Below are 57671 nucleotides of genomic sequence, written 5' to 3'. Positions count from 1 at the left end.
CGATGGATGCGTCTCTCTGCATCTGGCTGGAGAAACGGGCATAGATTGCGACTCGGGTCATCGACAGACCTTTTTCTTCTGGTTGATCAGATCCGCGTAGTCGCGGCCTGCTTCAATGGTTTGGGCGTGAATGTAGTGATGCTCTGCCGTTCCGAAGCTCGTATGAGCCAATATTGGTCGGATCAGCTTTGCGTGTTCCGGAGAGGAGCGCGCCAATGTCGTTGCGGCAGCATCCCGAAAGAAATGCGGTGGAATACGGCGACCCGTCAGCTTCAGGGTCTGCTCCGCGATCCGGGGGCTCAGCGCATCTTGCTTTAATGGTGCGCCTGTCCTGCCGACCCACAAGACATCGTGTTGTTGTTGGCCACGCTCCATAAAAAAGGGACGGGCTTCGTTGACATAACGACGCAAGAGCGGCTCAACGCATCTAGGAACGTCAGCCTCCCAGGGCTGCCCTGATTTGGTCAGATCCCCCGGGAGTGCGACGGTCATGGTGTCTGCTGTGACATGCAAGGATATGCCAATCCGAAGGCCTGCAAAGGCGCGTCGCCGCATCGGCATCAAGGCCAGCATGGCAATCATGGTGCCATCCCGCAGGCACATCATACGGCGCAGCGGTGTTGGTGCTTCTTCTGCATGATCCGTCGCCAGAGACATTCCCGCCTTTAATAGAACCTCGCTGGACAACACACGCCCAAGTCTGCGATCCCGATCACCCCGTCCTGCGGTGCGCTTCAATCCCGCTTTCAATCTCCGCTGAGCGGACCAGTCCTGTGTCGGGTCAGCCGCGGAGAGGATACGCAAAACGCCGTCAATGAACATCAACCGGGTCATTGGCCGGGTGTGTGAGAGGTCCCGAAGCCAAGCGGACATGCGCGGCAGAGTCGCGCGTCGAGCCGGAGGCAGTGTGATCGCCTTCGCATCGCTGGTAATCAGCCATTGCAGCCATCGGGCATAGCGCAGTTCTAACGTCTTCAACGAGGTCGCGCGTAGATGTGACAGCGCGCCGCAATCGTCGAGTGGGCCACCTTCTATCTGAAGGTTGAGCCACATCTCCCGGTCTTGCACGGGCCAATCAGACAGAGGCAGAACAAGGCTCATCAGCGACGCCCTTTCTTGGCTTCTATCAGGTCAGCAAAGGCGCGTGTTGCCGACCGTGCCTCAAGACCGGAATACATGTTGATCGTGTGGCTGACCTCCGAATGCCCGAGCAACCGGCGCGCAACCTCGTAGCCGCCGGGATTGGCTTCGAGCCAGTTCATGACCGCAAAATGCCGAAACAGGTGGGCATTCATCTCCAACCCTGTTTCTTTCCGGATCCGTTTGGAGATGCGCGCAGACAGAACGCCGGGATCAACCGAATGCTGACCATCTCTGCGGGGAAACAGCCAAGGCGTTCCAGCGGGGCAGAGTTCCGGACAGCGAGATTTGAGATGTACGTCGATCATGCGCAATACATCACGCGGGATCTCGAACTCGACAGGTCGCTCATTTTTTGTCTCGCCGTCTTCCAGAACCAGGTAGGCTCGACCATCACCGGGACGGTGCAGGTGGCGTTCCAGGTGGATGTCAGCCGGGTTCTTCACGCGAACCGGGCAGACCAGAAGGATGGCGATGGCGAGCGCATCTTCGCGGGCCAGAGCCCAGCCATACGGCTTGGAGGTGCCGCGTGGTCGCGCGAAAATCCGTTCAGGCAGAAGCAGCAGGCGCTGCTGATGCCGGTCCTCCTGCAACACCCGCAGCCGGCTTCGGTTCTTTTGGGTCATGCCATTCTGAGGTTTGACGGCCAGACGCGCTGCAAGCCCAGCCAGTGATTCCCGAGTGTGTTCGGGTGCATTGAGTATCCGGGCCAGGTTGCGGAGCAGCGCGGCGATCTCACTGATCATCTTTGAGGTCTGGTTGTTGGTGCGCGATAACATCTGGCGCAAACCCCGTTCAGCCATCGTCGGATTGATCAGGACGTCCAATCCGCCAATCTCTGCGGTCGGGATACCAGAGTGAACGAGTTCGGAGGCAAACCGAACCAACTGTCTTTGGTATTGGGACAGGGTCGCGGGTCGGAGTGCCCTGTTCTGACCGTCATCTACTAGCGGGTCCGGATTGGACAGACGATGCATCAGCTTTGCAAGAGCAGTTTGAAAAGGCGCTGGAAAATCAGTCGCTGGAAAGGTGATGACCTTTTGACGCGAATCCAGGGGCAGGGTGATCTTGGGCCATTGTGAAACACGGCGTGCCGCCAGGTTCCAGCCGTTGACCGCAGCCCGATATGCAACATCAGACGATTTGCTGATCTCATTATGCTCAAGGGCTTCTCGATAGGCTTGAGCATGCTCTTCACACACAGTGGCAGGTTTGACGCCCTGCCGGTTTAGAAAGTGCACGAAGCGGCAGAGCGCGGGTTGCAATGTCTTGTCGCCCGACGCCAGAACAGCTGCCCAGAGCGCGTGCCAATCGGGAGACAGATCATCGATCCGGTTGAAGCGCCGTTCCACCAGCCCGAAATGCGAGAGCGCAGCCCGCGCATCACTGACCGCGTTTTGCCAACTCTTTGGTGTGAGACCGAGTGTGGCTGGGGCGATTTTGGCCAAACGAGGTTGCAACCAGCGGCTATCGCAGGGCGCATCCTCTGGCGGCAGCCCAAGGGCTTTGGCCACACGGCGCAGGCCGGAGATCAAGTCGCGGCGGCGCGCGTCAGACAGAGAGGTGTCGGAGTGCAGCTGTTCGATAAGGTCGGCAAACATCGGTGTGTCGGCTTTGACGAAGGCCAATGTCAATGGAACGGGTCTCTGCTTAGTCATCGGGTTTGCGTTCCTTTGGACATGTCAGGTCTCGGGTGGACGGGTGTGGACAGGGGGTCCGATTCGGGAAAAGCGTAGCACAGAAAGTCCGAAACTTACGGGGAGGCCCTCTTCCCGAAATACACATAACACATTGACATTAATGGGCATTAATAGTCGTGAGCTCCTACCAGCACTGTGCCTGCCGGTAGGCGGCATGAGCTGCCGGATCAATGCGGATGAGGCGTCCGCCGGGGCCGACCCGGATGACCTCAAGCAAGCCTGCCGCAATCGCACGGCGCACCGTCTTCTCCGAGCAATTGTCCAGTTCAGCGACGTCTTTCACCGACAGAAGTTTGCGGATTTGTTTATTCTTTGCTTTGATCTGTGGCATCCTGATGCGCCTCCTTTTGGTCAGAGGCGTTCCGGCCCAGTTCCCGTACTGTCTGGGCAGCCAGCAATCGGACCAACTGGCCTATCGCTGTCTCGACCTGCCGGTGCGCGTGGTTGTCTGAAGGGGGTATGGCAGGAACGCGTGTCATGCCATGACCATGACAACGCAGGCTTGCTCATTCTAAGTGTATTGATTGCCCGATTCCGGCGACGCCCAACGCTCCTTCTCTTCGAGCTCAAGCTTGTCGCGAAAATAGTCAATATCCACGCGGATCGTCTAACCGCTCAGGATTTGCTCCGGTTCGGTGATGAACCTCACGACAGACTGAATGAAGTCGACGAGCGGACCTTGCCGTTGTCCTCCGGGGCGACCGTCTGAGTAAGTCGTATAGGTCAAAGGGCGACCGGCATCTTTCCAGATATAGCAGCAACTCTCGACGATGTACTGACGGCGTTTGTCGCGCGAGAACCGCTTGTCTCGTGGCGACATCTCTGCAACCGCGCCGGGTGTCTCGATGATGCGTCGAATGTCATCCATCACGTCCTGAGCAAGCGTTTTTGCGGTCTCAAGCTTTTTGAGGAGCTGTGGAAGTAGGTCTGCATCTTCTGGCGTCGATGCGAAATAAGTCGAAAGCGAGCCCAATGCGTTCCGGAGTTCTTGGGGGTCAATGGAACCCCGTTTGGCTTTCCGCAAAAGTTGCTTGAGGTGTTTTTGACCTCGTTCAATCGCTTGCGAGCGTCGGACCTCAGTCAGGTTGATTGCGATGTCTTCATCGTTATTGAGGCAGTTCCCAAGAAGCACAGAGAGTTCGCGTACGAGTTTAGTTGGCAGGTCAAACCGTTCAGCCAAGCTCTCGATCATGTCATCAGAGAGAGCACCGTGTTCGCCATAACTGCCGAGCTTCCATGACATCGAGCATTTGATCCCATCCATGTGCGGGTAGACCGAATAGTCACCATCACCATCTTCAACGTTGCCATGATCGTTCAGGCCACCGTCCAAGTTAGCGTTCATCTTATTCTCCGTTTGGCACACTTCAAGGTCAGGCCGCTCGTCCAAAAGCTTACGTTCATCAAGGCAGTACTGATTGCTCAGAAAGCGCTGGTTGAGACAAGGCGGCCCCTTCAAAGGTTGCACATAAACAAAAGAACAGGAAGAGAACAGCTTGCAAACAGGTTCTGTCTTTAATCGCTGATCCAAGACGCCCGCGCTTTCGATGGCCTACAGCGCTTCCAGACAGCTGCGGCCTCTAATGTTGGCGGCCGTGCGAAATACAAGGAACAAAAAAAGCAGATCAATACACTTGGTCAGCAAGAACGCAAAATCGGACGTTCCGAGTCGGGACGGGTCTACTCGTCTCCGTTGCGCCCGGTTTATGCTTGCTGCTTTCCCTCGCAAACGATCAAAAAAAGCGGTGACCACGGTACGTTCACGACCGGCCTCCAATTGTGAACTATGGTTCGGGGACTACCCCATCCCGCACCGACGCGGCTCCTTCTGGCCCGGGGCAGAAACGCGACTACGGAACCCACCGGCCGACCGACGTCTTCAGACACTCGTCGGACCGGGGACCGCCAAGACCGTGCGGGGTCAGAGCGGGGCAGGTGAGAAGCCTGCGGGGAAGCGGCTGGCCTCCGATAAAAGGCATCGCGCGGATACGAACCTGAAAGCGAAGGGCCTTCTCCCGCAAGACCGGGGGGAAGGAGCGGGGGCCGGATATTGTCTGGCGCAAAGGCAGGGTGAAAGTTTGCCAAAGTATGAGATCGGCAGAAGCGCAGCTCTGGCGGGTTCTCTAGCACATAACCTCAAGTCTATAGCCGCTTTTAGTAACCAACTAATCGTTCCGACAACATGTAGTGAACGACCATAATAAGCCCATTAGTACCGCCTTGGTGATTTTGCGAGCACGGTAGATACGGTGCGCGTCTTTCTACTTCTTGTGATCGCGATTGCGGTCAGCACTAAGGCACATGCCAAAGCTTGAGGTAAAGAGACGGCTTCTCCAAAAGCAAGAAAACCCACGGCAAACATCGTGGGTAGCTCGATACTTCCGACCACCGCAGTTTGGGAGGCTCCAATGACAGGCGAGCAAATCGTGTAGATAAGCTGGGGCACGAACGCGGTGACCAGTCCAATACCAGCAATGAGAAGCCAATCGGATTGTTCTCTAGGAAGAAGCTCTCCAACCTCAGTACCAAGGATGAGCGGTGTGAGGCCCAGTACAGACCCCAGAGAAACTGACGCGATTCGTGCCAACGGCGCAATCCGTGCCAACTTGTGTACGAGGACGCAAATTCCGAAGCCAAACCCAAATGGAGCGGCGAGAGATATCAACAGCGTTGGCAGATGCTCCGCAGGCACTGACGCGGGCGAACCAGCAATGACAGCCGCCACCACAATCAGACCAGCGGCCAATATGGCGCGTCGCGTGGGTGCATCGCCAAACACAGCCCAAGCAATAACTAGGGTGAACACCGGATAGGTCATGTAAAGCACACCCACTGTCGATGCGGGCAACTTCTCCAGCGCCGTTACATATCCGATCCAACCAATCCCCATTACTGCTCCGGCTGAAAGGCCCCAAGTGATCTCTCGCCATTCTTTTCGGTGCAAGATGAGAACTGGAAGCAAAAGAACTGCCGCAACAATGTAGCGATAGAATGCGACCGCATAGGGTGCGACGCCTTGCTCGGTCAGGCTGCGGCTGAAATAGGGAACCAGTCCGAAACAGATTGAAGCAAAAAGGACACCAACAACCGCAAATGCATAAGGTATGGGCGGTCGATTTCGCGCAGATGTCGTTGCCATAATCTGGAGCTACCACGCATTTGCATTTTCGTCTTTAAAGATTCTTCGAACGACAGCTTTGCCCACATAAATGCGGTAGAAAAGCGCATTGTGTCCAACGCACCCGTCAGGTCGTTTGCAGCAGTTGCTATCGCAGTGAAAATAAGTTGGAACACGAAACGCCGAACTTAGAGATGGCGATCACTTACAAAAGGTGTTGTCTCCTTGGTCGTGCTACCAGAGTGTGCTACTTAGGTTGTTTGGCGCGGCTGATCCCAAGGTGTGACTCTTGCCCTTAGAAGTGAGTAGAGAAGAGGTCTTGGAAGAGCTGGAACGTATTGTTGGTTCGAGTGACTTCGCGGTCAGCGAACGCAACAGAATTTTTTTTGAACACCTCGTCAGAAGTGAAATCGACGGCAGGGGTAAAGAACTTCATGGCACTGCGTTGGCAATGGATGTGTTTGGACGAGGCGCAGACTTTGATCCCAACACTGATCCCGTTGTGCGAACTGAAGCGGTAAAACTGAGAAAGGCATTAAGTTATTACTATTTGACCTCAGGTCGACAAAACAGGGTAGAAATATCGGTTCCAAAAGGTCGGTATCGACCCACCTTTCGCATTCGAGAATTTCAGGCAAGCGACGCGAGTTTGACTGATGAGCAAACGCCAAGGTTGCCCACGCTAGGCATTAGATCGTTCTCAGGGTCAGAGACTGCGCGTGCAATTTTTTTCCGCGATGGTTTGCCAGAAGAGATTGCATTGGAACTCGCCCGTTTCGGTTATGTCCGGGTACTTACAGGTTTTAGGGCCGAAAACTCTAAGTCACAAACCCAGGAAGAACATAACTCGCTTGAGCGCTGCGATTATGTTCTGGGAGGAACGGTTCGCGAAGATGGCGAGTGTTTGCGCATAGTTGTTCAATTGAAACGTAGAGACACCGGTGACCTAGTTTGGTCGGAGCGCAAAGACATCTTTTTGAGCAACGCCAATATTTTCGAAGCTCAAGAAGACGTCGCAAAGCGCTGCGCCGTCTGCATTGCGGATGCATATGGGTTTGTTGCAACCGACGCTGCGAGAAACGCTCAAACGCGACCAGCTTCGGACTCAAACGTGTATGAAGCTCTGTTGGCGTTCCACACCCACCTTCGCGCAAATAAAGTCAGCAGCTTGGCGCGAATGTTGGAGCTGTCGCAAGCCGCTGTCAGGGAGAACCCAACCAGTGGCTTGGCGCATGCACTTTTGGCGTTTGGATATGTTGAACAGGTAGGTGTCGGACAAAAAAGACTGAAGTCCGTTGTCGAAGATGGCCGAACTCACGCAGATAAAGCACTGGCTTTTGAGCCAAATTGCCAGGAGGCTCTGATCGCAGCAGCCGTCTATGCCCAATTGGATGGAGATAAACCTAGTTTTCTGCAATTAATTGATGCCGCAATTCGCGCCAATCCGAATGGCAATCTTCTGCTCGCTGTGGCTGGAGGATGGATTGCATTTGTCGGCGACCCCAATAAAGGCGCAGAATTGGTACGACAAGCGACGGATGCGAATCCCATGTTGCCAACTTGGACCCAGATTACACTTTGCTTGGAAGACGTTGAGAAAGGAGACTTCAAGGCCGCTGTCGAAAAAGTACGCCAAATAGATGTGCGAGACTATTTCATTGATCGTTTGATTATTTCCGCGGTGCATAGCCTCGCCGGTGAAACAGGGCTGGCCAGAGCACAATTGCCTCAAGTAAACGGCGACTTCACAATTGACGAATACATAAACGATCTACCCTTCGCGCGCGGCCTGGTTGAAATGATCCGTGCAGGGTTGGAGCGCCTTTGAATCGGTAGATTCTGGCAAGTGATGGAAGGAGACAAAACTGCTGTTTTGATTTTCGCAAAGTCGCAGGCAATTGAAAAATTCGTTGTTCTTACTCATACACAGCGCGATTTTCGAAGGTTCAACCGTTTTTTCTTGAATCGTCCAACAATCTGCAGCCAATCGTGATATTTTTGGCGTCTCTTGCGTCCGGTTGAAGACCAGTCTCGTGTTACCTGGTAGAACCTTCGCAATCCTTTGAATCACCGCCGAAAAGAGTCCGGTTGGGTCCCAGTGAGTCTTTGAACACGCAGTACATAGGCTTGCTGCTCAGCTGCATCTGAGTAAAAGAAAAACTCATGGTGCACGCAAGCAAACCGACCGTTGACCAGAAACTCTTCATAAATTTTTTGGTGTAGATCACTTAGGTCGTCAGTCTTTTGGTAGAACTTCAATATGTCATTGGGCGTTATCGAAAGAACTATGTCCCAAGCTTGTGAATCAAGGTCTTTCATTTTCTTCTCCATTCAATGTGTTTACTGTCGCTACCCTAAAACACCGGGTGCCTCTTCTTGCGGCGACCCGGTTAAAGTCGAAAGCGGCTCACTGTTGTTTGCTCGTCCGGTTCGATGGGTTCTCGCGCCCGATGCCAAACATTATGGATTGTTCTCTTTTGACCTGGTCGACAGCGTCAGTAAGCAAGGACTTTTCTGCGCTGCTTGCTGCAATCAAGTAATCTGTGACTTCGGGCAGGACGTTATTCCACGTTGGACATGCCAATGCGAACTGAGCGAAGAAGTTTGCTGTGAATTTGAACAGCCGCTCTGCGCTTGTCGCATTGGATTCTCGGGCGGCCCAAAGTAAGGTTTCCCAAAGGCCGTTTTCGAAGGCGATCAGCGCCCGAGGAGTCTTGTCAACGTAAATCTGAACTTTGTGCTTTCTGGCAACTGAAAGCTCAGACGTACGTAAGACCAAATTGTGTGCCGCAGCTGTAGTCGCCGGGTATTGGTTTCGCAGCGTCGTTAGCAGATCAAATTGTGACATCTTTTCTCTCCACCTTTCCAGTTTGTGCAAAATGAGAATGGCGGTGAGAAAGTCGACCACGGTAGCGGCGGGATGACCCTGCTGCGGGCGGCGTAAAAGTCGTCCATCTTTGCCCTTTCTTTTGACGGAGGGAGGGTGGGAGGATCTTCACCGTGGACTTGTATCGTAAAGTTCGTCTGGCTTGTGCCGAGGGCATGAGCCAACGAGAAGCGGCCCGTCATTTTGGGATATCTCGTGACAGCGTTCGCAAGATCTTGGCGTTCTCGGTCCCACCTGGATACCGGCGGTCAGCACCGATCCGGCGGCCCAAGCTGGATGGTTTTACCGGGATCATCGACCAATGGTTGTCAGAAGATCGGCAACGACCGCGCAAACAGCGGCATACGGCCAAGCGGATCTTCGAGCGACTGCGCGATGAGCATGGCTTCGAGGGTGGTTACACCATCATCAAGGATTATGTTCGGGAGCATGGTCGACGGCATCGTGAGATGTTCGTACCGCTTAACCATGCACCGGGCCATGCTCAGGCCGACTTCGGCGAAGCAGTGGTGGTGATCGGTGGCATTGAGCAGAAGGCTCACTTCTTTGCCTTGGATCTGCCGCACAGCGATGCCTGTTACGTTCGAGCCTATCCAGCGGCGACGGCCGAGGCCTGGATGGATGGGCACGTCCATGCGTTTGGGTTCTTCGGTGCGGTTCCGCAGTCGATCCTGTACGACAACGACCGGTGCCTTGTGGCGAAGATCGAGCCCGACGGAACTCGCAGACGCGCGCGGCTGTTCAGCGAGATGCTGTCTCATTACGTGATCCGGGACCGCTACGGGCGTCCTGGCAAGGGCAACGACAAGGGGTCCGTCGAAGGGCTGGTTGGCTATTCCCGGCGCAACTTCATGGTGCCGGTCCCGAGTTTTCCGACTTGGGATGCCTTCAACAACTGGCTCAAAGAGCAGTGCCGGAAGCGCCAATACGATAAGCTGCGCGGGCACAATGAGACGATTGGAGAGCGGCTTCAACGCGATCTGGAGATCATGACGCCGCTTCCCGCCCGTTCCTTCGAGGCCTGTGACCAGGCCACGGGCCGTGTCAGCTCTCTTGCCCTCGTGCGCTATAAGACCAACGACTATTCCGTGCCGGTTGCCTACGGCCATCGCGATGTCTGGATCCGCGCCTATGTTGACCGGGTGGTCATCGGGTGTGGTGGTGAGGCCATCGCGCGGCATGTTCGCAGCTACAACCGCGAGGACATGGTCTTCGATCCGGTTCATTACCTGCCGCTGATTGAGAAGAAGATAAACGCTTTCGAACAGGCGGCTCCTCTGACTGGATGGGAACTGCCCAAGGCATTCACCACCCTTCAGAAGTTGATGGAAGCGCGCATGCTGAAAGCCGGACGGCGCGAATACGTGCAGGTCCTACGGCTGCTCGAAAGCTTCGAGATGGAAGAGGTTCATGCTGCCGTGAAGACGGCTCTCCAGCTGGGAGCAATCAGCTTTGATGCCGTGAAGCATCTGGTGCTGTGTCGGGTGGAGCGGCGGCCGCCGAGGCTCGATCTGGATGTCTATCCGTATCTGCCACGGGCCAAGGTGGCGACGACGTCACCCTCCAGCTACATGTGCTTGACAACAGGTGCCTCGACATGACGGAGACACCACAGATCCTGCTGAACCACCAACTCAAAAAGCTGAAGCTGCCGACCATCCTGCGTGAATACGACAAACAGGCTCGGCTCTGTGCCGCCGAGGGCCGCGACCATGTCCAGTTCCTGGCCCGTCTGATCGAGCTCGAACTCATCGACCGGGAACGGCGGATGATCGAACGCCGGATCAAGGCAGCGCGGTTCCCTGCCACCAAAAGTCTCGACAGCTTCGACTTCACGGCGATCCCAAGCCTCAACAAGATGCAGGTGCTGGAACTGGCGCGCGGTGAATGGATCGACCGCTGCGAAAACGTCATCGCTCTCGGTCCCAGCGGCACTGGTAAAACCCACGTGGCGCTCGGCCTCGGTCTGGCCGCCTGCCAGAAAGGCCTGGCGGTTCGCTTCACGACCGCTGCCGCAATCGTCCACGAGTTGATGGAGGCCCGCGACGAGCGCCAACTCTTGAGGCTTCAAAAGCAACTCGTGAAACAGAAGCTCCTGATCATCGACGAGTTGGGCTTCGTGCCCCTCAGTAAGACCGGCGCTGAGTTGCTGTTCGAGTTGATCTCCCAACGATACGAGCGCGGCTCGATCCTGATCACCTCGAACCTGCCCTTCGACGAATGGACGGAAACCTTCGGCTCCGAGCGCCTCACCGGTGCCTTGCTCGACCGGCTGACCCACCACGTCAGCATTCTGGAGATGAACGGAGAAAGCTATCGCCTGGCACAGAGCAGGGCTCGGCAGAACTCCTAATACACAGAAAAGATTGGTCCTAACGGACCAAGACGCCTTGGCAACCGCCAGCTATTTGGGAGCGCGTTTGCCAAGGCGTCGGCCACCCAAGCAATGGACGACTTTTGCTCCGCCCCGTGGCCGACTTTCTCACCGCCGTTGACACACCAACTTAAGGCAGTATTGGAAAATGAAGAACCTGATCCACTGACGCGGTTCGTCATTCAAACCAAGATTGCACCAACCGATTGAAAATAGACGCCTTCAGTATCCAAACGACAGTAAGCATGATGGTTTCGGCAAAACTCAGGCCTTCAAGGTTCACTTTGGTACTTCACCAAAGTAGCCTCCAAAGAATGCGACCATTGCCAGCAATACGCCGACCAGTATTGCGATGACCCAAAGTGCTCCGCTGCCCTTGGCAAAATATCCCATCGAAAGCAGGCCAACTACGAATATTCCAACCAAGAAATACAATATTGTATTGTCCACCTTATCCCCCCAAACGCTAAATCAATCGCGCAAACATCTATCTCGCTCGGAAGAAACTGATCCGACTGTGGTTCGAAAGGCCATGTTAAACGGCCTGTGGTGATTGTCGGATACCATTCAGCGTGGCGAACAAAACCGGGACGAGGATCATTGTGAGCATCGTGCCCACCGTCAATCCGCCCATGATCGTGACAGCAAGACCCACCCAAAACACGTCCGGCAGCAGCGGTATGACACCTAGAACCGTGGTTGCTGCGGCCAATACGACGGGGCGCAGTCTTGAGGCGCCGGCATTCAAACCTCGGTTCGGTGAAAGTAAGTCAGACGAGGGCAACACAGCTTCAGGCATGTTAAGTTCGCGCTGGCCTTGAGGCGGCGCTAAGACGGCTTAATACAAATTGACGGTATGCTTCTATAATTGCGCTTTGGCTTTTTCGCAAATGCAGAAAATGGCATTTTTCTGAAGGTTTTTCGCTGCCTGCAGAGGTACAAGTTTGCCGTTGGGCGCCGATGGCGGCCTGCGTTGACAAACTTCGTAAGGAGGAAGCCGCGGGGTTCAGGATCAGGTCATGGGGATAGAGTGCGGACCTTAGGCAATTGGTGAGCGCAGAGTTTGCTGTCAGTCCAACTTCGTTTTCATACCTCTCTACTCATCGACTGACCTTCTCTGCCTTATACGGGTCTAGGCTTTCCCTAAACTGTTCGATGAATTCCAAAGTCACCAGTGACGGTTGCTTTAAAATCGGGCGCACCAGCGAAAGGGTGTGCGGCAACAGTGGTTTGAATGGCCGATAGCTTAAGCCCCGAGATGTGTATTGGACGGCGTCAAGTTCACTCACGACAGATACGCCAACGCCTTTGACGGCCAACTCGCAGGCCGCCGTGAACTGCCTGACTTCAATATGGGAACTCAATTCGACATTGGCATTTTGAAACGCTTTCGAAAGCCGACCGAAAAAGTCGCTGTCGCGTCGCGTGTGGATGATTTTGCTATCTTCAAGGTCCGCAGGCGTAACTTCGGAGAGGTTTTCCAGGTCATGTCCGGTCGGGAATACGCAAACTGTCCGGACGTCGATATTTGTGCTTTCGACCGCCGGGTGACCATTAAAGCTGTCTGTGATTCCGAAATCATACTGCTCGCCGATCATCCATTCGAGAATGCGTTCTGGTCTGTCTGGTTCGATCGTCAGGGTGACACCAGGCCGATTTTCCAGAAATCTGGAGACGACATCGGGTAGGTGGCTGGTGGCAAATCCGGGCAGGCAAGCGACTCGGATGTGCCCTGCTTTGCGTTTTGTGATGTCCTGACTGACATCCGAGATTTGCCTCATAAGCTCGAGAACACGTTCGACGCTGGGCAAGAGGTAACGAACCTCCTGTGTTGGCACCAATCTGCCTTCCCGGCGATCAAAAAGTTGGAACCCAAGTGACTTTTCAAGATCCGACAGCAATCTGCTGACAGCAGGCTGGCTTACCCCTAAATCGTTTGCGGCCGCTGTGACAGAGCCATTGGTGGTCACTGCCATGAGGGCTTCCATTTGCCGGACTCTCAGAATTTGACTCATTTCCGATCCTAGTCTGCTGCCTTTGTGCATAACATTGTGTTATTTTTTTATCCAGCAGATAAAGCTTGAATTATATTTCTGTAACGCTAACGTCGTGAAATCGTCATGTGTGCCGTTTACGCGTAGCGGTCGGTATTCAACGAAGCATCGAACCTGATGCATGGGAGGAATCATGAATAAGAATCTGCTAGGCGCTCTTGCCTTAACAACTGCCTTGTCCCCGGTGGCGGCAATGTCGCAAACCGAAGTTCAGTTCTGGCATGCCTTCACCGGTCGACTGGGTGAACTTGTGAAAGCGCAGGTCGAGGAGTTCAACGCCAGCCAGGATGAGTTTGTCGTGGTCGAAAGCCACAAGGGCAACTACTCGGAAACCTTGAATGCGGGGATCGCCGCATTCCGTGCCGGCGAACAGCCGCATATCCTGATGGTGTTCGAAGTGGGCACGGCAACGATGATGTCGGCCGAAGGTGCAATCAAACCGGTCTATGAAGTTATGGCTGAAAGCGGCGCTTCCTTCGATCCCGACGCATATATTGGCGCGGTCAAAGGATACTACACGACAACTGACGGTGACATGCTGTCGTTGCCGTTCAACTCTTCCACGCCGGTTCTGTGGGTCAATCGCGACGCCATGGAAGCGGCCGGTGTCGACCCGGATACGGATCTGTCCACCTGGGAAAAAGTTGGCGACGTTCTCGAGCAGCTCAAGGCTGGTGGTGAAGACTGCCCGCTGGTGACTGCATGGCAAAGCTGGATCCATCTTGAGAACCTGTCAGCCTATCACGACGTTCCGTTCGCCTCGAAGGACAACGGTTTTGCCGGTCTGGATACCGAGCTGATGCTGAACGGCCCGGCGCAGGTCGCGCACCTGACGGCAATGGGCGACTGGGCCAAGGATGGCAAGTTCATCTACACCGGGCGCAGGAACGAAGGTGGGGCAAACTTCCGGGCTGGCGAATGCGCGTTGTTTACGGAAAGCTCGGCCGGTTACGCTGGCATCAGTTCCGAGGCTGAGTTCGATTTCGATGTGCGCCCGCTGCCCTATTGGGAAGCTGTCACGAGCGAGCCGCAGAACACCATTATCGGTGGCGCATCGCTTTGGGTGATGGAAGGTCATGACCCTGAAGAATACAAGGGCGTCGGCGAATTCCTGAGCTTCTTGTCGTCGTCCGACGTGCAGGCCGCCTGGCACCAGGACACCGGCTATCTTCCGATCACGGCTGAAGCTGGCGAAGCCACCCGCGCTGCGGGTTTCTATGACGAAAACCCGGGAACCGACATCGCGGTGATCCAGATGACTGCGAAGGAGCCGACCGCAAATTCGAAAGGTCTGCGTCTGGGGTCGTTCGACCAGATTCGCGGGATCATCGACGAAGAGCTTGAGGCTGTCTGGTCCGGTGAAAAGACCGCTCAGGAAGCGATGGACAGCGCAAAAGAACGCGGTGACGCGCTGCTGCGCCGGTTCGAATCCGCCAATCAATAAACCACAATCCGATGCGGGCTCTACAGAGCCCGCATTCTCTTTCTTCGGTGGACCATCAGGATGGAAAAACGCGTCACCTTTCGCGGCTGGCTGTTGCCATTGGCGCTGATCGCCCCTCAGGTCATCATTTCCGCAGTATTCTTTTTTTACCCTGCCGGTCAGGCTGTTTGGCAATCTCTGTTCATACCTGATCCGTTTGGGCTGTCGTCCCAGTTCGTGGGGCTCGGCAATTTTGAGTTCCTGCTGAGCGACAAGTTCTACCGCGCCTCTTTCGTGACAACAGCCGTGTTTTCGACGCTCGTCACGCTGTGTTCGATGATCCCGGCCTTGTTTCTGGCGGTTATCGCAGACCGCCTGATCAAGGGGTCGGGTGTTTATCGGACGCTGCTGATCTGGCCCTACGCCGTTGCGCCTGCGGTGGCAGGTGTGCTGTGGCTGTTCATGTTCAACACGCGCGTTGGGGTCGTGTCGTGGTACCTCGGCCAGCTTGGTTATGACTGGAACCACGTTCTGAATGGCACCGAGGCCATGGGGCTTGTGGTCGTCGCCTCTGCCTGGGGGCGCATCAGCTATAACTTCCTGTTCTTTTTCGCAGCGTTGCAGTCGGTCCCAAGGTCGGTGATCGAGGCTGCCGCAATTGACGGCGCACGCTTCTGGCGCCGGTTTTTCACAATTGTTCTGCCGTTGCTTTCGCCGACGGCGTTCTTCCTGCTGGTGGTGAATGTCGTCTATGCCTTCTTTGAAACATTCGGCGTCATTCACACAATCACTGGCGGCGGGCCACAGCAGTCGACGACTATTCTGGTTTACAAAGTCTTTTCGGATGGGTTCGTCGGACAGGATCTTGGTTCGTCTTCGGCACAATCTGTCATTCTGCTGATCGTCGTTGGCCTGCTGACCGTCATCCAGTTCAAATACGTGGAAAAAAGGGTGCACTACTGATGGCAGCCCAACAACACGGAATGGTCGAAAAACGCGGCATGGGGATCTGGTTGACTCATGGCCTGATGATCCTTGGCGTCTTGATCATTTTCTTCCCGATCTGGCTGGCATTTGTCGCCTCTACTGTCACCCAGCCTGAGATCGTGTCACCGCCCATGCCGTTGGTGCCGGGTGATCAGTTCTGGGAGAACTACAAGGCCGCGCTGTTTTCCGGCGTGAATGTCCCGGTTGCGACGATGCTGTTCAACAGCCTCGTGATGGCCATTGGGATCGCAGTGGGCAAAATCGTGATTTCACTGCTCTCTGCATTTGCGATTGTATATTTCCGCTTTCCCGGACGGACGACTTTCTTTTGGCTGATCTTCCTGACGCTTATGCTTCCGGTCGAGGTTCGTATCGTGCCGACTTTTGAGGTCGTCGCAGGGTTCGGAATGCTCAACAGCTACTATGGGCTGATCTTCCCCTTGATCGCCTCGGCCACCGCAACCTTCCTGTTCCGCCAGTTCTTTCTGACAATCCCGGATGAACTGGCCGAAGCCGCCCGCGTAGATGGGGCCCGACCGATGCGGTTCTTCATCGATATCGTGGTGCCCATGAGCCGCACCAACATCGCGGCGCTGTTCGTGATCCTGTTTATCTATGGCTGGAACCAATACCTGTGGCCGCTACTGATCACGACTGATCCAGAGATGAATACCATCGTGATGGGCATCAAGCAGATGTTCCCGTCCGGCGATGATGTGGCCGAATGGCCGGTCATCATGGCGACGTCCATTCTGGCGATGATCCCGCCGGTCATCGTGGTGGTGTCGATGCAAAAGCTCTTTGTCCGCGGCCTTGTCGATAGCGAGAAGTAAGAAATGGCAACAGTATCCCTAGAGAATGTCAAAAAGAGCTTTGGCCCGACGGATGTGATCCACGGTATTGATGTCGATATCGCCGATGGTGAGTTCATTGTGATCGTCGGCCCCTCTGGCTGTGGTAAATCCACACTGTTGCGGATGGTGGCGGGGCTGGAAACTGTCACGTCAGGAGAAATCCGGATCGGTGATGAACGGGCCAACGAAAAAGAGCCTATGGACCGGGACATTGCCATGGTGTTCCAGAACTATGCGCTCTATCCGCATATGTCGGTGCGTCAGAACATGGGTTATGGCCTGAAAATTGCCGGGTTGCCCAAAGATCAGATCGATCAAAAAGTGACTGACGCCGCAAAGCTGCTGCAGTTGGAACCCTTGCTGGACCGTAAGCCCAGACAGTTGTCAGGCGGACAGCGTCAGAGGGTGGCGATGGGGCGGGCCATCGTCCGCGAGCCGGCGGTTTTCCTGTTTGATGAGCCGCTCTCGAACCTTGACGCCAAGCTTCGAGTTCAGATGCGTCTTGAAATCCGCGAACTTCAGGAAAAACTCGGTATTACCTCACTTTACGTTACACATGACCAGGTCGAAGCCATGACAATGGCGGACAGAATGATCGTAATGAATGGAGGCATCGCCGAGCAAATAGGAACGCCGCTGGAGGTCTACGAGACCCCTAAGACGCTGTTCGCGGCGCAATTCATCGGCAGCCCGGCGATGAATGTTTTTGAAGCGCGGCGCGAAAACGGGACAATCCGGATCGGCGACATCGCGGTTGGCCCGTCTACAGGTCCAGATGCCGCCGTAAAGCTGGGCATAAGGCCAGAGCACCTGCTGCTGGATGAAAGCGGTCCGCTGGAAGCTGCGATTCAGATGGCGGAACCGCTTGGGGCAAATACGCTGTTGCACGGCCACCTTACGGGTTCTGGCGACACGATCACGATCAGCCTTCCAGGTGTTCACCCGATCGAGGGTCGTCATCCGAATATACGGTTCTCGGTTGCACCAGAGAATATGCATTTGTTTGACCACGCAACGGGCAAAAGACTGGAAAACTAATGGTGTTCCCTCAGGTCGAAGCATTTCGCGGCGGCAAGGATTTGATCCGGGTCGTAGGTCATCGGGGTGCGCGGGGCGTTTTGCCTGAAAACAGCATGATCGGTTTTGACTTCACACTTTCCATTGGCGTCCCGCTTCTTGAGTTTGATGTCGTTCTTACGGCTGACGATGTCCCCGTCATCACACATAACCACCGGCTTCACGCTCCGACTTTTCGGGACGCCAGTGGCCGTTTCTTGGTAGGAGAAGAGCCAAAGGTTTCTTCGCTGACCGTCGAGCAGATCCAGCAATTCGACGTCGGACGGTTGAACGGGCAATCGGCTTATGGTCGTCGGTTCCCTGATCAAGCCCAACTGGACGGCATTCGCGTTCCCACGCTGTTGGACTTGCTGAAACTTGTTGGTGAACCGAGATACGGTGATGCCAATCTTATGCTGGAATTAAAATCTGACCCCGATTTGGCCCACGATTCATCTTACAGGCGGAAATTCGTTAAACGTGTGCTGCAGGAGCTTCGTGCCACAGGCTTGGCATCGCGGGCTGTTTTGCACAGTTTCGATTGGAACCTGTTGGAAGAATGTCAGCGTCAGGCGCCTGATCTGCCGTCTTCCTACCTGACTCAGCTCCCGGAAAATGCCGACGATGTCGGTGAGGATTCCTCGAAAGCTGTTTGCCCGGATTTTCGGGGTCGACGGGATGAAATTCCAAAACTGGTCAAGCAGGCCGGGGGTGCGCTTTGGTGCCCCTATTTTGCGGATGTGACCGCAGAAAACGTGTCGCTTGCGAAAGAACTGGGCCTTTGTGTTGCTGTGTGGACGGTCAATGACCCTGAAGAAATAAGCAGAATGATCGATCTGCGCGTGGATGCAATTGTGTCAGATTATCCAGGCCGGGTTCAAAGGCATCTGTTGGATGCGGGCATGGGATGGCACGTCGATACGCAAGCACAACTTGACCGGACACAGACGTCGTAGACATCTGGCAATTCTTAGTTTTCAGAAAGACGATCTGAATGGATTGGTTAGATCACCAGTTTAAATCGCCTTAGGGGCGAAACCCATATAGGCTGGGCAAACGAAACGAGCCTCAGCTTTGACCGTGCAACTTTTTTGTGAAGGCCTCGAAGCCCCCTTCATCGCGTCTCGTGCTACGGAGCGCTAGATCATACCGTAGGCTTGCCCATCATTGGGTGGAAAAGGGGCATCTTTTTTGCATTTTCAGATGATTAAGCTGGACCCAAAGCAGAAAGCCTTGCCGGAAAAAGACGTAAATACAGCGCTCTAGATCAGCTTCAGGATGCGACATTCCGCCGCGCCCTTTGATTCAAGCAGGTATATCTATGGTAGTAACATTGCCGTGAGCGTTTTCATCTTAGGCGAGCGAGATAGATATGACAGATCAATCCATCAGCAGCTCGAAAGACGCAGCCAAGCGTGAATGGCTGTCCTTCTTGTTTATTACGTTGGTGTTTCTGCCCGGAATTACAGTCCTTGGGGTCGGGGCTTACGGGTTCACCGTATGGATCCTTCAAATCATTTACGGCCCGCCAACTGGATCTCTTTAAACCCAGAAAATGAACCGAGGAGCACGTTCTTATGTCTCTGAAGTCTACATTGTCATCCTTCTGGAATACGGTGTCCCGACCTGCCACAACGATCAGTCTGGGCGTGATCAGTCTGGGTGGCTTTATTACCGGGATAATTTTCTGGGGCGGCTTCAATACCGCGATGGAGTTTACCAACACGGAAAAGTTCTGCGTTTCCTGCCACGAGATGCGTGACAATGTCTATGTAGAGCTTCAGTCCACGGTCCATTGGGAAAACCGAACCGGGGTCCGTGCCACATGTCCGGATTGTCATGTACCGCATGAGTGGACCAACAAGGTTGCCAGAAAAATGCAAGCGTCGAAGGAAGTCTGGGCGGCTGTATTCGGCACCATAAATACCCGCGAAAAGTTCGAGGCACGCCGCGCGGAATTGGCAAGACACGAATGGGCCCGGCTGGAGGCAAACAACTCGCTCGAATGTCGGAACTGTCATGATTACGACAGCATGGATTGGGACGCGATGTCGGCCGAAGCGCGGTTCTATATGAAACCGGCAGCCGCGCTGAATACAGGCTGCATCGAGTGTCACAAGGGCATAGCTCATCACCTGCCTGACAATGTGGCCGTGGGCAGCCCGGCCATGGCCAAGCTTGAAAACAAAGCCAATTCAGGCAGCGTCTCGGTCGGCGAAGACTATTTCGCCATTCGTGACATCCCTGTTTATGACAGCGCCGAGGGTTCGGAGCCGGTGGGTAACCTGACACTCGGTGCTGCCGTCGAAGTTTTGGATGAAAGTGGGGACCGTGTTCAAGTCGCACTTAAGGCGTGGCGCAAGGATAAAGGGTTTGGGCGCGTCATATTTGATGAATTTGGGCACAATATTCGGGTTGCCGTTTTGTCGAAGGACACGGCTCAGAACGCCGAACTGGTCGAAGCTTCCGCACCTCAGACGGATGATGCGACGGGGCTAGATTGGGCACCTGTCACGGTAACGCTTTGGTCGGACAAACAGGGGTATGTGGATGAGATTGACGAACTTTGGACGGTGGCTGAGGAAAGCTACACCGCCAACTGCTCCACTTGCCACGCACAGCCGGATCCGGATCACTTCGGGACCAACTCCTGGCCTGCGCAGTTTAACGGTATGGTCGGGTTTACCAACATGGACGAAGCCCAGGCCAATTTGGTGCTGACCTACCTGCAAAAACATTCCGCTGACTATGGCGGCTCTCACTGAGGAGAAAACCATGTCAACGCGTCGTGATTTTCTGAAAGGCACAGGAGCAACAGGGTTGTCCGCACTATTGGGACCCAGCCTGCTTCAACCAGCGACCGCTCGTGCAGAGCAACTGACATCTGCCGGTATCTGGAAAACATCAGGCTCACACTGGGGTGCGATCGAGGCCCTTGTCAAAGGTGGTCAGGTGACCGAGGTTCGCCCGCTTGCCGACGATCCGCACCCGACCGATATGGTGAACGGCATCCAGGGCCTGATTTATTCACCGTCCCGTGTCCGCTACCCGATGGCCCGTGCAGAATGGCTGGATAACCGAAAAGACGCGGACCGAACCACAAGGGGCGACAACCGCTTTGTTCGTCTGACCTGGGATGAGGCTTTGGACCTGTTCTTCGAGGAAATGGAGCGTGTTCAAACTACGCACGGACCTTCCGGGCTTTACGCTGGGGCGACGGGCTGGCGGCAGACCGGCCAGTTCCATTCCTGCATCAATCACATGAACCGTGCCGTTTCGATGTACGGCGGCTATGTGAAAAAGGCGGGCGACTATTCAACTGGCGCAGGCCAAACCATCCTTCCTTACGTGCTTGGGTCCACCGAAGTTTATTCGCAGGGAACCAGTTGGCCACTGATCCTGGATAACGCCAAGACTATCGTTTTCTGGGCGAATGACCCGCTGAAAAACCTGCAAGTCGGCTGGACCTGCGAAACACACGAACCATTTGAGTATTTTGACCAGCTGCGGGACAAAATCGTGGCAGGCAACATCCGGGCCATCAGTGTGGACCCGGTGCGAACCAAAACCCAAAAGCACATTGGGGCCGAGCAACTCTACATCAACCCGATGACAGATGTGGCTTTCATGCTGGCACTGGCGCACACGCTCTATACCGAAGGTTTGCACGACGAAGAGTTTCTGAATGTCTACACGCTCGGGTTCGAGCCTTTCATGACCTACGTCATGGGCGAGGCTGAAGATGGTGTCGAAAAGACGCCCGAGTGGGCAGCGCCGATTTGCGGTGTCCCGGTTGATACGATCAAAGAGTTTGCCCGATTGCTTGCATCGGACCGAACGCAGCTCGTCTTCGGTTGGTCCGTGCAGCGGCAACAGCATGGCGAACAGCCGTATTGGATGGGTGCGATCATCGCGGCCATGTTGGGCCAAATCGGACTGCCCGGGGGCGGCATCAGCTACTCTCATCACTATAGCGGTATTGGCGTGGCGCCATCGGGCGCCAGCATGCCCGGGGCTTTTCCTCTGAATTTGGATATTGGCGTTGATCCTGTGCGGTCCGACGACAATTTCCTGGGTGCCAGCAGTACAATTCCTGTCGCCAGATGGATCGACTGCCTGATGAACCCTGGTGGAACAGTCGAACACAACGGGCACACAGTTACGTATCCGGACATCCGAATGGCAATTTTCACCGGATGCAATCCGTTCCATCATCATCAGGACCACAACAAAATGCGCGTGGCTATCCAAAAGCTGGAGACCATTGTTGCGATTGACTATGCGTGGACCGCTACGTGCAGACACGCCGACTTGGTCCTGCCTGCCTGCACCCAATTTGAGCGGAACGACATAGACAGCTACGGCTCATATTCTCGTTCCGGCGTAATCGCCATGAAGAAGCTGGTCGATCCGCTGTTCCATTCCAAAACCGACTTTGAGATTTTTTCGCTGTTCTGCCAACGCTTCGGTCGCGAGCAAGAATACACCCGCGGCTGGGACGAAATGGAGTGGGTTGAGAGCCTTTATGAGACGACCCGTAGCGCAAACGAGGGTAGCTATGAGATGCCACCTTTCGAAGAGTTCTGGGAAAAGGGCATGGTTCGGTTTGAACGGGGCGAACCTTGGGTCAGGCACGCCGATTTCCGCGAAGACCCTGAAATAAATGCGCTCGGAACGCCTTCAGGATTTATCGAAATCTCCAGCCGGACGATCGGCAACTATGGCTATGACGATTGCGGAGAACACCCCAAGTGGATGGAAAAAGTCGAACGGTCTCATGGTGGTCCTGGGTCTGACAAGTTTCCGCTATGGCTGCAATCCTGTCATCCGGATCAGCGCCTTCATTCGCAAATGTGCGAGAGCGACCCGTACCGCGCAACATATGCGGTAAAGGATCGAGAGCCTGTGTATGTAAACCCCGAAGACGCGGCCGACCGAGGAATTGAAGACGGCGATATCGTGCGGGTTTTCAATGATCGCGGTCAATTGTTGGCCGGCGCTGTTCTGAGCGATGACTATCCAAGAGGCGTAATCCGCATTCATGAAGGTGCCTGGTATGGACCGGTCGATGCCACACCCAACGCTCTCGACACGTATGGCGACCCAAACACGGTCACTTTGGATGTGGGCGCCTCGAAACTGTCACAAGCGACATCTGCAAATACCTGCATCGTAGAGATGGAGAAGTTTGAAGGAGAAGTTCCACCGGTAACAGCCTTTGGCGGACCCATCACCGTATGAAGGAAGTTTCTCCGGATCTGATGCGCTTTCTGTCGACGGGATTCGCGCGCGAACTTGACGTGGCAACCATCAATGCATGCCATGGCGGGGTCGCTGACGAGCTTTTGAGTGATGTCGTTGAATCAGATCAACTGATCCGGGAAATGAAAAAGTGGTCTGACCCGCAGACCATCCAAAAAGAACTCGCAATCAGTTACGGAAGCGTATTTCTGGCCGGTGGCAGGGAAGCCGCCCCACTATATGCCTCTGCTTGGCAAGGGTCGGGGAGCCTCATGTCTGCCCCACATTGCAGAATGCAATCATTGCTAAAGCAAGCCGGAACAGAAGTGGCCAATGGCTTCTCTGAACCGGCCGATCATCTGGCCATAATGCTCGAATATCTAGCGATGTGTTTGGAAGGGCGCCCCGGCGCAATAGACGCCGCGCGATTTGCTGCTGAAGACATACTGCCTTGGTACAATGGCTTCGCGACAAGGGTCCAAGGGCATCATTTGTCTGCACCGTTTTACGTGTCGCTCGTTAGCCTCACCGAAGCGGTGGTTGAGGACTGCGCTTCTTAGTCCATCCAATAATTCGACGGATTACGTAGACCTCAAGGGCCTGGTCCAAGGGGTTACTTCCGTGAGGGCAGCAGAGTTGAAAAATCAAGAATTGGAATTTGAATATACATTATGTTGTAGTATCCTTCTCCCCAAGGGGTAAATATTGATGGACGCCACGGGAGGGGATGGTGAAGTATTTTAAGTCGATGCTCGCAACGACGCTAACTGCAATGCTGTTGGTATGTCCCAACCTGAGTATTGCAAATCAAGTCTCGAAACAGATTGAAGCGTTTCTGGTGTCAAGCGACAACGCTGGTAGCGCACTTCCCAACAGCAAAAGCCTGAATGCGAAGGTCCTGGTGCCGCGTTTCTACGAAGAACGGGGCTTTGCGCCGGTATGGACACGCGATGAACTGGTTGACGAACTTTTTGAAGAGTTGGATGGGGCCATTGATCAGGGGTTCAGACCCGATGACTTCAAACTAGACGAACTTCGAACTGCCTTAAAAACCTCACAGGGTGGGGATACCTCGGATCAGGCTTTCTTCGACATTCTGGCGACCGATGCCGCCGTTAAACTTGTGCACCATCTGGTGTTTGGGAAAGTTGACCCAAACGCACTGGACGACGACTGGAACTTCTCAAAACCGGTAGTTCAACAAGATCCAGCCACGGTATTGAACCAGTTTCTTCAGGGGGAGGGCTTTAGCGCATTAATTGAACGCATCGACATCGACAACGCCCAATATGCGATGCTTGTTGACGCACTGAGAAAATACAGAGCCATCGCATCTCAAGGGGGCTGGACCAAAGTTCCCGAAGACACTGTTCTGAAGCCGGAAGTGGTGGATCCGGCCGTTGCAAAACTGCGCGAAAGGCTTGTGGCAGAGGGTTATGCTGGAGCAGACGCTTCGTCGGAAACCAACCAAGATGGTGAAAACCCGGCTTGGGTTTACGACAATAACCTGGTCGAGTTGGTCAAGAGCTTTCAAAGTCGCCACGGGTTGGAAGCAGACGGGGTTATTGGCGGCAAGACGTTCGGGTCACTCAATAAACCCGTGGAAGACCGTGTAAACAAGCTGCGTCTCAGTCTGGAACGAGGCCGTTGGCTGATGCGGGAAATCGACGACGAGTTCGTGCTGGTGAACATTGCCGGCGCCCGCACATATATGGTCAAATCGGATGGCACGCTTTGGACCACCAGGTCGATTACGGGGTCAGCCTATAGAAAGACCCCGGTGTTCCGGGATGAAATCGAATACATGGAGTTCAACCCGACCTGGACCGTTCCCGCTTCGATTTTTCGCAAAGACAAGCTGTCTCGCATCCGCCAGGATCCGACCTATCTGTCGCGTAACAATTACGTGGTGCGGAACAAAGACGGGCGGACAATTCCTGCCAATCTTGTGAATTGGGGGGCAAAGAACCCCGGCGTCACGCTGGTTCAGCAACCGGGCCCGGACAATGCGCTGGGTTTGGTCAAGTTCATGTTTCCCAACAAGTACGCGGTGTATTTGCATGACACCAACGACCCCAGTCTTTTTGACCGAAACGAAAGGAACCTCAGTTCCGGCTGCGTTCGCCTTGAGTATCCGTTCGAATTCGCAAGCCTTCTGATGGAAGGGGAGCCAGACTGGAGCCGACAAAAAATGCAATCCATTCTGGATAGCGGAAAGACAACCCGCATCAACCTGCCCGAGCCGATGCCGGTTCTCCTGACTTATTGGACTGCGTGGGTTGAGGATGGGGTCGTTCACTTCCGCGAAGACCCATACGAACGGGATGCGCGCATCCTTGCGGCTTTGGACCGCTGAGTGCGCAAAGCGCGGCACAAGGAAACCTTGTTTTCGGGCCAAACAGCCAGAATGGTTGGAGATTTCCGTTTTCGAGGTGGACTGGCCTATGTGAGCGGCGACAAGGGAACGCATGAGGACTTGGCTATTTAGAATATTCGGCATTGTCGCGTTTCTCGTTTTCGCAGCAATCGCCTTTGTCTGGTTGTTGCTGGCTGCGCCGTTGTTTTCAGACATGCGGCGCGGCCTTGTTGAACAAGTTCTTTCGGAACAAATCGGGCGACCACTTTTGGTCAACGACGATGTGAGCGTCGCGCTTGGACGTATTACGCACATCTATGTCGGCGGCGTGGTTATCCCCAGCCTGACAATGGCAGATACATCACTTGCCGAGCTAAGTCGTCTGGAGCTGGAACTGGATGTTGCGGCTTTGGCCAACGGACGAATTCAGTTTGATAATCTCGTGGTGGACGGCCTTCAGGCCAATTTTCTTACTTCGTCTGACGGCACGACAAGCTGGCAAAAGGGTCAAACGCCACCAAAGCCAAAACCCGCAAGCGCTCAGTCAGAGGACAATCAGGACGCTTTGGCCGAGGTCGAGGAGCCCGCCGAGAGTGACGCGGAAGGCAGCGGAATCCTCGCATTTCTCAGCGACAAGAACGTGAGTTTCAGTTCGATAGGGCTGACCATTGATGACCAAGTCTCGGGCTTTTCGTTTGTGTTTGACCTTCAGTCGCTCGGCCTCGAACAGGTGGATGACGGACAAAGAACAAAGGTCTCAGGGGCAGGTGCCGTCAATGACCAAAGCTTCCAGATAGAGGGCGACTATCCGCACGGCGCGCCGTTTACGACCCGTGCCAATTTCGGGGGGATGACGGTCAACTACGACGGCGAGCCATTGTCGGAGAGCGAAGGCGGAGGCTATCGCGCTGTCCTGCAGATGGACACTGGTGAATTCGGTGATTTTCTTGAAGTCATCGGGTTGGAACGCGTTCTAGAGGGGAATGGCAAGCTTGAAGCCGAGCTTGTGTCGCAGGACACTCTGAAAATCGAGAGTTTCAAGACCACGATTAGCCTCGCGGAGGGACAGCAGCTTTCGGCTGAAGGGTCCATTGAAGACCTCTACGCAGCCCAAGGCGTCGATCTGCTTTTTGACGCGCGGCTTCATCCCGAAGGGCAGCCACCGCAAGCAGCCAAGAGTATCCGGGAACTGAAGTTCACGGCCTTTGAAATGCACATGGTTGGATCACTGGCGTCATTCGAGTTCGAAGAGCTTCTGTTTCAAACCAACGCATTTGACCAAGGACTGGACGTTATCGGGCCAGCCTCCATCGAACGCATACGCCGTATGCCAGATGGTCGGCTTGCGATGTTGGGCATTACCTTGCAAGCCGGGCCAGTCGAGGATCCGGTTCTCAAGGCGGAAGGCGAAATCCTTGACCTGCTTCAGCTTCAGGATGTGACATTTGAGGGAACCCTAAACGGACCTGCCAGATTGATTCTGCCAAATCTGGATGAAGATTTCGTCGACCAGTTTGGTGGTATAAACGCCGACTTCAGCCTGTCCAACAAGGGTGGGCCGGTTTCTCTCGACAGGTTCAACGCAACCACCTACGGTACCGATCTCTGGGCGCTCGATCTAGCGCTGTCTGTGAACGAGATCAAAGGGTTGGCAGGTCTCGATTTCGACGTTGAACTGGATGTGGGTGACGGCGCTGAGTTTCTGACCGCGCTCAATCTGGAACCTGTCCCAGTTGGTGCGCTGGCCATTGATGCAGAAACCTCGAAACAGGGCGACGATTTCGATGCCTCGATCGAGTTTGAAGCCGGGTCGTCACACCTTCTGGCCGCATTGGGCGCAAAGTTCCCCGAGGGCGCTTCTGTTGTTCGTGGCAACGTTACAAGCGAAAGGCTCGATCTTGGCGACCTGAAGAACCTGACTGCGACGCTGAACCAACTTAAGAGCCTGGTGGGCGAGGCCGCGAAAGAAGTTGAAACCGACGTACAGCCCCTGGTTCTGCCGAAGGAAACGGATGTCCAGCCGTTGGTCTTGCCCAAGGAGAAAGGCAAGCCTGCCGATCTTCTGGATGTGCAGCGGGTGCTGCAAGAGGCTGATCTTGAGGTGCAGATCGAATTCAAAGAGATTGTAGGCCAAAAAGGGGTAACATCTGTTTCAAGCCAGTTGTCCGCAAAGGAAGGGACGGTCGATTTTGGCCCGCTCCAGATGGCCTATGGTGGTGGAAACTTCAGCCTGCGGGCGGTGATGGACCTGATTGACTCACCTGATTGGCTTTCCCTGTCCGGTTCCACGTCAGGATGGGAATTCGGTGAGATCCTTGATGAACTGGGTATCGGAATCGATGCCTATGGGCGTTTGAGCGGGGAGTTCAATGTTTCGGGCAGTACGGCGTCCGGCAAAGCCTTCATCAATTCCATGCGCGGCGACGCCTCTTTGTCGATGTCGCAAGGCTATGTCAGCACCAGCCTGCTGGAACTGGCAGGGCTTGGTATTTTCCCGTGGCTGTTCTCCGAGGAGTTTCGTCAAGGGTACACCGACATCACCTGCGTGGTGGCACCGGTACGCATTGAAGCCGGGCAGGTAAGCTCGAACTCCATAGTGGTTGAGACGGGCTCGGTCCAATTGGTGGCCAGGGGGCAGGTAGACTGGTTGAACGATACAATCGCGATCAGGGCGGAGCCGCGCCGGGTTGGCAAACCTTTGTCCCGAAGCGCATGGCCGTTCGACGTGACCGGTCAGCTTTCGTCGCCAAAATTCAAACTGGATGTGGGTGGATCAAGAAGTGAAGCACCTGATGGTGCAGACGAAATGCCGGCGGACAGGCAACCTTGCGTTCCGGATATTTCCCAATTGGAATAGCTTGGCGTGGTCTTATTCGTTTAGCGGTTGCGGCTGTTCGGCCTGACACGCCAGAACGGCCTCGATGGCTTTTGCGGACCCACTCAAATCGAGCTCTACCTCGGTTCCACTTTCTCCAATGATCGTGACGCTTTGGCGCTTTCCGAATTCACCTACAAATGCAGGGTTATCGAAATAGGCGTAACCTCCGGGGACGCCATTCTTGAAAACACCGACCGCTTCGCCTTCGAACTTCGCGTCACCGAAATCGAACTTCACAATCCCCGTCGCCCCATCCTCGATCTGATCCCAGGCCGGATTGTAGGCTGCGAAAAAGCCGCCACCCTGCTTGGGGGCGGCCCCTATTTCGACCGTCATATCGTTTTCAAAGGGTTTCCAGGCGAGACACCCGTTGCCTTTCTCAGGATCAATCAGGATTTTCCAGTCTCCGGACTCACCCCATTGTTCCATACCGGCAGCAAAAGCATAGCTTCCACTAAGCACGAAAGCTGCGGACAGTGCCCATTTTATCATCTGAAACCTCAAAACGCTCTGAAGACTACATCTGTAATTCTACCTGTTGCGCGGCCCCGATCCAACTGTTCCCAGAGGAGGCAAAGTCACTTGGTATGTTCGGCTGCATTCGCGAGTTTTCCATCCCATTCCTCTGTCGGGACTTTCGGTTCTGGCGGATCCGCAATGTAGGACGGCGTCATTATCTGCGTTCCGTTTTCATTGAACACGTCGACAATGTTCTCATGAAGATCGGACAGTATCTTGGGCAGGCTCGATCCACGAGACGTGTACGCATTGATTTCATAGTTGATTGAGTAGTCGGCCAACTGGGTCCAAAGCACAAATGGTTCAGGGTTCTTTTTCAGTCCTTGCGTGCGATGGGCTGCTTCCACAAGCATCGCCTTGATCTTCTTTGGTGGCTCTTCGTATCCAATTCCCACCGTCGTATGCACCAATATCCCGCGACCATCCACTTTTCGCGAGTAATTTATGACTTCGGAATTGAGAAGCTGCGCGTTTGGAATACTTATCATTTCGTTTTTGATAGATTTGATGAGAGTTTCCATCAGCTTTATCTCGGTGACGTCCCCGACCTTGTCGCCGACCTTAATGCGATCACCTACGTTTGTACTGCGCCTGTAGATAACGAACAGACCAGCCATCATGTTTGAAACCACGGTGTTCGAGCCAAGCGAAACCATGATGCCGGCCAGAATTGTCAGACCCTGAAAGGCACGGGAGTCAGATCCCGGAATATAGGGGTACGCAAACACAAGTGCGATCACGATGATCAATGCCCTGACCAACATGTTCGTGGGTGCAATCCAGTGATCTTCAAAGTCCTTGAGCTCGAACACGCCGCTCTCAAGGTTTTCAAAAAACAGGTCGATGCCGCGAATTGCCATCCGCGTCACAGCGGCAATGATCACAAGCATGATCAGGTTTGGGATGTACCCCACGATAGCCAACACGACACTGATGAGCGGCTCGCTGATGTATTTCAAAAGGATCTGGGCGATGTCCTGTGTTTCCGCGAAAGACAGCAGCACCAATGAAAGGTAGTAGTAAAAGAAGAACAGAAACAGGACCCACATCAATATGTGGATCGAGTAAACGATGATCGAGGCAATTGCCCTGCTTCTCAAGATCGACTTGGTGGCTTCCTCGACGCCTTCTGCTCTCTTCTCCAGGTTATTTCTGATATATCTCAACAGCTTTCGCCGCTTTGCAAAAAACCCATAAGACGCAAGGGCAAAGATCACCGTCCAAGCAAATGCAGCCATCGCGCTGTCGACTCTGCCCTCATTGGACCTGGCATCCCGATATTGCAGGATCGCAGCCTCGATCGCCTCTGCTTGCAGCCCGGCCAGGACTTCAATCGCCATCTGTTCATGCTCGGCATCGGCTTGGGTGGTTATCGTAACCATCTGCCCGTCGGCGCGGATCAGCTTCCCGAATTCAGCGTCCGAAATCAGCAATTGGACAGTTGATTTGTTGGAAGCATCGGCGACCTGGGCTATCCGTTCTTCGATTTTTCTGGCTCGTTCTGTGGCAGGCAAAGCGCTTGAGCCTCGAACCACGAACAACTCCTCACCGTCGACAACGACCGGAGCTACGAATTCAGGATCTTCTCTTTCTTCCTGTGGGGTAAGTGCTTCTTCTGACTGGGCAAATGCGACACCGCACACAAGTAGAAAGGACGCAACCCAAAGCGATACAGCTCTCATGACTTTGCTCCCTCTACGGGTATCAGATGAACATCCCGTTGTGGGAAGGGGATCGAAATGCCCTCTTGGTCGAACTTCTCTTTCGCTTGCCCAGTGAGGTCCCAATAGACTGTCCAATAGTCTTCGGACTTGGACCATGGGCGACAGAAGATATTGACCGAACTGTCTCCCAGCTCTCCTACGAAAACCTCGGGTTCTGGCGTCTTCAGACATAGCTTGTGCTGCGCCACCAGATCTTTGAGAACCTCAATTGCCCGGGCCGCGTTGTCCGAATACGCGATGCCGAAAACCAGATCGACCCGACGTTCTTCCGACGCGCTTACGTTGGTTATCACGTCGCCCCAAATCTTGCTGTTCGGAACCACGATAATCTGGTTGTCGAATGTTCTGATTTTCGTTGAAACCACGGACATCTCGTCCACAAAGCCCGATGAACCGCCGACCTGTATATAGTCGCCAGTGTCGAACGGTTTGAGGACCATGATCATCAGGCCGCTTGCCAGGTTGCCCAACGTTTCTTGCAATGCAAAGCCCAGGATGAAGGACAAACCGCCCAGTATGGCAAACAGGGGTGTAACGTTCACGCCAAACAGCGCCAAAACGACCAGTATGCCAAGGACAAAAACAGCCCAGTAAACGGTTGTGGCCACGAACCGTTTCAGCATCCTCGAAATCGTCGGAATTTTGTTTAGCCCGCGTTCGGTGACGCGTCGCACCATTCGGGCGATGAACATCATGGCCCAGACGGCCAGCAAGACGCCCAGACCAGCCGTCAGCAGACCGATGCCCCCGTCCCAGGAAATCAGCCAGGCCCAGGCGTTCTGGAAAAGTGTTTGAAGATCAGTTGTTTTTAGGGCGCCGGCTTTCAGAGCGAGAATATAGTCGGTGTGCGGTGTCAGATCTTCGGCCTTCGCACCTTTCAATGTCCATGCCTCGAGCACCACGCGATAGTTGTCCAAAATTTCGGATCCGGTGTCATTCAAGGATGACAACTGCGATCTCAAGCCATCCTCCTGAGCTTCGCTTGCTGACCGGAGTTTCAGATTAATCCGAGCAATGTCTTCGAGCTGAGAGCGCACATATCCCTGCCAAGTGTTTGCGACCTCGCTAAGCTCCTCAGCGGTCAAGGGGACAAGCAGGACTTCCAAGTCATCCGCCGATATTGACTGATCGACGACCTCATCCAGAAGATTACTATCTTCAACTTCAACGGTTTCCGGCTCGGCCGTCGTTTCTTGCGCGCTGGCAGGAAACGTAGTTGAAATCGCTGCGAACCAAAGGAATAGCCAAATAAGCCCGGCTCCGAGTGGTCGTCTCATTTATCTGTCCCCTCCCTCTTTAACGGTTAAAAAGAGCACACAGAGACGCAAGAAATCTACACTCATGTTCGAAATCGAATATTTTGGTGTGATGAACTTGTTGCACGAGGGCCCTGTCGAACCAAAACGATGCAACTCTGGAAAGCTCCACAAGATAGCACCATGTGACTTCAGTAGTGCTAGTTTTGGATGAGCTTCCTAGAAAGGCGTATCCGTTTGCTTTCAAACAGTAAAATTAACTGAAGATGAACGGGGCGTTTTCAGTGCGTTCAAAGCTGGTCAAGCATAGTCACCGTGAGGCTGTGAAGCTAAGTGAAATGCACGTGTTTTGAGGGGAGAAACAAAACGTTCGAAGAAGGCTGGGTTGTTGGTAAGATACGGTCTTCGACCTCTGCCTCGAACTTCCAGGGGGCTAACTAAAGGTTTGAACGTCAGAAGTTTCTCCGGGCCTCAATGGAAGCGAGTTCAACTGGCTAACAGAACGTTGGGCTATGAGGCTGAGCCGCGTGTCCGGTGCCATGTTTGAGTATTGAGTTTGTTGATAATGAGTAAAGTGGGCAATAAGAAACCTAAGTTCGAAAAGCTGCCCGAACGGATGTTCTGGGCTTGTCTGTTCATCACCGTTGTTTTTTCTTCGGTGCTTTTCGGGATAGTCGCGCAAAGAAAGAGCTGGCCGCCTGTTCCACAGCTCCGCTCAGTTTACACAGTCCTGTTCGTGGACAAATCCCTGACACGAGAGGCGCGGGCATACCATAAACATCTTCAGCCAACGCGCAAACAAGGCAGCGGTGTTGTAATCAATCGTCAGCCGGGCCGTCAGGACACCATTCTGCTGATGGGTTTCTTTGACGGTGAGAACCAGGCCAGGCTTGTGAACCGTGACGGCAGCGTCATCCGCAAGTGGTCGTTGAATTACACTGAGCATTTTCCCGATGCCGACACACGCCCTTGCGGTCATCTCAACAACCCTTTGATGACGGACGTTCATGGCGCATTGCTGACCGAGAAAGGCGAGCTTGTCTTCAGTTATGAGTATTGCGGGGCTGTCAAGCTGGACCGATGTTCCGGGGTTCTCTGGACGCTCAACGAAAAAACCCACCACTCGATAGTTACATCGGAAAACGGAGGATACCTGACGCTTGGCCGGGACGAATGGATGGCATCTGAAGTCGTTGATCGCTTTCCACCCTTTTCGACCCCCGCAACAAACGAGACGATACTGGAAGACACCATCCTGAGACTCGATCAACAGGGTCAGGTCCTTGAGCGCATTTCGATACCAGGCATCATTATCGACAGCGGGCTGTCCGCGTTGCTGACTGCCAACGGACGGGAGATTAAGCCATCGCATGTGGCGCGTAATGAGTTGGTTCATGCCAACAAAATTGACGAGCTGCCTTTGAAATTGGCGGACAAGTTTCCATCGTTCAGCGCAGGAGATTGGGTGATCTCTATGCGGGGGCTCAATCTTGTGATGGTGGTTGATGCGACCACCCGGAAAGTAAAGTGGCACCAGACGGGTCCCTGGGTCCGGCAGCACGATCCCGAGTTCCGCTCGGACGGGAAAATTTCGATCTTCAACAACAACGCTTACCTAACGTCCTACACGCCAACCGAGAAAACCCGGCTGGATGCGCCCCGCGAGACCAATATCATGGCGATTGATCCGGTAAGCCGCGAAACGGAAGTCGTATTCGGAAGCAAACCGGGGCAGGAGATGTTGTCGGTCGTGCGCGGGCAGCATGAAATTCTGGAAAACGGCGGCATGTTGATCACCGAGTTTGACGCCGGGCGGGTTCTGGAAGTGGACAGAACAGGCAAGGTGATCTGGGAATATGTAAATGAATATGATGACGAATTTGTTGGTGAGATCACCAATTCGAAACTCTATCCACCGGACTATTTTGAAGTCGATTGGAAGGAATGCACATAATGAACCGGCTTAGCAAACACACGCTCGTAGGCCGCATCGCCCAGCCTATGTTGGTTATCTGCACCGTCTTGTTACTGCTGCCGAGCCCGGCACAAGCCTATATCGGCCCCGGAGCAGGGTTGGGCGCGATAGCCGTTACGGTTGCTGTCATTCTGGGTGTGATTTTTCTGATAGTCGGTCTGGTCTGGTTCCCGCTCAAGCGGTGGGTCGGGGGGCGGAAGAAAAGGGCCGATTCCGCACCATGACGTCAGCGTTAGCCGTTTCTCTTTTGGCGGTTGCAGGGTTCATTCTGGCCCTGTGGCTAACAAACATTGCAGGCACGGCCCAAAACGTTGTGAGCACCTGCATGGCGGGTGTCACTGCACTGTTTGACAATCAGCTTTCGGACGACGCCAAGGAAAAGGCTGCAAGGCAGGCGGGGTTGAAGCTGTTGGCGGGTGGTCTGAATCTGACATGGCGCATCGCGCTGGCCCTGGCTGCGGCGGGTCTGCCGATTGCATCGGCGGATTGGGCGGGCGTTGTGGCAGGTGAAGCGGTACTTGGGCTCATGCTTCGCCTGGATTACATCGTTGTGGTATCGGTTGTTGCCTTTGCGGGCGTCAAGATTGTCAGCTGGCTACGTCGTGCCGATGCTTCGGAAGATACTGAAGGGGGTCAGTACTCGTCGATCGACCAGTTTGTGCATAATCTTGCATTTTCAGGCCCGGCCGTGCTGAAACTGGGCGCGCGGCTAGAAGATCGCCTGGTAAGGCGGTCTTCCACTTCGGATGGGCAGCGACCGGTATTCGTAACCTCTCTCGCTCGCGGCGGCACAACGGCGGTCCTTAACGCACTGCACGATGCGCCCGAAGTAGCTACGCATATGTACCGGGATATGCCATTTATTACGGCTCCTGTTATGTGGAACAAAATAGCCGGCGGTCAGCAGCGCGGCGTCCGGCGGCAGCAGCGCGCCCACGGCGACGGGATGGAGATCGACCTTGATAGCCCGGAAGCGTTCGAGGAAGTGCTTTGGAAAGCGTTCTGGCCAGAGCGCTACCGGGGGACTTCGATTCCACTTTGGGACGTTGACGCCACAGATCCTCTGGCAGACCAGTTTTTGCGACAGCACATGAACTGCATCATCAGAGCGCGAAACTGTCAGGCGGGTCCAAATGACGTGCCGAAAACGCGCTATTGCTCCAAGAATAACGCGAACATTGCCCGAATTCCCTATCTGCTCAGATCCTTCCCGGATTGCCGGATCGTGGTTCCGGTTCGGCGACCGGAATGCCATGCCGAGTCTCTGCTTCGCCAGCACAACAATTTCAGCAAGCTTCAGGCTCGGGACAGTTTCGTAACCCGATACATGGCCGATATCGGACATTTCGAGTTCGGGGATCTGCATAAACCCTTCTTGTTCAAGGACTTCGATCCGGTCGGCAAAGACACACATAGTCTGGACTATTGGCTGGACTACTGGATCTGCGCCTTCAAGGCGCTTCTGAAGCATAAGGATCAGTGCATTTTGTTGTTTCAGGACGACCTGCGCAGCGCCCCACAGGCAACCATGGAAACCTTGTATGACTTGCTTGGGCTGTCACCCGCCACCCAAAGCTTTGAACAGTATTTTCATTCAAAACCCGACCTGGTCAGGACCGATAACTTTGAACTTTCGCGACTGCGAGTTGCCCATGAAATCTATGCTGCTCTTAGAGATCACTCCATCACCACCGGATCGGCAGTTGCATCCAATCGAGCTTGAAGCAATTGGTCTAAGCACCAAGGGCTAACTAAGCAAATTCGAATTTTACCCGTTCCCGAAAGCTTGACCGCCATGCTTCAACTGGCGCCAGCATGAGAACCCAATGGGATCACGATGCTGCACCTCAGACCACCGAGTTCTTCCGACCTGCCCAGATCAAGACTGGCACCATATGCCGTGAGCAGATCCACTGCGATTGCCAGCCCCAAGCCGCTGCCGGTGACGGAGGTGTCGAGCCTCCCCCCGGAACGAAGCGCTTCGCGTCGGTCATTTTCGGGAATTCCCGGTCCGTCGTCTTCGATCCGAATTTCGATAAACTTGTCCTGCCGCGTCGTTGTCACCTGCACAATCTGCCGGCACCATTTCATTGAATTGTCCAGAAGGTTGCCCAGAACCTCTTCGATGTCCTGCTTGTCCATTCGAACCCACAGGCCGGGAATGGTCGCCACCTTTAATGTCTTCTGTTCCCGCTCGGCCATCAGGGAAAACAGCTTTGCAAGCCGGTCGATGGAATTTGACAGGTCTGTACGGGAATGGGTCAGTTCGGCAGTGTTCATCGCGCGCATTCGCGCCAGAGAGCGGCCAAGTTGCGCATCGATCCGATCCAGAGATTCCTGTGCGGTTTTGATGTCCACCCCGGCCTCGGACAAACTATCCAGTTCATTCTGCAAAATCGCGGCCGGTGTCTTCAGCGCATGTGCAAGATCAGCCGCCTGCCTGCGGGACCCGGAGACGATGTCGCGGTTGCGTTGCAATAGCTGGTTGAGGTCCTGGACAAGCGGCGACACTTCCTCGGGGTAGTCTTCCGGTCTGAGGTCTTCGTCCATGTCCCAACGCTGGGCCACATCTGACCGCAGTTTGCGAAGCGGCCCAAGAATGGCCGACATCAGCAACAGCGAACCGGCGATGCCTATCAGGCCAACCAGCCCAAAAACCGGGATTAGGCTGCGTTGTGCGGCCCGGCGTTCCGCGATGAGCTTGTCGCGGTTTTCAGCGACGCTGATGCCCCAGATCGTGCCATCTTCATAGGTGATCTTCTGATATATGCCGCGGACCGCTTCATTCTCCGGCCCATCGGTGTTCCACAGCATAACTGTGTCGGGTGCATCTTGCGGCTCGGCGAGGGTTTCATCGAAAAGGGAAGCCGAAGAGTAAACTTCGCCTGCCTCGCTTGTCACCTGCCAGTATCGCCCGGAATATGGAGTACTGTATGCCGGATCGAAAATCAGATCACGCAGTGCTTCGGGATTGTCGGTGGTGACACTCAGTCCAACGATCAGTTGTGTGTGCCGGTCCCGAAGCGTTGTATCGAACTGCTGGGAAACCCGGGAATCGATGTAGGAAAAAACCGCCAGCGTGCCCACACCCACAGACATCGCTCCGGACAATATTCCGCCCAGCAATGCCCGTTGTCGCAGCGAAAGCATCAGGCAGAATCGATCATGTATCCGCGACCCCGAACCGTTGTGATCAGGTCCGGTCCCAGCTTCTTGCGCAGGCGCGTAATAAATACGGCAATTGTGTTGGAATCCCGATCCTTGTCATACTCATAGATATGTTCCGACAATTCAGTGCGCGAGATCAGGCGCCCGGGGTTATGGGCAAGATAGGTGAGGACGGCGATTTCCTGTGCGGTCAGATCAACCGGAATTCCGTCCACGGAGACACGCCCGTTTCTTGTGTCCAAAAGGACGCTTCCCATTTCGATGACCGGGTTCAGCTGTCCGCTCTGTCGCCGTAAAATCGCACGGACGCGGGCCGCCAGTTCGGGCATGTGAAAAGGCTTGGTCATATAGTCATCTGCACCTGCATCCAGACCGTCCACCCGCTCGCTCCAGCCGTCTCGGGCGGTCAGGATCAGAACAGGCGTCTTTATTCCGGCACTGCGCCAATCTCGCAAAACGGAAATCCCGTCACGTTCCGGAAGGCCGATGTCCAAAATGATCATGTCGTAGGGTTCAGTCGACCCCATATGCAGCGCATCAACCCCGCTATGGACTACATCGACGATCCGACCTTCGGCGCTCAGTAGTTTTTTGATCTGCTCGCACAGGCGCGGTTCATCTTCTGCAAGTAGGATTCTCATGATTTGAAACTACAGGCGAATTGATGACGGATCATCAGTTATTTCTTGCCACCGCCATTGCCGTTGCCGCCGCCATTACCGCCGCCGTTGCCGCCGCCATTACCGCCGCCATTACCGCCGCCATTACCGCCACCGTTGCCGCCGCCATTACCGCCACTGTTGCCACCGGCGTTTCCATTCCCGTTGCCACCAGCGTTTCCATTGCCGCCGCGATTGTTGCCGGAATTACCTCTGCTGTCGCTGTTGGCACTTTTGCTATTGGTATTCTGCACGCTTCCGCTACCGGAATTGGCCGAATTGCCGGGTTTCGCCCGCGCTGCATTTGTAATCTCGCGGCTGACGCGAGACCGGTTGGACACGACGACACCCGTCTGGGCGTCCACGATGACGCTGATGATCTTCCCGTCAGGTTTCTTGACCAGGATACGATAGTAAACCTTATCGGATTCAAAGGCGCGGGCGTCGACGGGGGTTCCGCCGAAAACCTTTTCAACGCCTCTGATAACCCTCTTCAGGCGAATGGCACCACCTGATGTTGTGGCGTGCCGCAATTCGGATTGTTCAAGCTCGCGCACAGCAGCGTTGCCATCACCTGTCAAAAAACAGGTAATCAATCCCGCAGTTGCAAGCAGGTTCCCCAATCCTGAAAGTCTTAGCCGCACAAACATACTCAAACTCTACCGGCTTCAATGTGAACTGGTGATGAACCAGCAGTTAGGCGTGAGTTCAACCATAATATGGTCAAATGGGGTCAAATACATTTGCGTCCAACACGAAATGTTGACGCCTGAAGCAACACTGAGCCCGTGAGGTCCGTTATGAAAACCAAATTTTCCGGTCTGCTTAAAGCCTCGGCAGTCGCGATCTCCCTGATTGGGTCAACCGCGATCGTCGCGACGTTCACGTTTCCCGACATTGCTTATGCGAAAGAAGGAAAAGGTGGTGGAAATGGCGGCGGCAAAGGAGGAGGAAAAGGCGGCGGAAACGACGGCGGTAAAGGTGGTGGCAAAGGTGGCGGCAAGGGCAACGACAGCGCCGGAAAGGGGAACAAAGGTGCCGGAAAGGGTCAAGACGCCAAAGGCAAAGTGACTTCCAAAGGCGGCAGCAAGAAGTCCGCCGGGAAGACAGGTGGCAGAAAGTCCGCTTCGGGAAGCGGGAAATCGAACACGTCAAAGAGCAGCAATTTCTCTCTGAAAGATTTGTTCACGGGCAAGAAATCCAGCGACCGAACAGAAGAACCCAAGCGGAAATCGCAGCGCGTGGCGCGGAGCACCGAGTCTACCGTGCAGGTTGCAAAATCCGTTCGGCCTCTGTCCCGCAAAAAAGACGAGTCATGGGCTGAAATTCTGGGCGCACACCCCTCTGAACTGGGTGCGTTGAATGCTGCTCACGCCAGTGAGACCGCTCTGAAAAATGCCGCGCCCAACTCGCGTGTCGGTCGTATTGCAACATACCGCGATACGGTTCTGGAAGGAGACGAACTGCGCGACGACCTGCAAGACGCCCAAGATCTTCTGGACGGGCTGGAACCGCCTTCACGTCCCATAGGTGAAATCGAAGATGATCTCGAAGCGGCCGAAGCTGATGTGCGCGCGGATGAAGAGCGCGTGGCGGAATTGGAACAGGAACTTGCCGACGCCGGGGGTACAGACCCCCATATCGAAGCGCAGTTGGACGAGGCGAATGCCGAACTGCAGGAGTCCAGGGACACCGCTGCCGAGCTAGCAGCCGAACAGGAAGCTGCAAGCAATTTCGACGACGCTGTTTCTGAAGTTGAGGACCTGCAGGGCCAGCTGGAGGATCAGACGCTAAGGGAACGTGAGGCGTTGGAGAATGCGGCCAACAAGCCGGTCACAGATGAAGTCGAAGCGGCGGTCAAGGCGTTGCTGGGGTTGTAAATCAGGAGTTTCGCGCCTTTCCGAATTCGGAGGCGCGAGAGGTCGGGCCAGCCAAATCATTTCCAACCCCTTGGCTGGCCCATCACCTACTGAACGCCAAGACATAACTCGGATCACATCTGAATATGCAAAGAAAAAGCCCGCTCTGGCGCAGAGCGGGCTTTAGCTTCGTATTGTTCCCGGGGAAGACGACACCCAAGGGAACCGAGAGATCGTCTGCGGTAACTCAGACGTCCCTCATCGCCTCAATCAGTCGCTTGTTATTCACAATATTGATGAGTGCGTTTTCAATAGGAGGGAAGCGACCGCTGCTCGAATCTTTGTTTTTCGACACGCCGCTGCAGACGACAGCGCTGGATGATTGCTTTGCCGCGGGGGGGGTGTGCATCGCAATCGCTGTGGTAGTTTTTTCCATGCATGTTCCCTTCCATCAAACCGGACGCATTTCGTTCCGCCCGACTTAGTGAACCCACTATGGTCGAAAACGGTTGAACACATAGAGAATACATTGTTCACTTTCAGTTAATGTTGTTGTCAGGTTGTAAACAAAGAACCTGAGGTAGTCCTTTTCGCTCGCAATTTTGTTGTGCGCAGACGGTTTTCTTTGAGAAACTGAGTTCCATTACGACTGTTACAACCCGCCTGTTAATTACTCGTGAGGGTAATTGAAACACAGTCCAGCGCGAGGTCGCCTATGGTGAAGCTATCATCTCCGACCGTGTAGTCTCCGTTTCGATAGGGGTCCGACACAGGCGGAAAGTTCCGCCAGTGCTATTGCCAGAACCGTGCCTTGGACCGAGACTCTATTCTTGACGCGTTGCCCGACTGATCAAAACCGCAGGGACAGGCAAGACATGCCGCCGTCCAGCTTGGCGCAATCGGTGTTGTCGATCTGGAAAACCTCATATCCCGCTTTGTCCAACATCTCTGCCGTGCGCGGAAAACCAGCGGCCATAAGAACAAGGTTGTTGAAGCGGATAGCATTTGCGGCGGCTTCTTCACCATCGGCCACATGCAGGACTCTGTAGCCTTCGAAACAGCCTGACGCATCAAGGCGCCTGGTCGACAGGATCGTCTCGGCATCCATCAACGAACAATCCGTTTTGAAATGCAAGACGCCGTCCGGCGTGAAGACTTCGCGCAGGACGTGGCCCCATTCACTGGCGATCTCGGCCAGTTCTGCCACGCCTGCAGCATCTGTGCGGTCGGAGCGGCCGACAAGGATTTCCTGTCCGGTCACCAGAATATCGCCACCTTCGACGTGACCGGGGCCTTTGATTTCGCGGACATCGTCATAGCAGGTACGGATCGTTGGTGCCATTTCAGCCACCTCACCCAGCCGCGACGGCGCGCCGGGTCGCATCAGGATGGCACCTTGCGGCAGGCACAGCGCAGTGTCTTCGACAAACTGGGCATCCGGGAATGCGTCGAGCGGCTCAAGCTCAATCAACTCGGCCCCGGTGCTGCGCAGGGCTTCGACATAAGATGAATGGGCAGCCAGCATACCGTCAAGGCTGGGATTGCCGATGTCTTCGGCGCGCAGACCGTCGGCAATGGTCGAGGCGGGCCGACGGGTGATGGCACGGGTGAATTCAAAGGTCGGATTTCGCATTGGTCACTCCTGATCCGGATTGCTTCCGGCAATGTCAATTTCCAGAATGGAGGGGCAATTCTGTGCGCTGGCTACTGCCAGAGCAGTCGCAATGGCACTTGGGTCTGGTGATACGCGTGTGTAGGGTATGCCGAACGAGGCAGCCGCGGCGGAAAATTCAGGCGGGGTCGGGTCGCACCCGATCACCTTCACATCCACGGCTTCCATCGAGGTGGTGATTTCGCCGTATCCGTGATTGTTCCACAGAACAAAGGTGATGCGCAGGTTTTCGTCCACTGCGGCCATGACCTCGGGCAGCGAGAACTGAGCACCGCCATCGCCAGCGATACAAATGACATGGGCGTCCGGGGCGGCGATCGCAGCGCCGATGGCAGCAGGTATACCATAACCCAGCGCGCCATATCCGGTGGCCGCATTAAACCAGCCGCCGGGGCGGTCGTGGTCGTAGTAGAGGTTGCCCGCATAGATCGGCTGAGTGGAATCTCCAATCATCAGCGCGCCCGGCACTGCATTGCGCATTTCGTTCAGAATTTGGACCTGAGCACGATAGTTCGGACCGATCTCTTCATACGCGGCGGCGCGGGTCTTTTCGGCGCGGGCCACCCCTGCGTTTTGGTTTGATTTGCCGGGCAGGGCTTTCAACAACGCGGTCATAGCTTCGTCAGCGCGGCCTTGGATAGCAATCGCGGCATCGTGACGAGCCAACTGGTGTGGGCAAATGTCAACGCGTATAAGCCGAGACATGGCCGCCGTTTTCCCAGTTGCATACATATCATAATCGGTGGGGCCCAGCTCGGTCCCCACAGCGAGGACGCAATCGGCATCTTCGATCAGTGCTTGGACGGACTTCAGGCTGGGGCTGGCGGGTACGGTAAGCGGATGACCATGCATCAACCCGCGGGCATTCACGGTTTGCACGACCGGCGCATCGAGGCGTTCTGCCAGAGCCTGCAACTGTGATCCGGCCGTTTTTGCACCGCCGCCAGCAAGGATGACCACTTTCTTCGCCGCCGATAATTGGTCTGCCGCGTCTTGAATCCGTGTTGGGTCCAATGCTGGGCAGGCCTTGGCACTCGGGGCCACGGCGCTCTGCGCAGCGAGGCCTGCGACATCCAGCGGGATCTGGATGTGAGTTGGGCCGGGTCGACCTGTGGAGTAGGGGGCAAAAGTGCGGTCTAGAGCGGTGCCCAGGTCGTGAGCCTGCTCGACATGCTCGGAAACCAGCGCAACAGTTTTGGCCAGCGCGTGCTGATCGGGCAGTTCGTGCAGATGGCCAAGTCCCCGATTCAAAGTGCTGCGTTCGTTAACGCCTGAAACCACCAGCATTGGGACTGAGTCCGCCCGGGCCTGGGCCATTGGCGTCAGCGTATTTGTCAGGCCAGGACCCGTGATCACAAAGGCAACGCCCGGTTTCCCCGAGACACGGGCATAGCCGTCAGCCATGAAGCCAGCGCCCTGTTCGTGTCGTGGTGTCACGTGACGGATGCCAGAGGCTGCAAGACCGCGATAAAGCTCGACCGTATGCACGCCTGGAATGCCAAAAACACAGGAGACACCCCTTTGCTTCAACTCGGCGACCAGCGCTTCGCCGACAGTTTGGTTGGTCATGCAACGCTCCGTTTCTTGCGGTTTGCGTGGGCGACGATGCGGTCCAGTGCGGTGGCAAAGCTGTCGTCGTCAATGGTGAGAGCAACCCGAACCCAGTCCCTGAGGCTTTCGCCAAAGGCAGAGCCGGGCATGACCGAAACACCATGCTCCAGCAGGTCCCAGGCATAGGCGTCGCCGTCCAATCCGCTGGCCGAGACGTTGACCAAGGCAAACATGCCGGCATCGGGCCGGTGGACGGTCAGCCCGGTTTCGGTGTGCAGACGGCTTTCCAGCAGTGCAGCACGCGCCGCGAAGCGCGAAGCCATACCGGCAGCTACCGATGACCCCTTGCGCACGGCTTTTTCGGTCATGTCAGCAATGAAGGGCTGGTTGCCAAACAGCATAGTTTCCGAGACTGGCAGCAGCGCGGTGCAAAACTCGGCCGGGCCCACACACCAGCCGCTGCGAAAACCGGGGGCGGCGTGTGATTTGGAGATCGAAGAGACTGCAATGACCCGGTCTGCCAGCGCCGGATCAGAGAGGGGAGATGCAAACTCTGCACCCTCGAAGATCAGATGCTCGTAGACTTCGTCGGATATTATCCAGAGATCGTGTTCTATCGCGAGTTCACCAATCTTCCGAACGTCCTCGGGCGTCAGGATGGCGCCTGTCGGGTTGTGCGGAGTCGTGAGAAGAATGGCGCTGCTGCGGGGGGTAATGTGCGCGGCAAGGTCTTCTGCCTGCAACCGAAATCCGTTTTCGGGGCGTAGCGGCACCGGCACCGGCTCGGCACCTGACGCTCGGATCACGCCCTCATAGGTGGCATACATTGGATCGCCCACCAGAACCTCGGTGCCAACTTCTGCGACGCCCTGCATGACAGTGAAAAGGGCGGTCTGGGTGCCGGGAAAGCAAAGGACGTTCTCTGGCAGAAACCGGCGTCCGCGGCTTGCGGTGTAGGCCTCGGCCAGGGCTGCGCAAAGTCCGGCTTCGCCGCGTCCGTTGGAATACCCTGTGCGACCCGATTGCAGCGCGGCCGCTGCCGCGTCGCACAGTTCAGTTGGGGTTGGAACATCTGGTTCGCCAATGGTCATTTCCACGATATCGGCCCCGGCCTCGACCATAGCGCGTGCTTTCAGATGCACTTCCCATTTCCCGCCGCCCAAACCGGCCAGCCGTTCGGTAATTGCTGTCAGCCTCATTGGCGCTCAATCTCCTGCGTTAGATCCAAATCAATGATGGCGGAAACGGATTGCAGCCCGATTTCGACCAGTTCGCCCGGCGCAAAAGCATCGGGAAGCGCGCCGCCCTCAAGCCAGAGGCCGTCAATAACCGCGTTGCAGGCGATGGCCAGTTGACGCAGGCGGGCGGGAGAGGGGGCGCGGCCCGCTTCTTTCATCGAAGCGGCGATCAGCCCCTCCAGTTGGTCGCGAAAATAGGCGTATGTGCGTTCGTGCGTCGCCTTCATCTGTGGGTCGCGCTGCACCTTGTTCAGAAAGCTGGCCCACAGCGCGATTGCCCTTGAGTCGACAACCGGGGCTGTCAAAGACGCCGTCACAAAAGCAATCAACCGGGCGCGTGCGCTGGCCGCCGCGCCGTTTGCCGGGGCAAAGGTTTGATCCGTCATTGTGTTCATGTGGTGCTCGTAAGCGGCGACGATCAGTTCCTCTTTGGAACTGAAGTAATGCCGGATCAGTCCCTGGGTGACATCTGCGCGCTCGGCGATTCCCCGCACCGTCGCCCCGCGCACGCCTTGTTCGGCCACCAGCTCAAGCGTGGCCAGAATCAGCGCCTCCTGCCGGGATTCAGCCGATTCCCGCCTGAATTTTTTGCGCTCTTCGCTCACGACAGTTCCTTTTTTCTGGCGGTTGTAATTATACACTTGCATAATTACTAGGTTCACGGCTTACTGCAATCAGAATTTTGGGGTCACGGAAAATGGACACTGCCACTGCATCAGTTCAGCTGACGGACACGCGCCGCGAGGCGATCCGGGTCGAGGATTTGCACAAGTCCTTTGGAAATCTGGAGGTGCTGAAAGGCGTGGATCTGACCGCGCATCAAGGTGACGTCGTGGCGATCATCGGCGGCTCGGGGTCGGGCAAGTCGACCATGCTGCGCTGTATCAATTTTCTTGAGACGCCAAGCTCAGGCAAGATCGTGATTGGCGGTGAGGAAGTGGCGATGCGGGCTGATGGCAGCCCGGCCAGCCAGAAGCAAATTGAACGGATCCGAACCAAGCTGGCGATGGTGTTTCAACAGTTCAACCTGTGGACACATCGAACCCTTCTGGAAAACGTGATCGAGGTGCCGGTGCATGTCCTGAAGGTTCCGAAATCCGAGGCGATCGAACGCGCACACGAATTGTTGCGTCGGGTAGGGCTGGGCGGCAAGGAAGACACGTTTCCCGCCTACCTTTCTGGCGGGCAGCAGCAGAGGGCTGCAATTGCCCGGGCATTGGCGGTGGACCCTTCCGCCATGCTGTTTGATGAACCGACATCAGCGCTGGACCCTGAACTTGTGGGCGAAGTTCTGACAGTGATCCGCGACCTTGCCGCCGAAGGGCGCACCATGCTGCTGGTCACTCACGAAATGAAGTTCGCGCGCGAAGTCGCGAACCATGTCGTCTACCTTTATCAGGGCCGTATTGAAGAGCAGGGGAAGCCTGCCGAGATCTTTGGAAACCCGCAATCCGAACGACTGAAACAGTTCCTCAGTTCTGTCGGGTAGCACACAAAAAACCGAATAATATCAACAGGGAGAAACCTATGAAACTCAAAGCACTTCTGACCGCGGCCTCTGCCGTGGCCGTTCTGACTTCAGGCGCCGCTGCCGCTGAACAGGTCAAGATCGGCATCGCAGCCGAGCCTTATCCTCCGTTTGCCTCACCCGACAGTTCGGGCAATTGGGTCGGCTGGGAAATTGAGGTGATCGGTGCCGTCTGCGCTGCGGCGGAACTGGACTGCGTGATCACGCCTGTTGCGTGGGATGGCATCATCCCGTCGCTGACCGGCCAGCAGATCGACGCCATCATGGCTTCGATGTCGATCACCGAAGAGCGCCTTAAAACCATCGATTTCAGCGACCCCTACTACAACACCCCGGCGGTGATCGTGGCGGACAAGTCGATGGACATTGAACCGACCCCGGAGTCGCTGGCGGGCAAGATTGTCGGCATCCAGGCCTCGACCATTCATCAGGCTTACGCGCAGGAATACTTCAAGGACGCAGAGCTGAAGGTCTACCAAACGCAGGACGAGGCCAATCAGGACCTGTTCGCGGGCCGCATCGACGCGACCCAGGCGGACAGCATTGCCATGGCCGACTTCGTGAACTCGGACAATGGCAGCTGTTGCGAGATCAAGGGTGCCGTTGCGGATGACCCGGCGATCCTGGGCCGTGGTGTTGGTGCCGGTGTGCGCAAAGGCGATACCGAGCTATTGGAGGCGCTCAACAAAGGGATCGCGGCGATCCTGGCAGATGGAACCCACGAGAAAATCACCGCGGGCTATTTCACGACCAGCATCTACTAAGGCGCTGTTGTGACCGGACTGTTCGAGACACTGGGCCTCGGCGCCAGCGCCGAGTTGCTGTCGCTGTCAAGCTGGGGAGGCAACCTGCTGCGCGGGCTTGCCAATTCGCTGCAGATCGCCTTCGGCGCATTTGGGATGGGGCTGGTAATCGGGCTGTTCGGAGCCTATGGAAAGCTATACGGCGGGAAGGTCACACGCGACCTTCTCGCTATCTACACGACTGTGATCCGGGCGGTACCTGAGCTGGTGCTGATCCTGATCCTCTATTACGTCGGCAGTGATATCATCAACAAGATTTCTGAGGCGGTCGGCGGAGGCCGGGTTGAAATCAACGGTATCGCAGCAGGCATCTGGGTGTTGGGCGTGGTGCAGGGGGCCTATGCCACCGAAGTTCTGCGCGGTGCCATCAAGGCTGTTCCGGTGGGACAGATCGAAGCGGCAAAGTCTTACGGAATGCCAGCTTTCATGATCATGCGTCGGGTAACGATACCCGCGATGATGGGGTTTGCGGTGCCGGGGCTTGCCAATTTGTGGCTCATCGCGACCAAGGACACGGCGTTGCTGGCCGTTGTCGGATTTAGTGAATTGACCTTGGAAACAAGGCAGGCGGCAAGCAGCACCCGGGCCTATTTCACTTTCTTTCTGGCGGCGGGCTTCCTCTATCTTATGGTGACCCTGTTTTCGGGTGTGGTTTTTGCCCGAATTGAGAAATGGGCACGGCGCGGTCAACCTTCGCTGAAAGGGGACGCCGCATGACAACATTCAAAGCCCTGATGCAACCGCACCGCATCGTTATGATGCTTCTGTTTGCGGCATTGGTGATCTGGTGCGCGTTATCGCTGCGCTGGGACTGGATCCCAAAATATGCGCCCTTGGCACTGCAAGGTCTTTGGACCACGGTTTGGCTTCTGGTTGTTACAACTGTTCTGGGCTTTCTTTTGGCTGTGCCGCTTGGATTGGCGCAGGCGGTCGGGCCTTGGTATCTGGCCACTCCAGCTCGGGTATTCTGCACCATAATTCGCGGCACGCCGCTGCTGCTGCAGATTTGGTTGCTGTATTATGGGCTGGGCTCTCTGTTTCCCCAGTTTCCCTGGATCCGCGCATCGGAACTATGGCCGTACCTGCGCCAGGCGTGGCCCTATGCAGTGCTCGCGCTGACCTTGTCATTCGCGGGCTATGAGGGCGAAGTAATGCGCGGCGCGTTTTCCGGGGTGGCGAAAGGGCAGCTTGAGGCCGCAAAGTCATTTGGCATGCCACGTTTCACCATGTTCCGCCGGATCTGGTTGCCGCAGGCAGTCCGCAACGTGCTGCCGACTTTGGGTGGCGAAACAATTTTGCAACTCAAGGCAACCCCGCTGGTGGCGACCATAACAGTGGTCGAGATCTATGCAGTTTCTTCCCGGGTTCGGGCAGACACCTTTATCGTCTACGAACCACTGCTGCTGCTTGCGCTCGTTTATATGGCGATTGCGGGCCTGATTGCTCTGGCATTCCGGCGGTTCGAAGGGGTTTGAATCGCTTTGACGCTTTTCAGATAAACTCGACTTTAGGTTAGGTAAGTGTTTTGCCTGCTTCAGTTTTCTTGCCAAGACTTTTCCGTCAAAGATCTGCCAAAGAAAACAACCGCTCACCTCCAGGCAGCTGGAAAGAACCGAAGAATGGTCAACTCTTTGAAGAATGACGGTTGCTGACCCAGCGGCAACACGACATTCGAGTGAGCGTTTGGACGCAGAGCGTATCAGGGGCTTTTGTGTTTCGCGACCATTGCCGTATTGACACAACAGCCACCGCAAATTTTCTGGATTTCAGGGTCCCACATGGAACATTACGTGGCATCTGCGCTAAGGTAAGGTGTTAATTCAGTTGCTATGGATATGATCAAAATGACTATTCGCACCCAAGCCGTCGCCCTTGTCCTTGCTGCGATGTACCCGGCAGCTTCAATGGCGAGTGATTCAGAAGTTTCCCGTGTCATGGCACCGTTCCAAAAGCCAGCTGTACTCCCTGCATCCGGCGTCGACTGGACAGGTTTTTCCGTTGGTTTGGAACTTGGTTATGCCCCCGACGTGGAAGGCTCCAGCGGTCCGATCTACGGCGCGAAATTCGGCTGGGACTACGATTTCGGCAAGGTCATAATCGGGTATTTTCTGCAATACACCCGGACGAATCTGGACATTGACCCTGGTTTCGAACTGGGTTCGTACAAGCGTTTTGGCGCGCGCGGCGGCATCGACAGCGGGTTAAACATGTACTACGCCAGCGCCGGTTATGCTGAGCTCGACACGCACGCCAGCGGCGATATTAATCCTGGCGAAGGCGATGGTTATTTCGTGTCTCTTGGTTATGAACGTTTCATCCGCGAGGAGGTAACGCTCGGCGCCGAGTTGGTCTATTCTGAGTACTCGGATTTTGAACGTGACTTTAAAGACTTGGGTGTAACCACACTCTCGTTTTCCTTGAACTACAGGTTCTGAATCGGAACGGGCCACTGACCCATATTCAATTATGCGGCCCGGGCAGCGCGGCAAGGGCGTCGTGTGGATTTCCCATTAGATAGGCGCGGCACATGGTATCTGCATGATACCGATATGCTTTTCTTGCCACCCGTCGGAGTGTACCATTGGTCTTGCGCATGTTGCGCGAGTCCTTCGGAGCACTTGCGCCCCACGCGTTGTCTGCAAGGAGGCGTAGCAATTCGGTGCCAATCTATCCCACGCTAAAGACCGTATTCATTCATATTCCAAAAACTGCGGGATCGACGGTTTCAACAATTTTGCGCCGCCCGAACCTTTTGAATTTTACGAAACATGATCCTTCTCCTGCGATCGATAAGCACTCGTCATTATTTGTGCATCTCGAGCAATTGGGGCCAGAGGCGGCAGACTACTTCAAGTTCAGTTTTGTTCGGAATCCTTGGGACAGGTTGGTCTCAGCCTATCACTATATCATCGCGCGGCGTCAGGAACTGGAACTGGTGGCCAATCACCCCGATTTCGAGAGCTTCCTGTCTTCATTCACGGAAGAACCTTCAAAGTACCTCGACATACCCTATTTCAAACCCCAATCCAGTTTTCTCGTAAATGACGACGGTGAAATGCCGTTGGATTTCCTGGGCCGCTTCGAAACCCTCGATAAAGACCTAAAAGTCGTGCTTCGGGAAATTGGCAGCAGGCGTATGTTCTTCAAGCATCGAAAGAAATCGAAAAGGCGGGATTACCGGGAATACTATTCCGATGAAAGCAGCAAAGCGGTTGGCGAGGTTTACATCCGCGACATTGAGAATTTCGGGTATGATTTCAATGACGGCCTGGTTCGCAAAAAGAACTTCTCTCTCCGAAAGTTGTAGCCCCAAGGGGTGACTGAAGGTAATAATAGAATTAGTTTTTACCCGGGCATTGAGTTCGCGCAAAGCGCAAGAATCCTCCGACTCGATGCCTTAATTTAGGCAGGTTCAAACCCGACCGTAGTCAACACGATCAAACAAATGGCTCGGGAGAGCCTTGCGTCTTGAACCCGCCGTCATGGGAGCGCCACGAGATCAAGATGGGTCCAAACTGGTGCCATCAATTCGCTACACCCTGGAATTTGGTTGGCTTCAAACGATACCCTGCAAATCACCTTTGAAACAAATCCTTGCGCAACGTCGTAAGGGCTTCGGCGTCGATCTTGGCGTGAATAACAGTTGTTGCCCCGCTGGAAAATGCGCTGGTCAGGGCTGGCCCCAGATCCTCCGGCGACTCTATCCAGATTCCTTTGCCGCCACACAACTCAGCGAACCGGTCGAACCGGGGCGAGGCGATTTCGGCACCAAGCAGACGGCCTTCGAAAAACTCCTGTTGATAAGCTTTTTCCGCTCCCCATGCCTCGTTATCCAGGACCACGATCATTATCGGCAATCCATATGAGATTGCTGTCTGAATTTCGATCATCGTGTATCCGATCGCGCCGTCGCCCATGATTGCCACGACCGGTCGATCCGGGGCGGCGGCCTTGGCGCCAATAGCCGCCGGTAGACCAAAACCGACCAATCCGAAGTCCAGCGGTGTGATCAGTGACTTTGGTGCATAGTGTGCCAGCCGGTCAGCTGCTTGAAGACACGTGTTGCCGGTATCCAGCGTTACAATTGCATTCTCGGGAAGGACATTCCGAATTTCCGCCAAGGCGCGTCTGGGGTGCATTAGCCGCGTTGCGATTCTGCCTTCTTCGGCACGTTCGGCACGCAAGGTTTTCATGTCGTCTTGAAAAGATATACGCCATGGATCAGCGGCGGGCTTTGAACATTTTTCGATCAACGCGAAGGCCGTTTGGTAGGCGTCTGCCTGAACTGCGATCTCAGCCGGAAAATAGCGACCGACGGCGGACCCTTCGATATCGACATGGGCAATTCGGGTATCGGCCCCAACATAGTCATTGCTGTGAAAGGTCGAGTTGAACCCAAGCCGCGCGCCCAGAACGACCATAACGTCTGCCTCTTTGGTCAGGCGCGAGGCGACGCGATTGCCACGTGGCCCCGCCTGTCCGGCGAACCAGGGATGACCATGCCGCATGACATCCGCATGCCCGGTTGAAGCGACCACCGGAACCTCAAGCGTTTCGGCAAGCCTTGTCAGCGTGTCACACCCGGCACTCCACTTAAACCCGGCACCTGCGAAAATCACCGGGCGCTTTGCGCCGGACAGCAGTCTGGCTATCGCGGTCACATCCTCGGATGAAGGCGGGCCGGGGCGGGCTATTTTGACGGGCCCCGGCGCAATGGGCGGAACCTGGGCCGCGAAAAGATCGCGTGGGACATGCAAGACCACCGGCCCGCGTCGACCCGAACTTGCAAAGCGGATCGCATCTTCGAGCATTGGCGCCAGTCGGCTAGGATCGGTCACCATCACCGAACGCTTGCAGATCGGAGCAAACAACGCGACCTGGTCGATTTCCTGAAACGTATCCTTGGCCTGATCGGACCGGCTGATCGCCCCCGCTATGACGACAAGCGGTGAATAGGCCAGATGAGCTTCGGCCACCGCCGTTACAATATTGACCACGCCGGGACCAGCCTGCGCGCCAAGGACGACCCCGGGTTTGCCCGTCATGCGTGCCCAGGCATCAGCCATGTGCCCGGCCGCGCGTTCATCCCGGGCGCCGACATAGGCGATATCGCCGCCGCGATACATTGCGTCGTAAAGTTCCAGCATCGAGCCGCCGAGTAATCCGAATACCGTGTCGATCCGGTTGGCCTTCAAAACGCGATAGACGGCCTCGCCGCCATTGATCGTGGTCATCATTTACTCCTCGGATCGGGGGCGCAGGTTCTTTGGGTCGAAAAGGGCTTCGTCATGGACTGTAACAGGTATGTCCTGGTTCAGAATTTGCACCGAAAGCCCAGTTCGCGCCGTACCCCTGCGCACGAACAGCCAGCCCAGAGATTTTCCGATCGTGTAACCATATCCACCCGACGTTGTCAGGCCGACAACAACGCTGTTATGCAGAACGGGTTCTCCGCCATGAATGTCGATACGATCTGAGTGCAGTTTGCAATAAAGCAGTTCCCATTCCGGTACGTGGGCCAACAAGGCATTCCGCCCAATGAAATCGCGCCCCACTGCACGAACGAAACGGTCCAAACCGACATCCAGCGGACCGACATCGGTGGTCAGTTCGCCCGACGCGCGATAGGCCTTCTCCATTCGCATGCCGTTGAAGGCGTAACTGCCAAGATCAATCAGGCCGTGCCCGGCACCTGCCGCGTGGAGCGCATCATAGATCTCCGCGATCCGGTGGAGTGGCGCGTGAATCTCCCAACCCAACTCTCCAACAAAAGATACTCGCAAGGCATAGACTGGCACATCCGCCACGGTGATTTCCTGTCCTGACAACCAGGGGAAGGCGGCATTCGACAGATCCGCGTCGGTAAGTTCAAGCAGGATTTTGCGCGAGTTCGGACCGGACAGGGCCAGCATCCCCCAGTTCGAAGTTCGGTTGATCATCCGCACGTCCTCGCCTGGCCGAATGTGCGATCGGATCCAATCAAAGTCCGGTTTGGCGCGGGCTATTGCGGAGCCTGTGAAATACCGATCCCGGGCAATGCGCCAGATCGTCATCTCGGTTTCGAACCGTCCATTGGGCGTTAACAGGTGGTTCAGGCTTATGCCTCCGTCGCGGGAGGGGATTGTGTTTGCAGACAACCTGCCCAGCAGATTGCAGGCATCCGGGCCGGTAATTTCGAACTGAGCAAATGCGCATAGATCAATTACGCCAGCAGACGCACGGGTTGCTTGCGCCTCGGCCATCGCGTTGGTGTGCCATGGCTGGTGCCCCCAGCCTATCTGCTCGACTTCACCCGGCATACCAAAATACCGTGGGCGTTCCCACCCTGCGATCTCGCCGAAAACCGCGCCCTTGGCGGCCAACCGATCATACAGCGGATGTCGCTTGATCGGGCGAAGGGACGTGAACTGCTTGCCTGGACAGGGCGTGTCATGGCGGCGCATGAATTCATCTTTGGTGCGTTCGACGATAAAGGTGTCACTGGCAAAATCGCCGTAGCGGCGCGGGTCCATCGACCTTGTGTTGATCTGCGTTTCGCCGTGAACCATCCAGTCGGCCAGCACCCTGCCCGCACCGCCGCCCCACGCGAGGCCGATAGACGACCCACAGGACAGCCAGACATTCGGCGCACCCGAGGGCCCAACCAGCATCCCCCCGTCGGGTGTGTGTGTGATTGCACCCCGAACCACTCGCTTGATGCCCAGATCAGCAAGGACAGGCATTTTTTCAAAGGCGATCATCAGGAAGTCGCCAATCGAGTCGTAATCGGCCTCGAACAGTTCATTTTCGGCCTTCCAGGGCGCACCCTGCGGCATTGTCCAGACGGTCGGGCAAACATGGCCTTCGTATATTCCGATCAGGCCGGACTTCTGTTCCTGTCGGATGTACCCGCCAAAGGCGTTGTCGCGCATAACCGGCAGTTCCGGGCGGTTTTCGAATTCAGGAACGGCATCAGTGACCAGATAGTGATGCAGGCACGAGACCGAGGGGATTTTCAAACCAAACCACTCTCCAACCTGATTGGCATAGCTGCCTGCGGCGATCACCACGTGTTCGGCCAGTACTTCACCACTTTCCGTGCGCAGCAGCCACATGTCCCCTCGTCGGCTTGCGCCCAGAACCTGATTGCGGCGGTCAATTTTGGCCCCACGCGTGCGGGATGCCGCCGCCAACGCCTGGGTCACGCCGGACGGGTCGATATGTCCGTCTTCGAACGTCCGGACTGCCGCCTTGACGTTGTCGACCTTGTAAAACGGATTGCCTTTTGCAACCTCATCCGGCCCGACCAGTTCCATCGGCAGATCGAGCATCTTGCCCACACCCATGATGGATTTCATCCAGTCAACCTCATCATCGGTGGTGGCAATGCGAAAACCGCCGACTTCATGCCAACCGATGCTTTGGCCCGTCTCTTTTTCAACCTGCTTGTATGTGGCGATCGAGGTCTTGTTGATCCATCCCGCGATACGGCTGCTCACGGCGTGGGCGATCTGCCCCGCGGCGTGCCAGGTCGAGCCACTTGTCAATTCCGCTTTCTCGAACAGAATCGTATCTGTCCAGCCGTTTTCGGTCAGCTGAAACTGCGCAGCGACCCCCATGATACCGCCGCCAATGATGGCGACACGGGTGGTGCGCGTCACGTCCGTCACGAAAATGCTTCCTTCGCGGGTTTCAAAGTGGCCTGCGCCGAAAACCGCACACAGGCGATTTCAACTTCAACAGGCAGCGTGCCATCCGCAGTCCAGGATTTTTCTTCGAAAGACCGCTGGATATCGTGCACAACTGCCAAGGCCACAGATCGGTTGAACCGATAACTCCAGGCCGAAGACGTTATCTGCCCGATGGCGCGCCCGTTCAGATAGATCGGCTCATCGTGGATCGGTATCGCGGCCGGATCATCAAACAGCAGCGAAACAATCCGTTTTTTTGTTTCCAGCTCGAGCAGCGCATCTTTACCCACAAAACCAGAGCCAAATGCGCAAAAGGCCGCAAGCCCGGCTTCGGCGGGTGTGGTGCCGGGGGTCAGTTCGTGGCCAAAGGCCCGAAAGCCGCTTTCAATCCGCAAAGAACCACTAGCAAAGAGACCAGCATGGGTCGCCCCAGCCCTCACCAGCGCCTCATGCGCGGCCATCGCCATTTCTGCTGGGATATAGAGTTCGAACCCTTCTTCGCCGGTAAAGCTCAGGCGCCCGACCCAGCCACGGGCGAGGCCGATTTCAGCGGGCCTGAATTGAAATCTCTTGAGATCGGGCAGGGGAGTGTTTGTGGTCGCTTGAAGAACATCGCAGGCCCTTTGTCCGGCGAGACCCAGGATGGCATATCCGCTTGTTACATCAGTAAACTCAACACGAAATACGCCCCGCGTTTCACGCATCCTTTTCAGGTTACGCACAACTTCACTTGCACCCGTGATCATCAGGAAGGTTTGCGGGCCGTGCCGCTGAACCGTCACGTCGCTCTCGATTCCGCCACGTTTGTTCAGGATTTGCGAGTACACAATCCGACCCTCGGCAACATCTATCTGCGCCGCACACAGCCGGTTCAGAAAGGCGCAGGCATCGGGGCCTTGGATCATGATCTTGCCGAACGCACTCTGGTCCAGAATGGCGGCACCCTCGCGGCAGGCGGCCACTTCGCGGCCGACCTGCTCGCGCCATGCGGGCACTCCGAAGGTCAGCGGCAAGTGGGCGGCTTCACCGCCGAAATGCACTGCACGTTCCCATCCGCCGCGGGATTCAAATCGTGCCCCTGCGGCCACCAGCCCCTCGTGAACAGGCGAGCGACGCTGCCCCCGCGCAGTCTCCATCGAGCGCCCGGGGTAGGGATTGTCGTAGTGGCGTCCCAGAACTTCGGGAATTCGTGCCTCCAGCGCGCCCAGTACGTTCATCTCGGGGCTAAACCGCCGGATATCGGCTTCGTTCAGTTCCATCGTCGGCTCGCCGGCAATGATCCATTCGGCCATTGCCATGCCCGCGCCCCCGGCCAGCGCGATACCGGTGGAGTTCATCCCACCGATCAGAAACAGTCCAGGAACATCCGGGCTTTCGCCCAACATGAACTGGCCGTCGAGGGTGAAACTCTCAGGACCGTTCAGCAGCATCCGCACTTCGGCACGTTCTAGCGCGGGAATGCGTCGCAGCGCGTTTTCCATCATTGGCATGAAATGATCCCAGTCTTCGTCCAGCAGGTCGAAGCTGAAATCAGCAGGCAGGCGATCCAGTGGCAGGCCCTTGGCATGGGGTTCGAATGAACCCACCAGAAGCCCTTCGACATCGTCGCGGGCGTACAGGAACGCATCCTGATCGTTGAGCGTCGGCAGATGTGCGCCCGGCCCAAGCGCCTGCACTTCGGGCAGCGGCTTGGTCAGCATGTAGAAGTGCTCGCAGGCGTAAAGGGGCATATGCGCGCCGGCCATGGCCGCCACTTCGCGGGACCACAGTCCACATGCGATCACCACCTCCTCAGCTTCGATCAGGTGGTCACCGACTTCGACGGCTGCAATCCGACCGGCTTTTTTTTGCAGACCCGTTACCTTGGTGTCCTCGAATATTTGCACACCACGCGCCCGGGCCCCTTTCGACAACGCCAGCGCTACATCGGTTGGATTGACCCTGCCGTCGGCGGGTGACCAGACTGCCCCCAGGACGTCGTCCACTTTGATCAGAGGCCATAGGTCCTGCGCGCGGGCCGTATCGACCACTTCGGCCTCAAGCCCGAACGCACGGCCCAGTGAAACCTGACGTTTGATGTTGATCAGGCGATCATCATTTGTGGCCAGCGTCAGCGACCCGGTTTGAACCCAGCCCGTCGCTTGCCCGGTTTCACGTTCGAGCGCCCCATATAGGTCAATCGAATAGTTGATCAGCTTTGTCAGAGTGGCCGACGGGCGCAAGCGACGCACCAGACCCGCCGCATGCCATGTGGTGCCCGAGGTCAGTTTGGAACGTTCGAGCACGATTATGTCTTTGCGACCCTCACGGGCCAGATGGTAGGCGACCGAGCACCCGATCACGCCGCCGCCTATCACGATGGTGCGGGCATGGTGGGGCAGAGTCATGCAGTAGCCCCATGGATTGTTCTTGTTTCGAGCGCGCTGAAAGCGCCGTCAGTGCGATCGGTCATGGCTCTCTCCCGATCCGGCGGCGGCTCAGTCGAATGTCGAATTGCTGTCGCACATCGCGATCGACCGCATCCGGAACATGTGAGGGGAAGTGATTTGCAAGCAACTCACGCGCCTTGGCTTTCGCAACTTCACCGACTGGACGCGCGCCGTCTTCCTGCCAGTCAACCGGTGTGCGCCTGTCGCCAACATGAGGATAGAAATAGTCCGATTTCATTCGGTCGTAGGTATGAACCTCACCCAGGTAGTGACCCGGACCCCGACACACATCGGCGATCACCTGCGCTGCAATGTTGTCGGTCGTAACTTCGATCCCACGGATTGTTCGAAGCACATTGCCCAAAAGGTCGTTGTCGCTGACATAGCCTTCCAATGAAACGCCCAGAAGACTGGCATGACTGCCAGCGGCCTGCGTGACAATGTTCGATCCCGCATGTGCCGCCATGGCGACTGCCAGGCATTTCTCAGCCCCGTATTGGGAATCCAGTGTCTTGGCGTCGGTAATCCCGGCTATGGACGAAGTCGGCAAGTTGAAATGCCGCCCCATCTGCGCCGCACCGGCCATCAGGATCGCCTGTTCCCCTCCGCCACCAGACATCGACCCGGTGCGCAGGTCGGCGACCAAAGGTTTGGGTGCAAAAACCGCGCGAACCTGCGGATCGACCAGGCGGGCAAAAACCAATCCGGCGAGCGTTTCAGCCACGGCCTGTACAAGTGACCCGGCCAAAGTCGCCGGGCTTGTGGCCCCGGCCTGTCCCGCGCTGATCAATTGTACCGGAAAACCCGCAAGAATAGCGGCCTCGAGCACTTCACAAGCCTCTTCTGCGAAGCGCATGGGCGGCACAACATGACAGACCATGACAGTCAGGAACGGTCGCGCGCGAAAGGCGGCTTCGTCACCTGCGATCCTGTAACAAAGGCGGGCAATGGCCGGGACGTTTTCGGGTTCGGTAATCGAGACGGAAACATGCTTGGACGTGCCCATCAGGCAGGCATAGGCAGTGTTGAGGTCCATTGCCGCAGCAGGGTCAACGTCGCGCGCAACGACCGGACGGCTGAAATGATGGATGTTCTCCATCCTGTCGACCAGTCGGGCGGCATCATACAGGTCGGCCAGGGTTGAAGGGCGGTAGTGGCCCGTATCGATGTCGAAGACACCCGGCGCGGCGCCGCCGGTTGACATATGGACCCGCGTGCCTTCGATCCGCAGATCGTTTTCAGGAAATTGCCCGCAAAGGACGAAATTCCGCCTTGCCTGCTTGATCGACTTGCGCACAAGGGCGCGCGGAAACAACAATCGTCCGTCATCGCCCAGCGTCCCGCCCGCTGCCGTCACCTTGTCGACCATGGATGGGGTCGGCTGACTTAGTCCGAGGGTCTCAAGCAGCAGCAATGCGGCTTCCTCGGTCTGAGCGACTTCATTCGGGGACAGCGGTTTCAGGCACCCGCCAACCACACCCGGCCATACCGCAGGGCTGGCCTCGTCGCTGTTATCTTGTGTCAGACGGTCCTTGCGACCGCGCCGGCGCGT

The 57671-nt window shown here is 55.7% G+C and carries 50 protein-coding genes (2 of these 50 cut by a window edge); 25 read left to right on the top strand and 25 right to left on the bottom strand.

Annotated elements, in window-relative coordinates:
• The 6 genes from ACR0J2_RS16745 to ACR0J2_RS16720 form a co-directional block, all read right to left on the bottom strand.
• Positions 1–61, bottom strand: part of the annotated coding region (locus tag ACR0J2_RS16745) for a recombinase family protein (RefSeq protein WP_480813299.1) (this coding region is incomplete at its 3' end). The annotated region extends 1541 nt beyond the left edge of the window; 61 of its 1602 annotated nt are in view.
• Positions 58–1101 carry a tyrosine-type recombinase/integrase gene (locus tag ACR0J2_RS16740; RefSeq protein ID WP_480813298.1) on the bottom strand — a complete coding sequence of 348 codons (1044 nt, stop codon included), beginning with the start codon at positions 1099–1101 and terminating at the stop codon, positions 58–60. The genes ACR0J2_RS16745 and ACR0J2_RS16740, both read right to left, overlap by 4 nt.
• Entirely contained in the window at positions 1101–2798 is a 1698-nt protein-coding gene (locus tag ACR0J2_RS16735) for a tyrosine-type recombinase/integrase (protein WP_480813297.1), read from the bottom strand. The genes ACR0J2_RS16740 and ACR0J2_RS16735 overlap by 1 nt, the downstream gene beginning before the upstream one ends.
• Positions 2799–2964: 166 nt before the next feature.
• Entirely contained in the window at positions 2965–3171 is a 207-nt protein-coding gene (locus tag ACR0J2_RS16730) for a helix-turn-helix domain-containing protein (protein WP_480442453.1), read from the bottom strand.
• 276 nt (positions 3172–3447) lie between these two features.
• Complete coding sequence (locus tag ACR0J2_RS16725) at positions 3448–4371, bottom strand: hypothetical protein (protein WP_480813296.1); 924 nt, start codon at positions 4369–4371, stop codon at positions 3448–3450.
• Between the two features lie 678 nt (positions 4372–5049).
• Positions 5050–5979, bottom strand: a complete 930-nt coding sequence (locus tag ACR0J2_RS16720; RefSeq protein WP_480813295.1) for a DMT family transporter — start codon at positions 5977–5979, stop codon at positions 5050–5052.
• A 298-nt stretch (positions 5980–6277) separates the two neighbouring features.
• Here ACR0J2_RS16720 and ACR0J2_RS16715 point away from each other — a divergent pair, with 298 nt between their 5' ends.
• The gene (locus ACR0J2_RS16715; RefSeq protein ID WP_480813294.1) at positions 6278–7786 is read left to right on the top strand and encodes a hypothetical protein; all 1509 of its coding nucleotides are present in this window, start codon (positions 6278–6280) and stop codon (positions 7784–7786) included.
• Between the two features lie 239 nt (positions 7787–8025).
• On the opposite strand, the gene ACR0J2_RS16710 is transcribed toward ACR0J2_RS16715, so the two are convergent.
• On the bottom strand, positions 8026–8277 hold the full coding sequence (locus ACR0J2_RS16710) for a hypothetical protein (protein WP_480813293.1): 252 nt from the start codon (positions 8275–8277) through the stop codon (positions 8026–8028).
• A gap of 88 nt (positions 8278–8365) precedes the next feature.
• The gene (locus ACR0J2_RS16705; RefSeq protein WP_480813292.1) at positions 8366–8806 is read right to left on the bottom strand and encodes a hypothetical protein; all 441 of its coding nucleotides are present in this window, start codon (positions 8804–8806) and stop codon (positions 8366–8368) included.
• A 152-nt stretch (positions 8807–8958) separates the two neighbouring features.
• Between ACR0J2_RS16705 and istA the strand changes: the two genes are divergently transcribed.
• A complete protein-coding gene (gene istA, locus ACR0J2_RS16700) occupies positions 8959–10446 on the top strand; it encodes an IS21 family transposase (protein WP_475220839.1) in 1488 nt (495 codons plus the stop codon).
• Positions 10443–11198, top strand: coding sequence for an IS21-like element helper ATPase IstB (istB, locus tag ACR0J2_RS16695; protein ID WP_475220840.1), 756 nt, complete (start codon positions 10443–10445; stop codon positions 11196–11198). Before istA ends, istB begins: the two co-directional genes overlap by 4 nt.
• A gap of 300 nt (positions 11199–11498) precedes the next feature.
• Here istB and ACR0J2_RS16690 read toward each other — a convergent pair whose 3' ends face one another.
• The 3 genes from ACR0J2_RS16690 to ACR0J2_RS16680 form a co-directional block, all read right to left on the bottom strand.
• The gene (locus ACR0J2_RS16690; protein ID WP_480491952.1) at positions 11499–11669 is read right to left on the bottom strand and encodes a hypothetical protein; all 171 of its coding nucleotides are present in this window, start codon (positions 11667–11669) and stop codon (positions 11499–11501) included.
• 85 nt (positions 11670–11754) lie between these two features.
• The gene (locus tag ACR0J2_RS16685) at positions 11755–11931 is read right to left on the bottom strand and encodes a hypothetical protein (protein WP_480813291.1); all 177 of its coding nucleotides are present in this window, start codon (positions 11929–11931) and stop codon (positions 11755–11757) included.
• 388 nt (positions 11932–12319) lie between these two features.
• Positions 12320–13234 (bottom strand): LysR substrate-binding domain-containing protein, encoded by a 915-nt coding sequence (locus ACR0J2_RS16680; protein WP_170617196.1) that lies wholly within the window; start codon positions 13232–13234, stop codon positions 12320–12322.
• A 172-nt stretch (positions 13235–13406) separates the two neighbouring features.
• Here ACR0J2_RS16680 and ugpB point away from each other — a divergent pair, with 172 nt between their 5' ends.
• From ugpB to ACR0J2_RS16625, 11 genes are all read left to right on the top strand, one after another.
• Positions 13407–14717, top strand: coding sequence for a sn-glycerol-3-phosphate ABC transporter substrate-binding protein UgpB (gene ugpB, locus ACR0J2_RS16675; RefSeq protein WP_480491949.1), 1311 nt, complete (start codon positions 13407–13409; stop codon positions 14715–14717).
• Between the two features lie 60 nt (positions 14718–14777).
• A complete protein-coding gene (gene ugpA, locus ACR0J2_RS16670; RefSeq protein ID WP_170617192.1) occupies positions 14778–15659 on the top strand; it encodes a sn-glycerol-3-phosphate ABC transporter permease UgpA in 882 nt (293 codons plus the stop codon).
• A gap of 20 nt (positions 15660–15679) precedes the next feature.
• Positions 15680–16516 carry a sn-glycerol-3-phosphate ABC transporter permease UgpE gene (gene ugpE / locus ACR0J2_RS16665; RefSeq protein WP_480813301.1) on the top strand — a complete coding sequence of 279 codons (837 nt, stop codon included), beginning with the start codon at positions 15680–15682 and terminating at the stop codon, positions 16514–16516.
• 3 nt (positions 16517–16519) lie between these two features.
• Entirely contained in the window at positions 16520–17575 is a 1056-nt protein-coding gene (locus ACR0J2_RS16660) for a sn-glycerol-3-phosphate import ATP-binding protein UgpC (protein WP_480813290.1), read from the top strand.
• Positions 17575–18549: a glycerophosphodiester phosphodiesterase family protein gene (locus ACR0J2_RS16655; RefSeq protein WP_480813289.1), complete on the top strand. Its 975-nt coding sequence runs from the start codon at positions 17575–17577 to the stop codon at positions 18547–18549. The genes ACR0J2_RS16660 and ACR0J2_RS16655 overlap by 1 nt, the downstream gene beginning before the upstream one ends.
• A 416-nt stretch (positions 18550–18965) precedes the next feature.
• Positions 18966–19139, top strand: a complete 174-nt coding sequence (locus tag ACR0J2_RS16650) for a periplasmic nitrate reductase, NapE protein (protein ID WP_170617186.1) — start codon at positions 18966–18968, stop codon at positions 19137–19139.
• Positions 19140–19170: 31 nt separating this feature from the next.
• Entirely contained in the window at positions 19171–20358 is a 1188-nt protein-coding gene (gene torC, locus ACR0J2_RS16645; protein ID WP_480441195.1) for a pentaheme c-type cytochrome TorC, read from the top strand.
• A 10-nt stretch (positions 20359–20368) separates the two neighbouring features.
• Entirely contained in the window at positions 20369–22834 is a 2466-nt protein-coding gene (gene torA, locus ACR0J2_RS16640) for a trimethylamine-N-oxide reductase TorA (protein WP_480813288.1), read from the top strand.
• Positions 22831–23394 (top strand): molecular chaperone TorD family protein, encoded by a 564-nt coding sequence (locus ACR0J2_RS16635; protein ID WP_480813287.1) that lies wholly within the window; start codon positions 22831–22833, stop codon positions 23392–23394. The genes torA and ACR0J2_RS16635 overlap by 4 nt, the downstream gene beginning before the upstream one ends.
• A 170-nt stretch (positions 23395–23564) precedes the next feature.
• Positions 23565–25190: a L,D-transpeptidase family protein gene (locus ACR0J2_RS16630; RefSeq protein WP_480813286.1), complete on the top strand. Its 1626-nt coding sequence runs from the start codon at positions 23565–23567 to the stop codon at positions 25188–25190.
• A 112-nt stretch (positions 25191–25302) separates the two neighbouring features.
• A complete protein-coding gene (locus ACR0J2_RS16625; RefSeq protein WP_480813285.1) occupies positions 25303–28047 on the top strand; it encodes an AsmA family protein in 2745 nt (914 codons plus the stop codon).
• A gap of 12 nt (positions 28048–28059) precedes the next feature.
• Here the strand turns inward: ACR0J2_RS16625 and ACR0J2_RS16620 are convergent, their stop codons facing one another.
• From ACR0J2_RS16620 to ACR0J2_RS16610, 3 genes are all read right to left on the bottom strand, one after another.
• Positions 28060–28560 (bottom strand): hypothetical protein, encoded by a 501-nt coding sequence (locus tag ACR0J2_RS16620; RefSeq protein ID WP_480813284.1) that lies wholly within the window; start codon positions 28558–28560, stop codon positions 28060–28062.
• Positions 28561–28646: 86 nt separating this feature from the next.
• Positions 28647–30374: a mechanosensitive ion channel family protein gene (locus ACR0J2_RS16615; RefSeq protein WP_480813283.1), complete on the bottom strand. Its 1728-nt coding sequence runs from the start codon at positions 30372–30374 to the stop codon at positions 28647–28649.
• Entirely contained in the window at positions 30266–31588 is a 1323-nt protein-coding gene (locus tag ACR0J2_RS16610; RefSeq protein ID WP_480813282.1) for a mechanosensitive ion channel family protein, read from the bottom strand. The genes ACR0J2_RS16615 and ACR0J2_RS16610 overlap by 109 nt, the downstream gene beginning before the upstream one ends.
• A gap of 544 nt (positions 31589–32132) precedes the next feature.
• Here ACR0J2_RS16610 and ACR0J2_RS16605 point away from each other — a divergent pair.
• The 3 genes from ACR0J2_RS16605 (at position 32133) to ACR0J2_RS16595 (ending at position 35265) form a co-directional block, all read left to right on the top strand.
• The gene (locus tag ACR0J2_RS16605; protein ID WP_480813281.1) at positions 32133–33521 is read left to right on the top strand and encodes an arylsulfotransferase family protein; all 1389 of its coding nucleotides are present in this window, start codon (positions 32133–32135) and stop codon (positions 33519–33521) included.
• Positions 33521–33766 carry a hypothetical protein gene (locus ACR0J2_RS16600; protein WP_480813280.1) on the top strand — a complete coding sequence of 82 codons (246 nt, stop codon included), beginning with the start codon at positions 33521–33523 and terminating at the stop codon, positions 33764–33766. Before ACR0J2_RS16605 ends, ACR0J2_RS16600 begins: the two co-directional genes overlap by 1 nt.
• A 101-nt stretch (positions 33767–33867) precedes the next feature.
• The gene (locus ACR0J2_RS16595) at positions 33868–35265 is read left to right on the top strand and encodes a sulfotransferase (RefSeq protein WP_480813279.1); all 1398 of its coding nucleotides are present in this window, start codon (positions 33868–33870) and stop codon (positions 35263–35265) included.
• A gap of 77 nt (positions 35266–35342) precedes the next feature.
• Here the strand turns inward: ACR0J2_RS16595 and ACR0J2_RS16590 are convergent, their stop codons facing one another.
• Together ACR0J2_RS16590 and ACR0J2_RS16585 are read right to left on the bottom strand one after the other, a co-directional pair.
• The gene (locus ACR0J2_RS16590; RefSeq protein ID WP_480813278.1) at positions 35343–36692 is read right to left on the bottom strand and encodes an ATP-binding protein; all 1350 of its coding nucleotides are present in this window, start codon (positions 36690–36692) and stop codon (positions 35343–35345) included.
• Positions 36692–37351: a response regulator transcription factor gene (locus tag ACR0J2_RS16585; RefSeq protein ID WP_170808303.1), complete on the bottom strand. Its 660-nt coding sequence runs from the start codon at positions 37349–37351 to the stop codon at positions 36692–36694. Before ACR0J2_RS16585 ends, ACR0J2_RS16590 begins: the two co-directional genes overlap by 1 nt.
• Positions 37352–37374: 23 nt before the next feature.
• Between ACR0J2_RS16585 and ACR0J2_RS16580 the strand changes: the two genes are divergently transcribed.
• On the top strand, positions 37375–37884 hold the full coding sequence (locus ACR0J2_RS16580) for a hypothetical protein (protein WP_480813277.1): 510 nt from the start codon (positions 37375–37377) through the stop codon (positions 37882–37884).
• A 285-nt stretch (positions 37885–38169) separates the two neighbouring features.
• On the top strand, positions 38170–39249 hold the full coding sequence (locus ACR0J2_RS16575) for a hypothetical protein (protein ID WP_480813276.1): 1080 nt from the start codon (positions 38170–38172) through the stop codon (positions 39247–39249).
• 226 nt (positions 39250–39475) lie between these two features.
• Here ACR0J2_RS16575 and ACR0J2_RS16570 read toward each other — a convergent pair whose 3' ends face one another.
• The 5 genes from ACR0J2_RS16570 to ACR0J2_RS16550 form a co-directional block, all read right to left on the bottom strand.
• Positions 39476–39664, bottom strand: coding sequence for a hypothetical protein (locus ACR0J2_RS16570; RefSeq protein WP_170617162.1), 189 nt, complete (start codon positions 39662–39664; stop codon positions 39476–39478).
• Positions 39665–40078: 414 nt separating this feature from the next.
• Positions 40079–40861 (bottom strand): arginine deiminase family protein, encoded by a 783-nt coding sequence (locus ACR0J2_RS16565; RefSeq protein ID WP_480813275.1) that lies wholly within the window; start codon positions 40859–40861, stop codon positions 40079–40081.
• 3 nt (positions 40862–40864) lie between these two features.
• The gene (locus ACR0J2_RS16560) at positions 40865–42469 is read right to left on the bottom strand and encodes a 5-guanidino-2-oxopentanoate decarboxylase (RefSeq protein ID WP_480813274.1); all 1605 of its coding nucleotides are present in this window, start codon (positions 42467–42469) and stop codon (positions 40865–40867) included.
• Positions 42466–43650: a pyridoxal phosphate-dependent aminotransferase gene (locus tag ACR0J2_RS16555; protein ID WP_480813273.1), complete on the bottom strand. Its 1185-nt coding sequence runs from the start codon at positions 43648–43650 to the stop codon at positions 42466–42468. Before ACR0J2_RS16555 ends, ACR0J2_RS16560 begins: the two co-directional genes overlap by 4 nt.
• Positions 43647–44294, bottom strand: coding sequence for a TetR/AcrR family transcriptional regulator (locus ACR0J2_RS16550; protein ID WP_480441181.1), 648 nt, complete (start codon positions 44292–44294; stop codon positions 43647–43649). Before ACR0J2_RS16550 ends, ACR0J2_RS16555 begins: the two co-directional genes overlap by 4 nt.
• Before the next feature lie 92 nt (positions 44295–44386).
• Between ACR0J2_RS16550 and ACR0J2_RS16545 the strand changes: the two genes are divergently transcribed.
• The 6 genes from ACR0J2_RS16545 to ACR0J2_RS16520 all read left to right on the top strand — a co-directional run bounded on the left by ACR0J2_RS16545 (position 44387) and on the right by ACR0J2_RS16520 (position 49327).
• Positions 44387–45178, top strand: coding sequence for an ATP-binding cassette domain-containing protein (locus ACR0J2_RS16545; RefSeq protein ID WP_170617154.1), 792 nt, complete (start codon positions 44387–44389; stop codon positions 45176–45178).
• Positions 45179–45216: 38 nt separating this feature from the next.
• On the top strand, positions 45217–45981 hold the full coding sequence (locus tag ACR0J2_RS16540) for a transporter substrate-binding domain-containing protein (protein ID WP_170617152.1): 765 nt from the start codon (positions 45217–45219) through the stop codon (positions 45979–45981).
• A 9-nt stretch (positions 45982–45990) separates the two neighbouring features.
• Entirely contained in the window at positions 45991–46737 is a 747-nt protein-coding gene (locus ACR0J2_RS16535) for an ABC transporter permease subunit (RefSeq protein ID WP_170617150.1), read from the top strand.
• Positions 46734–47495, top strand: coding sequence for an ABC transporter permease (locus ACR0J2_RS16530; protein ID WP_170617148.1), 762 nt, complete (start codon positions 46734–46736; stop codon positions 47493–47495). The genes ACR0J2_RS16535 and ACR0J2_RS16530 overlap by 4 nt, the downstream gene beginning before the upstream one ends.
• Positions 47496–47849: 354 nt before the next feature.
• Entirely contained in the window at positions 47850–48455 is a 606-nt protein-coding gene (locus ACR0J2_RS16525; RefSeq protein WP_480813272.1) for a hypothetical protein, read from the top strand.
• Between the two features lie 158 nt (positions 48456–48613).
• The gene (locus ACR0J2_RS16520; RefSeq protein WP_480813271.1) at positions 48614–49327 is read left to right on the top strand and encodes a sulfotransferase family 2 domain-containing protein; all 714 of its coding nucleotides are present in this window, start codon (positions 48614–48616) and stop codon (positions 49325–49327) included.
• Positions 49328–49595: 268 nt separating this feature from the next.
• Here the strand turns inward: ACR0J2_RS16520 and ACR0J2_RS16515 are convergent, their stop codons facing one another.
• The 4 genes from ACR0J2_RS16515 to ACR0J2_RS16500 all read right to left on the bottom strand — a co-directional run.
• A complete protein-coding gene (locus ACR0J2_RS16515) occupies positions 49596–51254 on the bottom strand; it encodes a thiamine pyrophosphate-binding protein (RefSeq protein ID WP_480813270.1) in 1659 nt (552 codons plus the stop codon).
• 3 nt (positions 51255–51257) lie between these two features.
• Positions 51258–53669 carry an FAD-dependent oxidoreductase gene (locus ACR0J2_RS16510; protein WP_480813269.1) on the bottom strand — a complete coding sequence of 804 codons (2412 nt, stop codon included), beginning with the start codon at positions 53667–53669 and terminating at the stop codon, positions 51258–51260.
• On the bottom strand, positions 53666–56077 hold the full coding sequence (locus ACR0J2_RS16505; protein WP_480813268.1) for a GcvT family protein: 2412 nt from the start codon (positions 56075–56077) through the stop codon (positions 53666–53668). Before ACR0J2_RS16505 ends, ACR0J2_RS16510 begins: the two co-directional genes overlap by 4 nt.
• A 61-nt stretch (positions 56078–56138) precedes the next feature.
• Positions 56139–57671, bottom strand: partial view of a trimethylamine methyltransferase family protein gene (locus tag ACR0J2_RS16500; protein WP_480813267.1) — the 3' portion only. It continues 6 nt past the right edge of the window; only the last 1533 of its 1539 coding nucleotides appear in the window; its start codon lies beyond the right edge, outside the window — the gene reads right to left on this strand; its stop codon occupies positions 56139–56141.

The organism is Ruegeria sp. CG4 (genome assembly GCF_056537185.1).
Note: the sequence above shows the minus strand (reverse complement) of the source record. Positions and strands in the feature narration are given on the sequence as shown.

Excerpts from the sequence above, each read along its gene's own strand:
- ACR0J2_RS16740 (WP_480813298.1), bottom strand. The coding sequence starts at position 1,101 with ATGAGCCTTGTTCTGCCTCTGTCTGATTGGCCCGTGCAAGACCGGGAG.
- ACR0J2_RS16735 (WP_480813297.1), bottom strand. The coding sequence starts at position 2,798 with ATGACTAAGCAGAGACCCGTTCCATTGACATTGGCCTTCGTCAAAGCC.
- ACR0J2_RS16730 (WP_480442453.1), bottom strand. The coding sequence starts at position 3,171 with ATGCCACAGATCAAAGCAAAGAATAAACAAATCCGCAAACTTCTGTCG.
- ACR0J2_RS16720 (WP_480813295.1), bottom strand. The coding sequence starts at position 5,979 with ATGGCAACGACATCTGCGCGAAATCGACCGCCCATACCTTATGCATTT.
- ACR0J2_RS16710 (WP_480813293.1), bottom strand. The coding sequence starts at position 8,277 with ATGAAAGACCTTGATTCACAAGCTTGGGACATAGTTCTTTCGATAACG.
- ACR0J2_RS16705 (WP_480813292.1), bottom strand. The coding sequence starts at position 8,806 with ATGTCACAATTTGATCTGCTAACGACGCTGCGAAACCAATACCCGGCG.
- istB (WP_475220840.1), top strand. The coding sequence starts at position 10,443 with ATGACGGAGACACCACAGATCCTGCTGAACCACCAACTCAAAAAGCTG.
- ACR0J2_RS16680 (WP_170617196.1), bottom strand. The coding sequence starts at position 13,234 with ATGAGTCAAATTCTGAGAGTCCGGCAAATGGAAGCCCTCATGGCAGTG.
- ugpB (WP_480491949.1), top strand. The coding sequence starts at position 13,407 with ATGAATAAGAATCTGCTAGGCGCTCTTGCCTTAACAACTGCCTTGTCC.
- ugpA (WP_170617192.1), top strand. The coding sequence starts at position 14,778 with ATGGAAAAACGCGTCACCTTTCGCGGCTGGCTGTTGCCATTGGCGCTG.
- ugpE (WP_480813301.1), top strand. The coding sequence starts at position 15,680 with ATGGTCGAAAAACGCGGCATGGGGATCTGGTTGACTCATGGCCTGATG.
- ACR0J2_RS16660 (WP_480813290.1), top strand. The coding sequence starts at position 16,520 with ATGGCAACAGTATCCCTAGAGAATGTCAAAAAGAGCTTTGGCCCGACG.
- ACR0J2_RS16655 (WP_480813289.1), top strand. The coding sequence starts at position 17,575 with ATGGTGTTCCCTCAGGTCGAAGCATTTCGCGGCGGCAAGGATTTGATC.
- ACR0J2_RS16650 (WP_170617186.1), top strand. The coding sequence starts at position 18,966 with ATGACAGATCAATCCATCAGCAGCTCGAAAGACGCAGCCAAGCGTGAA.
- torC (WP_480441195.1), top strand. The coding sequence starts at position 19,171 with ATGTCTCTGAAGTCTACATTGTCATCCTTCTGGAATACGGTGTCCCGA.
- torA (WP_480813288.1), top strand. The coding sequence starts at position 20,369 with ATGTCAACGCGTCGTGATTTTCTGAAAGGCACAGGAGCAACAGGGTTG.
- ACR0J2_RS16635 (WP_480813287.1), top strand. The coding sequence starts at position 22,831 with ATGAAGGAAGTTTCTCCGGATCTGATGCGCTTTCTGTCGACGGGATTC.
- ACR0J2_RS16625 (WP_480813285.1), top strand. The coding sequence starts at position 25,303 with ATGAGGACTTGGCTATTTAGAATATTCGGCATTGTCGCGTTTCTCGTT.
- ACR0J2_RS16620 (WP_480813284.1), bottom strand. The coding sequence starts at position 28,560 with ATGATAAAATGGGCACTGTCCGCAGCTTTCGTGCTTAGTGGAAGCTAT.
- ACR0J2_RS16610 (WP_480813282.1), bottom strand. The coding sequence starts at position 31,588 with ATGAGACGACCACTCGGAGCCGGGCTTATTTGGCTATTCCTTTGGTTC.
- ACR0J2_RS16605 (WP_480813281.1), top strand. The coding sequence starts at position 32,133 with ATGAGTAAAGTGGGCAATAAGAAACCTAAGTTCGAAAAGCTGCCCGAA.
- ACR0J2_RS16600 (WP_480813280.1), top strand. The coding sequence starts at position 33,521 with ATGAACCGGCTTAGCAAACACACGCTCGTAGGCCGCATCGCCCAGCCT.
- ACR0J2_RS16595 (WP_480813279.1), top strand. The coding sequence starts at position 33,868 with ATGGCGGGTGTCACTGCACTGTTTGACAATCAGCTTTCGGACGACGCC.
- ACR0J2_RS16590 (WP_480813278.1), bottom strand. The coding sequence starts at position 36,692 with ATGCTTTCGCTGCGACAACGGGCATTGCTGGGCGGAATATTGTCCGGA.
- ACR0J2_RS16585 (WP_170808303.1), bottom strand. The coding sequence starts at position 37,351 with ATGAGAATCCTACTTGCAGAAGATGAACCGCGCCTGTGCGAGCAGATC.
- ACR0J2_RS16580 (WP_480813277.1), top strand. The coding sequence starts at position 37,375 with ATGACGGATCATCAGTTATTTCTTGCCACCGCCATTGCCGTTGCCGCC.
- ACR0J2_RS16575 (WP_480813276.1), top strand. The coding sequence starts at position 38,170 with ATGAAAACCAAATTTTCCGGTCTGCTTAAAGCCTCGGCAGTCGCGATC.
- ACR0J2_RS16570 (WP_170617162.1), bottom strand. The coding sequence starts at position 39,664 with ATGGAAAAAACTACCACAGCGATTGCGATGCACACCCCCCCCGCGGCA.
- ACR0J2_RS16565 (WP_480813275.1), bottom strand. The coding sequence starts at position 40,861 with ATGCGAAATCCGACCTTTGAATTCACCCGTGCCATCACCCGTCGGCCC.
- ACR0J2_RS16560 (WP_480813274.1), bottom strand. The coding sequence starts at position 42,469 with ATGACCAACCAAACTGTCGGCGAAGCGCTGGTCGCCGAGTTGAAGCAA.
- ACR0J2_RS16555 (WP_480813273.1), bottom strand. The coding sequence starts at position 43,650 with ATGAGGCTGACAGCAATTACCGAACGGCTGGCCGGTTTGGGCGGCGGG.
- ACR0J2_RS16545 (WP_170617154.1), top strand. The coding sequence starts at position 44,387 with ATGGACACTGCCACTGCATCAGTTCAGCTGACGGACACGCGCCGCGAG.
- ACR0J2_RS16540 (WP_170617152.1), top strand. The coding sequence starts at position 45,217 with ATGAAACTCAAAGCACTTCTGACCGCGGCCTCTGCCGTGGCCGTTCTG.
- ACR0J2_RS16530 (WP_170617148.1), top strand. The coding sequence starts at position 46,734 with ATGACAACATTCAAAGCCCTGATGCAACCGCACCGCATCGTTATGATG.
- ACR0J2_RS16525 (WP_480813272.1), top strand. The coding sequence starts at position 47,850 with ATGGATATGATCAAAATGACTATTCGCACCCAAGCCGTCGCCCTTGTC.
- ACR0J2_RS16520 (WP_480813271.1), top strand. The coding sequence starts at position 48,614 with ATGTTGCGCGAGTCCTTCGGAGCACTTGCGCCCCACGCGTTGTCTGCA.
- ACR0J2_RS16515 (WP_480813270.1), bottom strand. The coding sequence starts at position 51,254 with ATGACCACGATCAATGGCGGCGAGGCCGTCTATCGCGTTTTGAAGGCC.
- ACR0J2_RS16505 (WP_480813268.1), bottom strand. The coding sequence starts at position 56,077 with ATGACTCTGCCCCACCATGCCCGCACCATCGTGATAGGCGGCGGCGTG.